This is a genomic window from Paenibacillus turpanensis, from assembly GCF_011421635.1.
GTDB classification, from domain to species: domain Bacteria; phylum Bacillota; class Bacilli; order Paenibacillales; family YIM-B00363; genus Paenibacillus_AK; species Paenibacillus_AK turpanensis.
Genome location: NZ_WTLI01000010.1, coordinates 1 through 57,671, shown reverse-complemented (window position 1 = coordinate 57,671; position 57,671 = coordinate 1). Strand labels below are relative to the sequence as shown.

General features: G+C 52.3%; 44 protein-coding genes and 1 pseudogene (1 of these 45 running past the window's edge). 31 read left to right on the top strand and 14 right to left on the bottom strand.

Annotated features, from left to right (window positions below; translation table 11 throughout):
• A protein-coding gene (gene mnhG / locus GQS10_RS10860) for a monovalent cation/H(+) antiporter subunit G (protein ID WP_166242183.1) crosses the window boundary here: on the top strand, positions 1-82 show its end. It extends 287 nt beyond the left edge of the window; only the last 82 of its 369 coding nucleotides appear in the window; its start codon lies off the left edge, out of view; the stop codon is at positions 80-82.
• A 197-nt stretch (positions 83-279) separates the two neighbouring features.
• On the opposite strand, the gene GQS10_RS10855 is transcribed toward mnhG, so the two are convergent.
• The gene (locus GQS10_RS10855; RefSeq protein ID WP_166241947.1) at positions 280-2,316 is read right to left on the bottom strand and encodes a methyl-accepting chemotaxis protein; all 2,037 of its coding nucleotides are present in this window, start codon (positions 2,314-2,316) and stop codon (positions 280-282) included.
• A 267-nt stretch (positions 2,317-2,583) separates the two neighbouring features.
• Here GQS10_RS10855 and recQ point away from each other — a divergent pair, with 267 nt between their 5' ends.
• The 3 genes from recQ to GQS10_RS10840 all read left to right on the top strand — a co-directional run bounded on the left by recQ (position 2,584) and on the right by GQS10_RS10840 (position 6,214).
• Positions 2,584-4,371, top strand: coding sequence for a DNA helicase RecQ (recQ, locus tag GQS10_RS10850; protein WP_166241944.1), 1,788 nt, complete (start codon positions 2,584-2,586; stop codon positions 4,369-4,371).
• Between the two features lie 164 nt (positions 4,372-4,535).
• Complete coding sequence (locus GQS10_RS10845; RefSeq protein WP_166241942.1) at positions 4,536-5,498, top strand: sugar phosphate isomerase/epimerase family protein; 963 nt, start codon at positions 4,536-4,538, stop codon at positions 5,496-5,498.
• Positions 5,495-6,214 carry an NPP1 family protein gene (locus GQS10_RS10840; RefSeq protein WP_166241940.1) on the top strand — a complete coding sequence of 240 codons (720 nt, stop codon included), beginning with the start codon at positions 5,495-5,497 and terminating at the stop codon, positions 6,212-6,214. The genes GQS10_RS10845 and GQS10_RS10840 overlap by 4 nt, the downstream gene beginning before the upstream one ends.
• A gap of 145 nt (positions 6,215-6,359) precedes the next feature.
• Here GQS10_RS10840 and hisC read toward each other — a convergent pair whose 3' ends face one another.
• The gene (gene hisC / locus GQS10_RS10835) at positions 6,360-7,466 is read right to left on the bottom strand and encodes a histidinol-phosphate transaminase (protein WP_166241939.1); all 1,107 of its coding nucleotides are present in this window, start codon (positions 7,464-7,466) and stop codon (positions 6,360-6,362) included.
• Between the two features lie 152 nt (positions 7,467-7,618).
• Positions 7,619-8,713 carry an NAD(P)H-dependent flavin oxidoreductase gene (locus tag GQS10_RS10830; RefSeq protein WP_166241937.1) on the bottom strand — a complete coding sequence of 365 codons (1,095 nt, stop codon included), beginning with the start codon at positions 8,711-8,713 and terminating at the stop codon, positions 7,619-7,621.
• A 159-nt stretch (positions 8,714-8,872) separates the two neighbouring features.
• On the opposite strand from GQS10_RS10830, the gene GQS10_RS10825 reads away from it, so the two are divergent.
• Positions 8,873-9,424: a DinB family protein gene (locus GQS10_RS10825; protein WP_166241935.1), complete on the top strand. Its 552-nt coding sequence runs from the start codon at positions 8,873-8,875 to the stop codon at positions 9,422-9,424.
• Positions 9,425-9,484: 60 nt separating this feature from the next.
• Here the strand turns inward: GQS10_RS10825 and GQS10_RS10820 are convergent, their stop codons facing one another.
• Together GQS10_RS10820 and uxaC are read right to left on the bottom strand one after the other, a co-directional pair.
• Complete coding sequence (locus GQS10_RS10820; RefSeq protein WP_166241933.1) at positions 9,485-10,033, bottom strand: chromate transporter; 549 nt, start codon at positions 10,031-10,033, stop codon at positions 9,485-9,487.
• Between the two features lie 149 nt (positions 10,034-10,182).
• The gene (gene uxaC / locus GQS10_RS10815) at positions 10,183-11,583 is read right to left on the bottom strand and encodes a glucuronate isomerase (protein ID WP_166241931.1); all 1,401 of its coding nucleotides are present in this window, start codon (positions 11,581-11,583) and stop codon (positions 10,183-10,185) included.
• Between the two features lie 182 nt (positions 11,584-11,765).
• Between uxaC and GQS10_RS10810 the strand changes: the two genes are divergently transcribed.
• The gene (locus GQS10_RS10810; protein WP_166241929.1) at positions 11,766-12,689 is read left to right on the top strand and encodes a PAS domain-containing protein; all 924 of its coding nucleotides are present in this window, start codon (positions 11,766-11,768) and stop codon (positions 12,687-12,689) included.
• A gap of 72 nt (positions 12,690-12,761) precedes the next feature.
• Here the strand turns inward: GQS10_RS10810 and GQS10_RS10805 are convergent, their stop codons facing one another.
• Genes GQS10_RS10805 through GQS10_RS10795 form a run of 3 tightly spaced genes read right to left on the bottom strand, consistent with a single transcriptional unit; the run spans position 12,762 to position 15,463 of the window.
• Entirely contained in the window at positions 12,762-13,613 is an 852-nt protein-coding gene (locus tag GQS10_RS10805; RefSeq protein ID WP_166241927.1) for a helix-turn-helix domain-containing protein, read from the bottom strand.
• Positions 13,613-14,671: a Gfo/Idh/MocA family protein gene (locus tag GQS10_RS10800; protein ID WP_166241925.1), complete on the bottom strand. Its 1,059-nt coding sequence runs from the start codon at positions 14,669-14,671 to the stop codon at positions 13,613-13,615. The genes GQS10_RS10805 and GQS10_RS10800 overlap by 1 nt, the downstream gene beginning before the upstream one ends.
• Positions 14,672-14,728: 57 nt before the next feature.
• A complete protein-coding gene (locus GQS10_RS10795; RefSeq protein ID WP_166241923.1) occupies positions 14,729-15,463 on the bottom strand; it encodes a ThuA domain-containing protein in 735 nt (244 codons plus the stop codon).
• Positions 15,464-15,681: 218 nt separating this feature from the next.
• Here GQS10_RS10795 and GQS10_RS10790 point away from each other — a divergent pair, with 218 nt between their 5' ends.
• Genes GQS10_RS10790 through GQS10_RS10775 form a run of 4 tightly spaced genes read left to right on the top strand, consistent with a single transcriptional unit; the run spans position 15,682 to position 19,628 of the window.
• Positions 15,682-17,031, top strand: coding sequence for a spore germination protein (locus GQS10_RS10790; protein WP_166241921.1), 1,350 nt, complete (start codon positions 15,682-15,684; stop codon positions 17,029-17,031).
• Complete coding sequence (locus tag GQS10_RS10785; RefSeq protein WP_166241919.1) at positions 17,028-18,128, top strand: GerAB/ArcD/ProY family transporter; 1,101 nt, start codon at positions 17,028-17,030, stop codon at positions 18,126-18,128. Before GQS10_RS10790 ends, GQS10_RS10785 begins: the two co-directional genes overlap by 4 nt.
• The gene (locus GQS10_RS10780; RefSeq protein ID WP_166241917.1) at positions 18,125-19,234 is read left to right on the top strand and encodes a Ger(x)C family spore germination protein; all 1,110 of its coding nucleotides are present in this window, start codon (positions 18,125-18,127) and stop codon (positions 19,232-19,234) included. Before GQS10_RS10785 ends, GQS10_RS10780 begins: the two co-directional genes overlap by 4 nt.
• A gap of 16 nt (positions 19,235-19,250) precedes the next feature.
• A complete protein-coding gene (locus GQS10_RS10775) occupies positions 19,251-19,628 on the top strand; it encodes a DUF423 domain-containing protein (RefSeq protein ID WP_166241915.1) in 378 nt (125 codons plus the stop codon).
• 69 nt (positions 19,629-19,697) lie between these two features.
• Here GQS10_RS10775 and GQS10_RS10770 read toward each other — a convergent pair whose 3' ends face one another.
• On the bottom strand, positions 19,698-20,021 hold the full coding sequence (locus GQS10_RS10770; RefSeq protein WP_166241913.1) for a hypothetical protein: 324 nt from the start codon (positions 20,019-20,021) through the stop codon (positions 19,698-19,700).
• Between the two features lie 219 nt (positions 20,022-20,240).
• Here GQS10_RS10770 and GQS10_RS10765 point away from each other — a divergent pair, with 219 nt between their 5' ends.
• From GQS10_RS10765 to GQS10_RS10745, 5 genes are all read left to right on the top strand, one after another.
• Positions 20,241-20,543 (top strand): YunC family protein, encoded by a 303-nt coding sequence (locus tag GQS10_RS10765; protein WP_166241911.1) that lies wholly within the window; start codon positions 20,241-20,243, stop codon positions 20,541-20,543.
• Between the two features lie 154 nt (positions 20,544-20,697).
• On the top strand, positions 20,698-24,042 hold the full coding sequence (locus GQS10_RS22925) for a choice-of-anchor I family protein (RefSeq protein ID WP_207952230.1): 3,345 nt from the start codon (positions 20,698-20,700) through the stop codon (positions 24,040-24,042).
• Positions 24,043-24,071: 29 nt separating this feature from the next.
• On the top strand, positions 24,072-24,209 hold the full coding sequence (locus tag GQS10_RS10755; RefSeq protein WP_166241909.1) for a hypothetical protein: 138 nt from the start codon (positions 24,072-24,074) through the stop codon (positions 24,207-24,209).
• A gap of 36 nt (positions 24,210-24,245) precedes the next feature.
• The gene (locus GQS10_RS10750) at positions 24,246-25,409 is read left to right on the top strand and encodes a Gfo/Idh/MocA family protein (RefSeq protein WP_341805047.1); all 1,164 of its coding nucleotides are present in this window, start codon (positions 24,246-24,248) and stop codon (positions 25,407-25,409) included.
• A 103-nt stretch (positions 25,410-25,512) separates the two neighbouring features.
• On the top strand, positions 25,513-27,192 hold the full coding sequence (locus tag GQS10_RS10745; RefSeq protein ID WP_166241907.1) for a glycoside hydrolase family 13 protein: 1,680 nt from the start codon (positions 25,513-25,515) through the stop codon (positions 27,190-27,192).
• 72 nt (positions 27,193-27,264) lie between these two features.
• Here GQS10_RS10745 and mtnA read toward each other — a convergent pair whose 3' ends face one another.
• Positions 27,265-28,353, bottom strand: a complete 1,089-nt coding sequence (gene mtnA, locus GQS10_RS10740; protein WP_166242177.1) for an S-methyl-5-thioribose-1-phosphate isomerase — start codon at positions 28,351-28,353, stop codon at positions 27,265-27,267.
• 31 nt (positions 28,354-28,384) lie between these two features.
• The gene (mtnK, locus tag GQS10_RS10735; RefSeq protein ID WP_166241905.1) at positions 28,385-29,590 is read right to left on the bottom strand and encodes an S-methyl-5-thioribose kinase; all 1,206 of its coding nucleotides are present in this window, start codon (positions 29,588-29,590) and stop codon (positions 28,385-28,387) included.
• Between the two features lie 228 nt (positions 29,591-29,818).
• On the opposite strand from mtnK, the gene GQS10_RS10730 reads away from it, so the two are divergent.
• From GQS10_RS10730 to GQS10_RS10695, 8 genes are all read left to right on the top strand, one after another.
• A complete protein-coding gene (locus tag GQS10_RS10730; RefSeq protein WP_166241903.1) occupies positions 29,819-30,271 on the top strand; it encodes a Dps family protein in 453 nt (150 codons plus the stop codon).
• A 181-nt stretch (positions 30,272-30,452) separates the two neighbouring features.
• Positions 30,453-31,028, top strand: coding sequence for a DUF1802 family protein (locus GQS10_RS10725; RefSeq protein WP_166241901.1), 576 nt, complete (start codon positions 30,453-30,455; stop codon positions 31,026-31,028).
• 171 nt (positions 31,029-31,199) lie between these two features.
• Complete coding sequence (gene sufC, locus GQS10_RS10720) at positions 31,200-32,030, top strand: Fe-S cluster assembly ATPase SufC (protein WP_166241899.1); 831 nt, start codon at positions 31,200-31,202, stop codon at positions 32,028-32,030.
• Between the two features lie 22 nt (positions 32,031-32,052).
• The gene (gene sufD, locus GQS10_RS10715) at positions 32,053-33,351 is read left to right on the top strand and encodes a Fe-S cluster assembly protein SufD (RefSeq protein ID WP_166241897.1); all 1,299 of its coding nucleotides are present in this window, start codon (positions 32,053-32,055) and stop codon (positions 33,349-33,351) included.
• Positions 33,348-34,574, top strand: coding sequence for a cysteine desulfurase (locus GQS10_RS10710; RefSeq protein WP_166241895.1), 1,227 nt, complete (start codon positions 33,348-33,350; stop codon positions 34,572-34,574). Before sufD ends, GQS10_RS10710 begins: the two co-directional genes overlap by 4 nt.
• Entirely contained in the window at positions 34,561-34,992 is a 432-nt protein-coding gene (gene sufU, locus GQS10_RS10705) for a Fe-S cluster assembly sulfur transfer protein SufU (RefSeq protein ID WP_166241893.1), read from the top strand. The genes GQS10_RS10710 and sufU overlap by 14 nt, the downstream gene beginning before the upstream one ends.
• Positions 34,993-34,995: 3 nt before the next feature.
• On the top strand, positions 34,996-36,393 hold the full coding sequence (sufB, locus tag GQS10_RS10700; protein WP_166241891.1) for a Fe-S cluster assembly protein SufB: 1,398 nt from the start codon (positions 34,996-34,998) through the stop codon (positions 36,391-36,393).
• Positions 36,394-36,527: 134 nt separating this feature from the next.
• The gene (locus GQS10_RS10695) at positions 36,528-37,853 is read left to right on the top strand and encodes a C40 family peptidase (protein ID WP_166241889.1); all 1,326 of its coding nucleotides are present in this window, start codon (positions 36,528-36,530) and stop codon (positions 37,851-37,853) included.
• A 67-nt stretch (positions 37,854-37,920) separates the two neighbouring features.
• Here GQS10_RS10695 and GQS10_RS10690 read toward each other — a convergent pair whose 3' ends face one another.
• From GQS10_RS10690 to GQS10_RS10680, 3 genes and pseudogenes are all read right to left on the bottom strand, one after another.
• Positions 37,921-38,973 (bottom strand): HD-GYP domain-containing protein, encoded by a 1,053-nt coding sequence (locus GQS10_RS10690; protein ID WP_166241888.1) that lies wholly within the window; start codon positions 38,971-38,973, stop codon positions 37,921-37,923.
• 99 nt (positions 38,974-39,072) lie between these two features.
• The gene (locus tag GQS10_RS10685; protein ID WP_166241886.1) at positions 39,073-40,101 is read right to left on the bottom strand and encodes a ThiF family adenylyltransferase; all 1,029 of its coding nucleotides are present in this window, start codon (positions 40,099-40,101) and stop codon (positions 39,073-39,075) included.
• Positions 40,094-40,549, bottom strand: a pseudogene (locus GQS10_RS10680) (molybdenum cofactor biosynthesis protein MoaE); the annotation flags it as partial. The gene GQS10_RS10685 and the pseudogene GQS10_RS10680, both read right to left, overlap by 8 nt.
• Positions 40,550-40,657: 108 nt before the next feature.
• On the opposite strand from GQS10_RS10680, the gene moaA reads away from it, so the two are divergent.
• The 8 genes from moaA to GQS10_RS10640 form a co-directional block, all read left to right on the top strand.
• Positions 40,658-41,665 carry a GTP 3',8-cyclase MoaA gene (moaA, locus tag GQS10_RS10675; RefSeq protein ID WP_166241882.1) on the top strand — a complete coding sequence of 336 codons (1,008 nt, stop codon included), beginning with the start codon at positions 40,658-40,660 and terminating at the stop codon, positions 41,663-41,665.
• A gap of 15 nt (positions 41,666-41,680) precedes the next feature.
• Positions 41,681-42,154 (top strand): molybdopterin-dependent oxidoreductase, encoded by a 474-nt coding sequence (locus GQS10_RS10670; protein WP_166241880.1) that lies wholly within the window; start codon positions 41,681-41,683, stop codon positions 42,152-42,154.
• A gap of 33 nt (positions 42,155-42,187) precedes the next feature.
• Positions 42,188-43,618, top strand: coding sequence for a bifunctional metallophosphatase/5'-nucleotidase (locus GQS10_RS10665; RefSeq protein ID WP_243735105.1), 1,431 nt, complete (start codon positions 42,188-42,190; stop codon positions 43,616-43,618).
• Between the two features lie 26 nt (positions 43,619-43,644).
• Positions 43,645-44,460 carry an undecaprenyl-diphosphate phosphatase gene (locus GQS10_RS10660; RefSeq protein WP_166241878.1) on the top strand — a complete coding sequence of 272 codons (816 nt, stop codon included), beginning with the start codon at positions 43,645-43,647 and terminating at the stop codon, positions 44,458-44,460.
• 231 nt (positions 44,461-44,691) lie between these two features.
• Positions 44,692-45,696, top strand: coding sequence for an HD-GYP domain-containing protein (locus tag GQS10_RS10655; RefSeq protein ID WP_341805046.1), 1,005 nt, complete (start codon positions 44,692-44,694; stop codon positions 45,694-45,696).
• A 1,022-nt stretch (positions 45,697-46,718) separates the two neighbouring features.
• Positions 46,719-48,002, top strand: a complete 1,284-nt coding sequence (ectB, locus tag GQS10_RS10645; RefSeq protein ID WP_166241873.1) for a diaminobutyrate--2-oxoglutarate transaminase — start codon at positions 46,719-46,721, stop codon at positions 48,000-48,002.
• Between the two features lie 417 nt (positions 48,003-48,419).
• Positions 48,420-48,554, top strand: coding sequence for a hypothetical protein (locus tag GQS10_RS23485; RefSeq protein ID WP_279537977.1), 135 nt, complete (start codon positions 48,420-48,422; stop codon positions 48,552-48,554).
• Positions 48,555-48,726: 172 nt separating this feature from the next.
• A partial coding sequence (locus tag GQS10_RS10640) for a non-ribosomal peptide synthetase (RefSeq protein ID WP_166242173.1) occupies positions 48,727-57,671 on the top strand: 8,945 nt, incomplete at its 3' end.

Below are 57,671 nucleotides of genomic sequence, written 5' to 3'. Positions count from 1 at the left end.
TGTGCCCATGTGGGAGCGCAGCGTGCAGGATGATTTGAAAAAGGTGGTAACTCCAGTACGAACGGAACAGAACCGCGAGTAAATTACGGTTATGGCAGTACTGGTAAGGGTATTGAACTAGCGGGAAAAATAAAACGTTTGCGATGCATGCCGGTTTTGACATTCCGGCTGCAGAGCAGACGTTTTTTGTGTGTAGGTCTTTAGAAAAATCCGCCTGAGAAGAGTACAGTGAGTACGCTGCTCAGGCGGAAGAGATTTGAATAACCGGGTTGGTAGATTTTAAGATTTGATTTTAAAGTGAGAAGCGGATTGCATAAGCTCCTTGGACAAGCCGTCAATCGTTTCGATCATCTCCGCTAGATGCTGAACCATGCGATGCTGTGCATCAATCGTCGCAGTCACCTGCTGGATTGAAGCGGCAACTTCCTCACCGGAAGCGGACATGCTTTCCGCGGCTGCGAGAACTTCCTCTTTATCCTGTGCCATGACTGTAAGGTCACTGGCTACCGCTTTAATTTGGTCCGTAATTTCTTGAACGTATTCCATAATTTGCTCGGACGATTGTTTCGTCTCGTCAATATATTTATCCTGCAGTGCAGCAATCGTTTGAATCTCTTTTACTGTATCATTGTTGCGTGCTACAAAACCAAGCGTTGTGCTGATCCGCTGTCCGATCTCCTCAGACGATTTCGCCGTCTGCTCGGCAAGTGTACGGATTTCCGAAGCGACGACGGAGAAGCCGCGGCCGTGCTCGCCTGCTCTTGCTGCTTCGATGGAGGCATTTAGAGCCAGCAAATTGGTTTGGCGGGCGATTTCGCCAATGACGTTTGTGATAGCGCTGATCTGTTTCGAGCTTTCCCCAAGCTCTTGAGTAATTTCAAGGATTTTACCTACCTCGGCTTCGTTTTTTACCTTAACGGCAATCAGCTCTTGAATAATCGATTGATTTTGCTGGAAGACGTGCATAATTTCTTCGGTACGTGCCTTAACCAAGCCAGCCTTTGCGTTGCTTTCCGCGATCTTTTCCCCTAAGGTCGTAAAGCGGGTTACGATCATTTCGGTGTCGCGTGCTTGTGATTCAACGGCCCGAGAGATCTCTTGGGTGGTAATAGAAGCCTCTTGGATGGATGCTGTCGTTTCTTTGGACGATTGATCCAGCTCGCTTGTGCTTTCCTGCAGCACATCTAGTGATTTGTGCATGTGAGAAATAAGATCTTTATTTTTGGCTGCCATGAGGTTAAAGTTGTCAGCCATTTCCTTAAATTCGCTTTGATACTTTCCGGTCGCGGCTACCTGAAGATTGCCCTGTGCAATTTGTTTGAACAATTGCGTCATGCCGGAAAGAGGACGAACGATGCTCTTCGAAATAAAGTAACCAACGATTGATGCGGCGATGATAGCGAGAACTAAGATCATTGCATATTTAATCGAAAGGCTGGTGAGCGGCTTTTGAATATCCTTGATATCATCCTGAACGATAACGACCCAGTTGGAGATCGGAATTTTACTGTAGCTGAGGTAGCTCGTAGTATTCCCTTCCTTAATTTCCATACGTCCGTTAACCAAATCTTTATCGGTTTGGATTTCAAGCAGCTTAAGAATTTCCGGGTTTTCTACCTTGGTGTTAACCATAGTTTCATCCGCTGAGTGGGCAATAATCATACCGTTGCGGTCCATCATATAGAGAACGCCGCGATCATTGACTTTAATTCCGCTCAGATGCTGAGAGAAGTAAGAAGTATAAACGGAATTCCCGATAATCCCAATTGTATTGCCGGCCGAATCCTTGACAGGATTCGCAAATACGACGATCGGTAAATTATTTGAACGGTTCAAAACCGTGTCTCCGATTGCAGTCTTTCCCTTCATTGCTTCAATAAAGTAAGCACGGTCCGGAATTTTGATGCTTCCGTTCTCGCCTTTCTCCGCGCTGCTTGCGATAACGACGCCATTTTTATCGGTAAGAAACGTCTTTTCATGCTTCACAGTTCCTTCGAAGCTTTTGCGGAAGATGGCATTAGCTTTCGCTAAGTCTTCATTTTTCGGAGAGAAAAATTCCTCGTCCGTCATGGTTTCTTTCTTTTTGATGATCTCTTCCATCGTGCTATGTACCGTAATTAAATAGGAATTGCGGATTTCTCCATTAATCAACCCGTAAATAGCTTCACCTGTACGAATGGCATTAGCGTCGATTTCATCCTTACTCTTTTCAATAAGAAGGCTGGAGCTGGAGTAATACGTCAGAACACCCGTGAGCAGTAAGGAAATGGTGACAAGTGCGACAATGAGCAAAGGCAGTTTTTTGCGTAAAGACATGATGACTCTCCTTTACAATTCCGAATGTTTTCGTCTTAATTCGACAAATTTATCTACAGAAATCTATAATACGACATGAAAAAGGATAGAGAAATGCATTTTGACGCGCTTGAAATTTCACTTCGTTGTTACGACAAGGTCTTGACTTGAAGCGAAAACACCCTACAATAACGTTTTTCACAAGGACGTAACGATTTCCATTCCTTGTTCGGGGACTGAACGCTATAATAATAGGAAAGCTTTTTTTGCAATACGCGGGAGGGAACCATGTTACAGCAGCACCCAGAAGCATTTTTGAAGCAATACTTTGGATATACCTCGTTTAAAAAAGGCCAGGATGAGCTCGTCAAAGGGATTTTATCCGGGCGGGATGTGCTTGGCGTCATGCCGACCGGGGCAGGCAAGTCGATATGCTACCAGCTGCCGGCAGCGATGTCGGATGGCGTATCGCTCGTCATCTCCCCGCTGATTTCGCTAATGAAGGATCAGGTCGATGCCCTTAATCAGATCGGCATTCCGACCGCTTCCATAAACAGTTCATTGTCTGCGGCCGAGATGTCGCAGCGGTTTCGCGATATTGCAGCGGGAAAATACAAGATTGTGTATGTGGCGCCGGAACGGATTGACTCGGAGCGGTTTATCCGTCTCTTGCAGCAAATCCGTGTGCCGATTGTCGCTGTGGATGAGGCGCACTGTGTCTCGCAGTGGGGACATGATTTCCGGCCGAGCTATCTTCAAATTAAGCAGCTGATCGATTATATTGAGCCGCGGCCGGTCATTGCGGCGTTCACCGCAACAGCGACCGATCAGGTGAAAACGGACATTATGAAGCAGCTCATGCTGGAAAATCCCTTACGGGTAACAACGGGATATGCCCGTGAAAATCTCACCTTTTCCGTGCTAAAAGGGGTGGATAAGCGGCAGTTTTTGGCGGACTACGTTCGTTCGCGCCATACGGACTGCGGCGTCATTTACGCTTCGACCCGCAAAGAGGTCGAGGACTGCCACAAATACTTGCTCCGCCTTGGCATCCCGGCAGGACGGTATCACGCCGGGCTTAGCGATGAAGAGCGTGCGGACAGCCAAGAGCGTTTTCTATACGACGATATTCGGGTGATGGTCGCGACGAATGCCTTCGGGATGGGGATCGACAAATCGAACGTAAGGTATGTCATTCACTACAATCTTCCAAAAAATATCGAGTCCTATTATCAGGAAGCAGGACGTGCCGGGCGGGACGGGGAGCCGGGAGAATGTATAGTGCTATATGCCGCGCAGGATATTCAGATGCAAAAGTTTCTGATCGAGCAGTCGGAATCCGAGCTGGAGCGGAAGCAATCGGAATACGCCAACCTGCGCAGCATGGTGGATTACTGCCACACGACCGATTGCTTGCAGCGCCATATTGTCCGGTATTTCGGCGATGAGGACGGACAAGCCTGCGGACGCTGCGCCAATTGTACGGATGACCGCGAGGTCACCGATATTACGGTTGAGGCGCAGCAGGCCTTCTCCTGTATCGTCCGCATGAAGCAGCGGTTCGGGATGACACTGACTGCGAAGGTGCTGCGGGGAGCAGGTGACAGTAAGGTAAAGGAATTCGGCTTTGATCGTCTCCCAACCTATGGAGTAATGAGCCATTTTAAAGAAAAGGATATTGTGAACCTGCTGAACGTGCTTGCCGCCGACGGGTATCTTCGTTTATCTGACGGGAAGTACCCGACGGTATCGCTAACCCCGCGGGCGAAAGCCGTACTCGAGGGCTCCGAGAGAGTGTTCCAGCGTTCGATCGGAGTCAAGAGCGCACCGGCTGCCACCTCGGTGTCCGAGGAACTCTTCGACCGTCTCCGCGCCCTGCGCAGGCAGTTTGCGGATAAGGAGCGGGTGCCGCCGTTTACAATCTTTCATGATGCAACGCTTCGTGAAATGTGTGTGCAGCTGCCGCGTACGGGAACCGATATGCTGGCGGTAAAAGGGGTCGGCCGCGCGAAGTTCGATAAATACGGGGATGCCTTTTTGGAATGTATTCGTACGTTTGAGGGCAGCAAGGTATAAGAAATTTGACATGCTATCAATTTTTAGCCAATCCATTGCCGGGCTTGGGAGGGGAAAGCTATAATGATCCCAAAGTTCGCGAACGGACTTGGCCGAGCAGATGAAGGCGCCGTCGTAATTGACGGCGCTTTTTTTTACGAAAAAGCGGATGGAGAGGCGATCACATGGATAAGGGAAACTACTCATTTTCGACCTGCTGGAATATTAAGAGGCATACGAACGGAAGGGACATGCTGGAGGAAATTAAAGAGCTGGGCTTCCGCTTTGTGGAGCTGAATTATAATGTAACGGATTCTCTGCTGGAAACGATCGAGCCGATGATTGAAGCTGGGGAGATTGGAGTATCCAGCGTACATAACGTGTTTCCTTTTATCGCAGACAAAGATTATGACACCGATTCGGTCATGCTGGGCTTTGATGATCTGGAAAAGCGCAAGCGTTCGGTGGAGCTGCTGGTACGTTCGATGGAATATGCGGACCGTTACGGTGCAAAAGCGGTTGTCGTTCATCCCGGGGAGGTGCCGTTTCCGAGCAATATTGATGCCGAGCTGAAGCAGCTGTACCGGGAAGAAGGAAAGGACTCCGACGCTTACCGGAAGCTTTGGGCGGAAATGCTGGAGCGCCGCGAGCAGCTGAGCCCGATCTATGCAAAACGGATCGAGGAGAGCTTGTATCAAGCCTGCGATCAAGCGGCTCGCCGCGGCTGGAACATTGCGGTCGGCATTGAAACGCGTTCTCGCTGTTATCAGATGCCTTCCTTGGAAGAAGCGGTTTCGATATGCGGTAATTTGCAGGGGGCCGGCGTCCATCTCTGGTATGACATCGGCCACGCTACGATGATGGAGCGGATGGGCCTCCATGATAACGCCGCGCAGCTGGAACGGGCGCTGCCTTATATTTACGGCGTTCATATTCATGAGACCATCGAGCTGTCCGACCATTGGTGTCCTTATGTTCACAGCAAGGATGCGCAGGATTTTGACCGCTTCTTAAAGGCGATTGAAAAGGCGGAAGTAAAGGTGTACGAGCTGAAAGCCGCCTGCCAGCCGAATGAAATTCATGCAAGCCATCAGATCATCACGGATAAGCTTGCAGCTTTGGCCAGCGGAGGGAGGACGAGCGCGTGAAAACCTTGCTGCAGCTGGCTCAAGCGTATTCACCTTATCTTTATTTTGATAAAAATGAACCGTTCTTCCCGGCTAGAGTCGGGGTGTCCGTCCTTACCGCCCCGGGTCCGTCTCCATCGTTTCCCCGCAGCTTTTCGTTCGAACAGGAGGAGCTGCAGGCGATTGTGGAGTACGCGATCTACTGGGATTGGGATATCGGCCATTTGTACGATCTGGAGCATGTTTGGGTATATATCGGCCAAGACGGCGATGTGCTGGATTGCGAGGCCAGCTTTCATGGAAAGTATCTGAAAGGGCTGCGTAAAGACGAGAACAGCATTGCGGACGGAACGCATCCAAAGCTATTTTCGCAGCCGGGAAAGCACGCCTTTTCACCGTATCTCGAAGTGTTTGAGGTTATTCCCGACCTGTTTGCGGCTTGTTCGGAGGAGCAGGCAGGCAAGGATGGACTGACCGTCGGTTATCCGTTCCGCAGCGAGTATGCGACGAATGCGCAAATTCACGAATGGTGCAAGGGGTACATGCAGCGGTTTGCATTTGTTCCTTCGATGGAGTTTATGGAGTACCAAATTCCGAAGGAGCTGTTTGTGCCTTGGGAGGAGCTGAAGCGGGAAATCCCGCAGCGGCTTACGGCTGTGCTGGAGAGTCAAGGGCTGTCGCTGCCGAGACCGGTGGAGCATAAGGAAAACGAGATGGTGTCTACGCGTCTCCAATGAGAGTATAAGAGTAACGAAATTTGTAGCTGCGCGAACAAACCTTGATCTGGAAATGAACCGCAAGTTCGACTTATGCGGAGCATGGCGGACCTGTGTTCGCGCAGCTTTTTTGTCTAGATGACCGCATGACTCGGCATGCCCGCGGTTACTTTCCCTGCACAACTTCCTCAAGAGCATGGATGAGCTTATCGTTCTCCTCCGGCGACCCCACCGAAATACGCACGCATTCCGACAATCCCCATGCACCGCCGTAACGGACGATTACCCCTTTTTGCATCAGCTGCTCATACCTTTGCTTTGCATCGGGACCAAGCCTCACAAGGATGAAGTTGCTCATGCTCTCCGTATATTCCAGTCCAAGCTTGCGATAGGCCTCGTACAGGCGGAGCCGTTCCGCATGAACCAAGCTGCGGGAGCGCTCCACATGCTCGCGGTCCCGGATTGCCGCCGCAGCCGCAGCCTGCGCCAACGCATTCACATTGAAGGGCTCTTTTACCTGCAAAATGCTTTGAATGATTTCTTGCGGTCCGATGCCGAAGCCGACGCGAATTCCAGCGAGTCCGTATACCTTGGAGAACGTCTTCAGCATCAGCAGAGGGTAACCGGAGCGAATCAGCTCAAGCCCATCGGTATAGTCGTCGCAGGTGACGTAATGACTGTAGGCCGAGTCGAGCATGACCAGCACATGCTGCGGCAGCGAATCGAGAAGTCTCTTAAGCGGACCTGTCTCCAATATCGTGCCGGTCGGGTTATTCGGCGAGCATAAATAGACGATTTTGGTCCGCTCTGTGACTGCGGCCAGGATGGCTTCCGGATCGTAACGGTAGCCCTCTGCAAGCGGAATTGTTTTTACGTTCGCTCCCATCAGACGCCCGCCGAATTCGTACTCGCTAAACGTGGGAGAAGGGACAATAATTTCGTCGCCGTGATCGAGAAAGGCTTCGGACACTAGCGTAATCAGCTCATCTCCGCCGTTCGTCACAATGATTTGCTCCGGCAAGATCCCGAACTCGGACGCGATGGCTGCTTTTGCAGCAAAGCTCTGAGCATCCGGGTATTGATGAAGGGCGGGAAGCAGCGCTGAAATGGCCTCAAGCGCTTTGGGGGATGGACCCAGCGGGTTTTCATTGGAGGCCAGCTTGATCACTTCCGTCAGCCCAAGCTCCTTCTGTACCTCCCAAATCGGCTTTCCGGGGGAATAAGGTTGAAGAGCTTGCAGAACGGTCCTTGCAGAAACTTGAATGGGAGACATGTTTTTGGCTCCTTTACCCTAAGTTAAAATTCATTTAGTACGATAATCAAATAATACGGTAACGCGTTACCAAAGTAAAGCAAAACTTATCTTTGATTTGCCGAAAAAGACGAACGGCCGTTGGCTTAGAGTGCCACCGGCCGTTTTTAGGTCTACGGTTCGTCAAAAGTGATTCGGGCCAGCTGCCGGGCAGCCTGCTCCGCTTCGCGAATCGTCTCTTGGATGATTGCTGCGGCGCTTTCTCCGCCCCGCAGCAAACGGGTGCATTGCCCCGCCCACAGGGACATATACTCCGGGCGGTTTTGCAGCGCAGCTGCTTTACGGAGCCCGCCGGTTAAGGTGTTTTGCGACGGGAACGGCAGAGGCGGGGTGTCCGCCGCTTCAACACGCTCGACGAACGAATTGCGAATCGCACGTGCCGGCCTGCCGGAGAATGCCTTCGTAATGCCGGTGCTAAGCTCCGTGGACTCCAGCAGCATACGTTTATATTCCGGGTGCGCGGTCGACTCCAGACAGGCTAAGAAGCGGGTTCCCATCTGCACCCCTTCTGCGCCGAGAGCCATGGCAGCGGTTAATCCGCGTCCGTCCATAATGCCGCCTGCTGCGATGACCGGAAGGTCAATTTCCTGCACAACCTGCGGAATGAGGGAAAACGTACCGACGTTGATCCCCATCGGGTTCCGCTTTACATCAAAGGTGCCCCGATGTCCCCCCGCGTCACTGCCTTGGGCGACGACAGCATCGTAACCGGCGTTTTGCGCAAGCTTAGCCTCCTCCACGGAGGTTACCATGGCTAGCAGAAGAGCGCCTCTGATCGATAGCTGCGAGGCATCTCGTGGAGAGAGAAGACCAAAGGCGGTGCTTACAATAGGCACCTTTTCCTCCAGAAGGATTTCGATCTGCTTCCCAAGCGGATCCGGACTCCGCAGGCTCTCCGGAAGCTTGACCTGCAGCTCCTCGGCAATCGGAGAGAGCGCGGACTTGGCCGCCTCGATACCGCTCCAATCATCCTTCATCTCGACCGCAAATACGTTCACCGCAAACGGCTTGGCGGTTAACCATTTAATGTGCTGAATGGCATCCCGCATGTCCTCCGGAGTCATATAAGCGGCGCCTAAGGTGCCGAGCCCGCCCTCTTCGGATACAGCGGCAACCAACTCGGGAGAGGTAATGCCTCCCGCCATGCCTGCTTGCACAATCGGGTATTTGATTCCAAGCATCGCAGTGAATCGATTCGAAAAGCCCATCTGGATTCCTCCTAACCTAGCTAACCTATCCGTAGTAATTAATGATAAAATAATGACCAGAAAATAAGCGGCAATCCGAGCATAGTATGGTAAAATCAGGAGACCAAGCAGGGCGGGGCAGGTTCGGCTTCCGCTCGCATTTTAGGGAGGGACCGTTAAATGAATCCGAGCAATCCCACAAATTCGTTCCAACCGGGCGGCGATCAGCATCCAGTGACCGCGGCAGATTCGGCTAACCCGGCCATATCGAAGCTGCGCTATCATATATGGGCGACCCGCGCATATTTTGCTCATCTCCAAACGCTTCCGAAAGAGGTATTCGATCAAGAGGTAACCAGCGTTTTTCCGAATATACGAGATTTGCTCCACCATCTTTATTATGTCGACATGGTCTGGTTCAAGCGCATGACAGGGGAGGAGCCGCCGGCCGTGCCCGAAATGTTCCACAGCTTGATTGATGCGGAAACCCGGATGTCCAGACTGCATTGGGCGATCGGAACGTATATGCAGCGAAATTCCGCCGATACGGAGATCCGTTATCAAAACTCCAAGGGAGAGCAGTTTGCGAATACGCTCCTGGAGCTCGTGGAGCATATGGCGAACCATGGGACCTATCACCGGGGCAACATGACCGCGATGCTCAGGCAGATGGGTCATAAAGGTGCCTCGACCGACTATATTCTTTATTTGCGCGAACGCCAAACGCTATAACCGTTCATTTCATCATGCAAAGCCCGACGCTTCCCATACCGATGGAGCCCGGGCTTTTTCTTATCCCTTGAGAAAAAATGCTCCAATTACGAGGGCGCCGACGATTCCCCAAACGGCGTTCAGCTGCAAATATTGCACCATGATGAAATAGCCGCAGGCCAGAGCAAACGGCAGGAAGCTGATGAGCCCAGGTCCTGGCTTGAAGGCATACTTGGCAAAATCAAAGGCGAGCATCGCCAGCATGACGAATATGACCGGCTGAATGCCGCGAATCATGCCTTTGACATACGGATTGTTTTGCAGCTTAGCCATTACCCCGATGAGGGCAACCATCAACAGCGCTGTCGGCAGTACGACCGCTGCCAACGCTACGGCCGCACCGGCCCAGCCGGCTACTTTAAAGCCGATGTAGGCGGCCAGCTTGGTCGCAATCGGCCCCGGCAGCGCATTTCCGAAGCCGAGCGTGCTGCCAAATTCCTCAGTCGTCATCCACTTCATACGGTCAACGACCTCATGCTCGTAAAGCGGAATAATGGATGGACCTCCGCCATAACCGAGCAGCGTTGCTCTGCCAAATGAAATAAATAAGTTCCATAGATCACTCCACATGTGTGTCAAACCTTCCTTTTGTTCAATCTATGTTCAGCATACCATAATCTGTCGATCTGCCGAAAAAACGCTTTAACCCCACGGCCTCGCGTAAGAGCATGAAAAAGCCGCCCTAGCACAAGCATGTGCCGGGCGGCCGTCCAATTCAATTAAAATTGGAAGTATTCTTTTGCGTTGTTGTAGCAAATGTTCTGTACGACTTCGCCAAGCAGCGCCTTGTCGTTCGGGAACTCGCCGTTTTCTACCCACTCGCCGATCATGTTGCAGAGAATACGGCGGAAGTACTCGTGGCGCGTATACGACAAGAAGGAGCGGGAGTCGGTCAGCATGCCGACGAAACGGCTGAGCAGACCAAGATCTGCCAGCGACTTCATTTGCGCGATCATGCCTTCCTTCGTGTCGTTGAACCACCAAGCGGAGCCGAACTGGATCTTGCCGGCTACACCGCCGCCTTGGAAGTTGCCGATCATCGTGCCGAGAATATGGTTCTGTACTGGATTCAACGAGTACAGAATTGTCTTCGGCAGCTGATTTTCCGTATCCAGCGCGTCAAGCAGACGAGCAAGAGGAACCGCGATATTCGTATCGTTGATCGAATCCCAGCCGGTATCCGGTCCAAGCTTGCGGAACATCCGCGTGTTGTTGTTGCGCAGCGCGTTGATATGGAACTGCATAGCCCAGTCATGCTTTGCGTACAGCTTGCCCAAGAACACCAGCGTGTATGTCTTGTATTTCTGCTCTTCTTCATTGCTTACCGTTTCGCCCTTCAGAGCCTTCGCGAAAATCGAAGCTGCTTCTTCCTTTGTTGCTTCCGCATACGGCACGTAGTCAAGCGCATGGTCGGATACGCGGCCGCCGACGGAATGGAAGAACTCGACGCGTGCTTCCAGCGCAGCAAGCAGCTGGTCGTAGTTTTCGATCGTCAGGCCGGATACTTCCGCCAGCTTTTGGATCCACGGCAGGAACGTCGCACGGTTAATTTCCAGACCTTTGTCCGGACGGAAGGAAGGCAGAACCTGGCATTCAAACGAAGTGTCTTCCTTCAGCTTGAGATGGTATTCCAGCGTATCCGTTGGGTCGTCTGTGGTGCAGACTACTTTAACATTGGACTTTGTAATGAAGTCGCGGGCGCCGAAGCCTTCGCTGTTCAGCTGTGCGTTTACCTTTTCCCAGATCGCCGGAGCGGTTTGCTCATTCAGCAGCTCATATACGTCGAAATAACGCTGAAGCTCCAGGTGCGACCAATGGTAAAGCGGGTTGCCGATCGTCATCGGAACGGTCTTTGCAAACGCTAGGAAACGGTCATAGTCGCTCGCATCGCCGGTTACTAAATTTTCTTCAACGCCGTTGGAGCGCATCGCTCTCCATTTATAGTGATCACCGTACAGCCATACCTCGGTAATATTTTTGTACGTCTTGTTTTCGTAAATTTCCTGCGGACTCAAGTGGCAGTGATAATCGATAATCGGCATCGTCTTAGCGTAGTCATGATACAGCGATACAGCGGTATCATTGGAAAGCAGGAAGTTTTCATCCATAAATTTTTTCATAGGACACACTCCACCTTTTTAAAAGTATGTTCACGTTAACATTTTGCTACACCTTAACATTACTCTACTTCGGGCAAAACTACAACTAATAATTGTTAACGTGAACATAAATCGTTTTCCTAAGTTTATCTACTAAAAATCAGGTGAAAATGGTACTGAGATTACGCGATAGGGGGGTATTCATGGACGTTCGGCAATTTTATTTGGATTGGAATGAAAATTACTTGGGCTTCCTCCACTATTGGGCCCGTTATCAGCTGTTTACCCCATCCTGGTGGCTCGCGCTTTTTCTCTTTATCGGCGGTCTGGTCTTGTTCCAGAGGCTGCTGAGAAAAGAGGATCGAAAGCCGGTCTACGCTTCGGCAGCAGTCACCATGCTGGTGGTGTGTATGCTGGATTATATCGGAACCTCGCTTGGCATCTGGTATTACAAGGTGCATTTATTCCCGCTGCTGCCGCCGTTTTTGCTGTACGACGGGGTGGCGGTGACGATTAATATTCAGCTGTTCCGCCTGCTGACCACCAGTTGGCTCAGCCGTTCCGCTCAAACCGTTATCTTTGCTATTGGCGGCGCGAGTGTAGGGGAAACCATTTTCGAGCAATTGGGCTTTGTAGACCACTTGGAATGGTCTGCTTGGTATTCGCTCCCGTTTTATGCCGCGTTATATGCATTGTCCGGAGCGATTGTCGATGCGTACTCGGTTGAAGCAAGGAGCTGCCCTAGTGGGAAGCCAGTGCTTTCGGGACTTCTGGCCGATGCGGAGGAGCCAGTGCTGCTCGTCCAGTTTTCCAAAAAAGGAGAGCCGCTTTGTTATGTGGATGCAAATCAAGCAGCCTGCCGCATTCTTGGCTACAGCCGGAAGGAGCTGCTGAAGATGAATCCAAGCTTGATCAGCGGCGCTAGTCCGCAGCAAGTTATCTCATGGTTTCAGCATGTGCTGCTGTCCAAGCAGTCGGTGAAGGAAATGATACTTCGCACACGTGGAGGGGTGGAAAAGGCGTTAAAGGTAAATTTTAATGTATTTGAAAAGGAGGAATGCACTTACGTATTGATGTGTATGAAAATGAAACGATACTCCAAGGGAAAACTGGAAACGTCGGGATAAAACAAGCCGTATCTTCTTCGCCTGTACGAAGAGGACACGGCTTATTGTCGTAGGATGCTTGTTGCTTGCCCATTAAGGGAATAAATACGTGTTTAACGGGTGCTGTGCCTTCCAAACGGAGGTTTCGGGCTCCAGCAGGTTGCGATATTCGCCCGCCTTCTTGCGGTATTCGGAAGGGGAAACGCCTTTGATTTTGCGAAAGCAGCGGGAAAAGTAATGCTCGCTTTGAAAACCGGCGATTTCGGCGATTTCCCGCATCGTTGCATCATGATAAGCCATATGCCTGCAGGCGCCCTCAATTCTTCGATTGAGGACATACTGCTGCGGCGATAAACCGATATGCTGCTTGAAGCTGCGGGTAAAATGCTCATGACTCCATAGAAGGGATGCGGAGAGCTCACGGATGGAAAAGGGCTCGTTCAGATGACCTTCGATGAATTCAAGCGCCTTTTGGATTTCCAAAGGCAGCCGGTCTCCCCCGGAAGTAACGGGAGGACCCGCGAGCAGATGGGTCACCATGGTGAAGATGAGCGCCCCGCAGCGCTCCTTCCAGCCGGGGGCCTTCGCCGACGCAAGGCGCATCAGCTCGTTGAACCATTCCGGCAGCAGCTGGTCCGTGCCAAGCTCGATAAAGGTGCGCCAGTCCCACAGCTCTAGCTGCTCCTCTAGCAGCGGTCCCGGAAGAAAATGCACGAATTGATGGCGGAGCGGCGCCTGACTGTTAGCTGTAAAGCGATGGCTGACTCCCGGCTTCTGCAGGATGACGGAAGGTTTACCGAGAGCGTATGCTTCATCCGCCTCACGGTATACCGCATCCTTGGCATTTAAGTAAAAGATGATCTCATAATCGTCAATCACCCGTGGACCTTGAACCGAGCCGGGAGCGAGAACGAAATCCCCCGCAATGCGAATGTCAGGAAGCATTAGTCGATCCGGACTTCCTTCCCGCTTTCCGCCGATTCGTAGATGGCGCTTAGGATTTGAATCATATCCACGCCCTGTTCCGGTACAAATTGCGGCTTCGCTTTTCCCTGCACGACATCGATAAAGTGATGAACATTGGCGGTATGCCCGCCCGGATCCTTCGGCAGCTTCGGTACGATATCGCACAGCACACCTTCGATTTCCGCAAACAGCTTAACGTCATCGTTGCGCAGGCTGAACCCTGCCTTCGTTCCCCGCAGCTCAATAAAGCTCATTTCCTCCTCTACATTGGAGGCCCAGCTGAATTCAATTTGCAGGGTAGCGCCATTGTCGAAGCGGATATAGCCGGAGGCGAGATCCTCGACATCGAAGGTGCCGCCCGCTTTGCCATCCCCGCCGGTGTTTATGTTGGTAGACAAGTCGGCATCGGCAAATTTCCGGTATGCGGCGCCGCTTACTGCAACGGGCTTCGGGCTGCCCATCACCCAGAGGGCGACGTCGATCATATGCACGCCGAGGTCAATCAGCGGACCTCCGCCGGAGAGCGCCTTTGTCGTAAACCAGCCGCCAAGCCCGGGAATGCCGCGACGCCGGACCCAACCGCAGCGGCCCGTGTAAATTTCACCCATAAGGCCTGCGTCGGCATACCGCTTCAAAAACTGTGAAACGCTGCGGAAGCGGTTGTTGCGCATGACCATCAGCACCTTGCCGCTCGTCTTCGCCGCTTCAGCCATACGCTTGGCTTCCAGAGGGCTCACCGCGTCCGGCTTCTCGCAGAACACATGCTTGCCGGCCTGAAGCGCGGCGATCGACACCTCCGAGTGAAACAGGTTCGGTGTGCAGACATCGACGATGTCGATATCCTTGCGCTCCAGTGCGATACGGTAGTCGGTATACACGTCCGGAATACCGAATTCTTTGGCCAGTGCCTCCGCCTTTTCTAAAACGGTGTCACATACAGCGGCGATTTCGATATCCGGATGGGAAAGCAGCGCCGGAAGATGGGCCTGCCTCAAAATATTTCCGGTTCCAACAAGTGCGATCTTTAATTTTGACATGAATGAAGCTCCTTTCAGAGGCTTATTTATTTTGTTGAAACGAGTATGTGTTTACGATTATTTTCCACCCGGCACCGGCTCAAACGATGGCCAAGGCCCCTGATGCTCTCTAGGAACGACCAGCTCGGGAGAAGGTGCAGCCCATGCCGCTGCATTTGTAATAATTCGCTGAACATGCGGGTTATGGTAGGTTGCATAGGTTTCGTGCCCAGGGCGGAAGTAAAAGATTTTCCCGCGTCCGCGCCGGAACGTGCAGCCGCTTCGGAACACCTCGCCGCCTTGGAACCAGCTGACAAATACGAGCTCGGCCGGCTCCGGTATATCGAAGAACTCTCCATACATTTCTTCTTGCGGAAGCACAAACTGCTCGGGAATGCCCTGTGCAATCGGGTGCGAAGGATTAACCGTCCAGATGCGCTCTTTTTCGTCTGCTTCGCGCCAGCGAAGGGAACAGGTGGTACCCATCAGTACTTTGAAAATCTTCGAAAAATGGCCCGAGTGCAGCACGATCAGTCCCATTCCATCGAGCACCCGCCGTTGAACACGCTCGACGATGGCATCGGAAACCTCGTCGTGTGCGATATGGCCCCACCAGACGAGCACGTCGGTTTCCCGCAGCACGGCTTCAGTTAGTCCATGCTCGGGGTCGTCAAGCACGGCGGTGTGGACCTGAAAGCCGGAGGTCTGCAGTGCTTCGGCTATCGTGTGGTGCATTCCGTTGGGATAAATTTGAGCAACAGTTTCATTCAGCTTTTCGTGTCTATATTCATTCCAAACCGTTACTTTAATCATCAGTATCCTCCAGTTATCATTCGACTTATACGTCTATTATGAGCCTGATGGCAGTTTGCGGCAATGCAGCAATCCGAAGATTATTTGCACAAATTTGATTTGGTATAAGAGGGGGAGGAGAACTTCAGCTTAGGAAACGTTTGGCAGAGTAAAGGGATGGGAACAATAAATAGTAGAGTGCTTATTTTCATAACGAACGAACAGAGAGGATTATACAGATGGAGGATAACAACCGTTCGGTCAACGTTGAGAAATTGGCGAGCTTTATATCGGAAACGTCGGACGGCGTTATTTCCAAGCTGCAGCACGGAAAAGTGCAGATGCAGCTTTTTTACCTTCGCAGCATGGTTGATGATCTTAAATTACAAGAACGCATTATAAAGCCGTTCTACGAAATGGAAACGGCGAATCAATATGAGCAGTATTTGCTCTCGCTTGAGGTAGGTCCGGCCCCCAAACAAATGCAGGAGCTTTACGTACAGCTGTGCAAGGGCTACGCCGCGGTTTGGTTTGGTGAAAAGCTGTTTACAGTGGAACTAAACTTTCTTCTTAATAAACAAATTAGAGAATCGAACGTTGAAACCGTTATTCAAGGCCCCGAAAGTGCTTTTAGTGAAAGCATTGAAGTGAGCATGAATCTTATAAGAGGGAGATATAATCGTCCTTCTTTAAAGCTGGAGCTTACTTCGGTCGGTACAAAAGTGAAAACCGCGGTGGCGATCATTTACGATAACGAGCTTGTTGATCCCAAGCTTTTGAAATTGATGAAGGATAAGCTGAATTCCGTTCAAGCGGAAATTATTCAGGCGGCCGGTCAGCTTCAGCAGGAAATGAACGGGCGCCAGCGCCGTCTCTTTCCGACGATGATGGTTACGGAACGGCCGGACCGGGCTGCGCTGAATCTGACGCAAGGGAAAATCGTGGTCATGCTTGACGGGACACCCTTTGTACTTATCGCGCCGGTTGCTGTGTTTGATTTCATGTCTTCCATGGAGGATGTCTACCAATCCTATTGGATCAGTCGTTTTCTGCTCGTGCTGCGCTATATCGGTTTATTTGTCAGTCTTTCACTTCCGGGACTCTATGTGGCCATTACGGCTTACAACCCGGAGCTTTTTCGGGTGCAGCTGGCGCTGTCCATTGCCGGAAGCCGGATGGGGGTACCTTACCCGGCTTTTGTCGAGGTGCTGTTTATGCTGCTTATGATGGAGCTGCTGACCGAGGCAAGTATCCGGCTGCCAAAAACCATTGGACAAACGGCAACGACCGTAGGCGGCCTCATTTTGGGGCAAGCCGCAACGGAAGCGGGTCTTGTCAGCGACATTATGATTATTATCGTAGCGGCTGTCGCCATATCCAACTTCGTGATCCCGATTAATTCCTTCAGCTTTGCAATACGATGCGTCAAATACGTGGTCCTGCTTGTTTCTACATTGTACGGGTTAATCGGCTTTGTGCTTTGTACGATTATAATGGTTGCCTATTTGGTGAATCTGGAAAGCATGGGGGATCCCTATTTAAAGCTGTTCAAGGGAGATGACAAGCAGATCCGGGGTGGTAAGCTTTGAACCGCTATTTTCTATACTTAATTGTGCTGAACATGCTTGCTAACGTCATTGCGTTTGTACCGCGTATTTTGCTGGATAAACGCTTTGACGGAGCGGTGATGTCTTTGCTTGCAGCTCTGCCGATCTCGTTGGTACTGATGGGGCTGATGATCAGATCGATGCAGGCCTTTCCGCAAAGAGGGCTGCCGGAAATTTTACAGGATTATTTATCCCCATGGCTGGTCCATATTTTTATGGGCTTCTTCGGGATCATGTGGTATGCCGCCGGCGCAGTTACACTCTATTATTTTGCGGACGTATCGGTTCGCTTTATCAATCCCGAAATGAGCACGGTTCAAACGATGTTCCTTTATTGTACCGTTCTGGTCTTTTTGATCCAGCTGCAATCGCGCAAAGTGCTGTATTTGCTGGAAATTTTAATCATCCTCCAGGTGCCGTTTATTTTGTTTATCATGGTCAAGGCCTCCTTTAACCAATACGTGCTTTGGGATTCGATGCTGGAAGCAGCGACTTATATATTCCATCCTCCGCATATCGTAGCTTTGTCAGCGGCTACGTATATGTTTACGGGATATTTAAACATCGTTGTGTTTAACCGCGTATTTGAAAAACCGGCTTCGATGCGACTGCTTTGGATTGTAGGCCCAGTCGGTATGCTCAATTTACTTACAACTTATTTCATTCCGATCGGCATGCATGGTATGGACTCCGTCGGAGAGCTTGTTTACAAATGGTTTACTACGGCGGATGCCATTCGTTTACAATACGGATTTGTGGAGCGTCTGATCTTTGTATTCCTGCTGCTCTATTTAACGATTTCCCTTCTCAGTACACTGGTCCATTGGCATGTGAGTCTGCAAATGTTCAAAAGCTGGTTTTTTGTTGACAGCAACAAATCCAAGAAAAGCAAAAAGCTGTCCTGGTACTTTGCAGCCGTCTTTGGGGCCGGAGGAATCGCTCTCGCCTATTGGATGAATGAACAGACCATGTTAACCGTGTCGATTTGGTTTCTTGTACTGCGCCTAGCAAGCGAGATGACGATAGTGTTTTTTCTTTACTACCTGTCCGTCCGCGAAAGGAGGAAGGCAGCTGCATGAGAACGATGCTTCGAGGCTTGGTTCTGCTGTGGACGGCGTCCCTTCTTTTGTCCGGGTGTGGAATGAATGGATATAAAGATATCGACAAACGGTTTTTCGTAGTATCGATGGGGGTCGATCCCGGAGAAAAGAAAAATACCTATAAAGTGTGGATGAAATTTGCCATTCCCTCAGGGGAAATGAAAGCTGGACAAGAAAAATCGGAGCTGCACAGCGAGGAAGCGGAGACGATTGGGGAAGCGGTACGTAAAATGAAAACGAGAGTCGACAAAGAGATCGACTTCGGACATCTCAAAATGATTGTATTGGGCAAAGGCGTTATCTCTCGCCCGCTTGAAGAGACGATAGATTGGTTTTTGCGGAGACGTGATATCCAGAAGATTGCCTGGGTGGCTGTTGGCCAGCCGGATGCGAAATCTGTGCTGGGAATTAAGACGAAGTCAGAGCGGGTACCTTCCAATTCGCTGTTTCTATCCTTCGGTTATGAGGGAATCGAATCCCCATCCACGGTTACCGTTCAGCTGTTTGATCTGCATCGAAGATTGGAGGAGCGCGGGCTGGACCCTCTGCTCCCCGTTTTGACTGCAATGGAAGAAGCTTCTCAGCAGGCTGTACGACAAACCGTTGTCTTTAATAAAGAGGAAAAGCAGGTCTGGCTCAATGCGGAGGAGTCGGAAATGCTCAATCTAATCATGGGGGCTACGGAAAAGGGCACCTGGGGCATCGAGAAGGAAGGACTCCATTTTTTGTTCAGTGCAGAACGGATGACTGCATCGTATAAAATTACAAGAAAAGCGGATGGCCGACCGGTCATTGTAATTAACGGCAAAATTAGAGGCATTGTAGAAGAGATGAAGGGCGGGGAGGAGACTCACGATGCAAATAAGCTCAAGAAAATCATTACGGAAAGACTGAACAAGGATATTAGTAAGCTTCTATACAAACTGAGGGATCAGCGGGTCGATCCGATCGGCTTTGGCCTGAGGTACCGTTCCAGAAACTTTACGAATAAGACGGAATGGGAAAATTGGCACAAGCTGTACTCGGAAATTGAATTTGAGACGAAGGTTAAGGTAGAATTGGAAGGAGTCGGCTTGATTAAGTAGCGGGAGTGGGTATAACGTGGCTAAGCTGTTTTTATTGTGGGGAAGCATCAACATGTTTTTAGGGGTTGCGCTAGGAGCATTCGGCGCCCACGGTTTAAAAGAGAGAATTTCAGAACGGATGTTGGCCAACTGGAATACAGGTGTCCATTATCATATGGTGCATGCACTCGGACTGATTCTACTTGCGGTGCTGGTTGACAAGCTGCAGGCCACGGAAAGCTTGGTAGGCTGGTCGGGCAAGCTGCTGCTGGCGGGTATTGTTTTATTTTCCGGCAGCTTGTACGTAATGGCATTAACGAACCAGACGAAGCTGGGGGCGATAACACCGCTTGGCGGAGTTGCCTTTTTGGCTGGATGGGTGCTGCTCGCGGTAGCGGCGGCTAAATCGCTCTAATGGAATAAAAACGGTAAGCACGAAAAACCGAGGCTGGAAAAAGCCTCGGTTTATTTGCGTCCAGAGTGATTAGAAGAAGCCGTAGCCGATACCTGGATAGCCGTACGCGCCGTATGCGCCGTAACCTGGGTAACCTCCGTAACCCGCCCCGTATCCCGGGTAACCTCCGTATCCGTAACCGGCATAAGGAGCCGTACCGATCGCAAGAAGGTCAAAAAGTACAAGCGGAAGAATAGCCTTCGTTTTTACTTTTTTGCCGCGTACTCTGATGTTGAGCTGGTTGCCCTTCACACTGACTAACTTGCCGGAAACCTTCGTGCCGTCTTTTTTTACAGCGACGATGTTTTTTCCAATTAACGTTTTTACTTGAGCTTTCGTGATTTGACGATGCATGGTAGCATCCTCCTTTCGCACGTTATGCTGTATTGTATTCCTTTGGGACATAGGATGATTGGACGTATGGAAGGGTACGGCCGCCGGGATGTGCAAGTAGCGGAAGAGCGTTGTTGCCGAAGTTATTATTGTAGGAATAAACCGCGGCTGGGCGCCTGACTACACGGGCTGCGCGGCAGACGCATAGAATGGAGCATCACGTCGAAGGGATGATGCCAAATGATGAAACTCGAGCCGGTCGTCATAAACGGGCATACGGTCCTAGCGATCGAAGTCAAGCTGCCGAAAACGACGCTCTTAGCAGTGACGACGGATAAAGGATACATTATGTGCGGTGCTTTGGATGTGGGGCTGCTTAACGAAAAGCTGGCTGACCGCGGAGTGATTGCCGGCCGTGCGGTCGGCGTTCGCACGATCGATCAGCTGCTTGAGGCGCCGCTTGAATCGGTAACGGTTGCCGCGGAGAAGCTGGGGGTAACCGCAGGAATGAAAGGCAGCGATGCGCTGCTGAAAATGCTGTAATATGTTGTAGTTCAATTCGGAGGCTGCGGAGAAGCGGCCTCTGTTTTTTTATTGTTTGTAAAATTTACGCTGAATTTACAATCTATTAACTGCGTGTTGATCATCCTTCTGTACAATAGGCTCGAAGAAGATTGATAGACTGGGAGGATGGACTATGCAAGTTATGAAGCGTTGCGCCTCGGCGCTGCTTGCGTTATCGCTGGCGCTTCCTGCTGCCGGAGCAGTGTCTGCTGCAGGGGAAACGGGAACGGAGTGGCTTTTGGATGGAACGGGGGAGCTGAATGTTAAGCTGCTCGCGCGTTATTCTTCAGGAGCACCGATTGATGAAGCGGGTGCGGAGATTGTAAAGTATGATCCGGCTTCGAAAAAAGCGTTTGTTGTGAACGGCGCGGAAAAATCGATTGATATCGTCGATTTGTCCGGCTTGCGCTCCGGAGAGGATGTCGAATCGCTAAAGCTGACTGCGCGGATTAAGCTGGAAGACCTGCTGAAGGAAGTAGCGTCGATCGGCGATATTACGAGCGTTGCTGTTTCTCCAAAAGGGGATTTCATCGCGATCACTCTGCCTTCAGACCCGAAAACCGATAACGGCAAGGTTGCACTGCTTGATTTGAACGGACGCCTGCTGGCGGCGGTTGAGGTTGGCGCGCTTCCGGACATGCTCACGTTCACTCCGGACGGCAAAGCAATTCTTGTAGCAAATGAAGGTGAGCCGAACGATGAATACACGATTGATCCGGAAGGCTCCGTTTCGATCATTGATGTTTCGGCTGGAGCGGATAAAGTTACCCAGGATTCTGTAACGACGGTTTTGTTTGACGCGCCGATTGAAGGACACGTACATAAAGGAAACGGCGGAAGCGCGCAAAAGGATATGGAGCCGGAATACATTACCGTAAATCCGGATGGCAAGAAGGCATACGTTGCGCTGCAGGAAGCCAACGCGATTGCGGTTCTCAACCTGGAATCGAAGAAGATCGAAAAAATCACCGCTTTGGGTGTAAAGCAGCATACTGTACCGGGCAGCGGTCTGGATGCGTCGGATAAGGATGACAAAATCAATATTCAGCCTTGGCCGGTGCTTGGCATGTACCAGCCGGACGGAATCGACCTGGTTTCTGAAGGCGGAAAAACGTATCTGATTACGGCAAACGAAGGCGATACTCGCGATTATGACGGATTCTCCGAGGAGCAGCGCGTCGAGGACGTGAAGGATCAGCTCGCCCTGCAGGCGAAGAATTATCCTGGCGTGACTCAAAAGCAGCTTGATGCAGTCGCTGCGACGCTTACGGAAAAGTCCAAGCTTGGCCGCTTAAAAATTACGAACATTGAAGGACATGTGAACGGAAAATACGAGGCGTTGTACAGCTTTGGCGCTCGCTCCTTCTCGGTCTGGGATGCAGATACAATGAAGCTGGTTTACGACAGCGGCGATGCGTTTGAACAAACGTTGGCGCGTGTAAACAGTGAAATGTTCAATACCTCGAACGATGAAAATGAAGCGGATTCCCGCAGTGACGACAAAGGGCCTGAGCCGGAGGATGTGGAGATTGGACAGGTAGGCGAGAACCGCTACGCCTTTATCGGTTTGGAGCGTCCGGGCGGCATCTTCGCATACAACTTGAATGATCCGAAGAAGCCGGAATACGCAGCTTACTTCTCAAGCCGTGACTATTCGGGCAAAGAGGTTGCTGGGGACAGCGCACCGGAAGGTCTCGAGTTCATTCCGGCAGCGGAAAGTCCGACGGGACAAGCGCTCCTGCTTGCAGCGCACGAGGTTTCCGGTACGGTGGCCGTGTACGAGCTGACGGAAGGGCAGAAGAAGGATGTTACGCGCATTACAATCCTGCACACGAATGATTCCCATGGCCGCGCCGAGGAATCGTCCAATGACGGAATGGGCTTTGCCAAGCTCGGAACCCTTGCCCGTTATTATGAAGAAAATAACCCGAACACCCTGCTGCTTGATGCCGGAGACACAATGCACGGCACGAATTTCGCTACGCTGGTGAAGGGTGAAAGCATCGCTAAAGTGATGAACGAGCTGGGCTACGATGCCATGGCAGCGGGCAACCATGATTTCAACTATGGCTACCAGCGATTGCTGGAGCTTGATCAAATTACGAAGTTCCCGATTTTGTCGGCAAACGTGCGCAAGGAAGACGGTGAGCGCCTGCTTACGCCATACGTCATTGAAGAGGTAGACGGCTTGAAGCTCGGCATCTTCGGACTGACGACACCGGAAACCACGTATAAGACCCACCCGAACAATGTTAAAGGTCTTACGTTTGTAGACCCGGCAGTGGAAGCGAAGCCGATTGTTGAAGAGCTGAAGAGCAAGGGTGTCGATGCGATCATTGCTGTGACACATTTGGGTATCGATGAGTCGAGCACGGACACAAGCATTAAGCTTGCGAAGGAAGTGCCGGGCATCGACCTGATCGTCGACGGCCACAGCCATACAACCCTGGTGGAAGGGCTCGAGGGCGGGAACGATACGCTGATTGTGAGCGCCGGAGAATACACGAAAAATCTCGGCGTGGTCGAGCTTACGTTTGAAGGCAAGAAGCTGAGCGGTATTGACGCTAAGCTAGTTTCGAAAGAAGCGGCAGCGTTAACTACGCCGGATGAACAGATCACGAATATCATCGACGGTGTGAAAAAAGAGCAGGAGCAGGTGCTGAGCCAAGTAATCGGCAAGACGTCGGTGAAGCTGGACGGCGAGCGCGAGCAAGTACGCGCGATGGAAACGAACCTGGGCAACCTGATTACCGATGCTATGCTTGATGTGACAGGAGCCGATGCAGCATTAACGAATGGCGGCGGAATCCGCGCTTCGATTGATGCGGGCAGCATTACGAAGGGGAATGTCATTACGGTGCTGCCGTTCGGTAACTACATCGTAACGAAGCAGGTAACCGGGGCGGATATTAAGGCTGCGCTTGAAAATGGCGTAGACAGCTATCCGAAGACGAAGGGCGCGTTCCCGCAGGTAGCGGGCATGTCGTTTGTCATCGACGAAACGAAGCCGGCCGGCGAGCGTGTTCACTCGCTGAAAATCGGCGGCGTGGATGTCGACATGAACAAGCAGTACGTGCTTGCGACGAATGACTTCCTGGCAGCTGGCGGCGACCAGTATACGATGCTTGGCGGCAGTAAGCTGCTTGGCGAATTCCCAGCGCTGGATGAAGCACTGATTGCGTATATCCAGAAAAAAGGCGACGTTGCTCCGGCCGTAGAAGGTCGCATTACGGTAAAGAGCGCGGCAGCTCCTGCGCAGCAGCCAGCGGCACCGGCTGCACCAGCGGCACCGGCTGTGACGCCAGCGGCTCCAGCAGCTCCGGCAGCGCCGAGCGCTGACGTTTATACTATTAAGCCAGGCGATACCCTTTGGGCGATTGCCAAAAGCAACGGCACCACATGGCAGCAGCTTGCCGAGCTGAATAAGCTGGAAAATCCACACTTAATTTTCCCGGGACAAGCAATTCGTTTGAAATAATCTTTTGATTCATACGTAAATACGTATCCATGCATAGAGCCCCGGTACGGACTGCTGCTCAGTCCGTACCGGGGTTTCGTGTCTTCGGAGCGGTCCGAGTGCTTCAGGCCGGTCACGAAGAAATGGGTCGGCCGCTTGCCGCGGTGAAAGAGGCGGCGGTATACTAAAAGAAAATGTAAACGTGTGCAAGGAGAGTGAAGCGAGTGTCACAGAAGGTCCGTTTTGGCGTAATCGGAATTGGAAGCATGGGAATCAAGCATATGAAGCTGCTTCAACAGGCAGTAAACGGGGCGGTGCTTTCTGCAGCTTGCCATCCGCGCGAGGAGCGCTTAGCTAAGGTGAAGGAGCAGTTTGGCGACAGCGTTGCTGTATTTGATTCATACGAAGCGATGCTGAAATCCGGGCAAATCGACGCCGTATTGATTGCAACGCCGCATTACGACCATCCGGCGCTGGCCATTCAAGCACTGCAGCAGGGGCTGCATGTGCTGATTGAGAAGCCGGCGGGCGTGCATGTGAAGGCGGTTCGCGAAATGAACGAAGCGGCGGAGAAGTCCGGCAAAGTGTTCGGTATTATTTACAACCAGCGCACGAACCCGTTATACCGGAAGCTGCGGGAGCTGATTGCGTCGGGCGAGCTTGGCGAAATTCGCCGTACGAACTGGATTACGACCGACTCGTACCGGTCGCAGAGCTACTTTGATTCCGGCTCGTGGCGTGCCACTTGGGCGGGAGAAGGCGGTGGCGTGCTCATTAATCAAGGCACCCATCCGCTCGATTTATGGCAGTGGGTTACCGGGCTTATGCCGAAGCGGGTGCGTGCGTTTTGCCGCTTCGGGCAGTACCATGACATCGAGGTGGAGGATGAAGTAACCGCCTATGTAGAATACCCGAACGGCGGAACAGGCGTGTTTATCGCTTCGACGGCTGAGGCTCCGGGAACGAACCGGCTTGAGATTACAGGCGACCGCGGAAAAATTGTCGTGGAAAACGATGAAATGACTTTTTGGCGCCTTCGTGTATCGGAACGGGAATTCAACCGCACGTTTCGCGGCGGCTTTGGAACGCCGGAATGCTGGAAATGCGAGATCCCAGTTGGGGGTGAAAACCCGAGTCATCGCGGCATTTTGCAAAACTTTACCGATGCAATCCTGCAAGGAACGCCGCTGCTGGCGCCGGGCAGCGACGGGATCTACGGGGTTACGCTGCTGAACGCAATGCTGTTGTCCACGTGGACAGACGGCTGGGTAGAGCTGCCGTTTGATGAGGAGCTGTACGTGCAGCAGCTGGAGCTGCGGATTGCAAATTCAACGATGAGGAAAAAGTCCGGGGCTTCGGTTGTGCTTGATGTTGAGCAATCCTTTTAGCTGGATCGAAGTTGGGACTTCCACCGTCCCATTTGGAATATTAACGGCTTCGTTCGGTATACTTCATACCGTAGAGTAAACGACCTGAGAAATGAGGGCGGACATGCAAAAAACATGGTGGAAAGAAAGTGTCGTGTATCAAATTTATCCGCGAAGCTTTAAGGACAGTAATGGCGACGGCATCGGCGACATTCCGGGCATTATCGAAAAGCTCGATTATTTAAAGGAGCTGGGCGTCGATGTGGTTTGGCTGTCGCCGGTATACGAGTCGCCGAACGACGACAACGGCTACGATATAAGCAATTACCAGGCGATCATGCAAGAGTTCGGGACAATGGACGATTGGGAGCGCATGATCAAGGAGATGCATGACCGCGGCATCAAGCTGATGATGGACCTGGTCGTCAATCATACGTCCGACGAGCATGCGTGGTTTGTGGAATCAAGCAAATCGAAGGATAACCCGTACCGGGACTATTATTTTTGGCGCCCTGGCAGGGACGGACGGGAGCCGAACAATTGGGTGTCGGTATTCAGCGGCTCCGCCTGGCTGTACGATGAGCAGACGGACGAATATTTCCTGCATTTGTTCAGCAAAAAGCAGCCTGATTTGAATTGGGAAAACCCGCGCGTGCGCCGCGAGGTGTACGACATGATGAAGTGGTGGCTCGACAAGGGTGTCGACGGGTTTCGGATGGATGTCATCAATTTCATATCCAAGGTGCCGGAGCTTCCGAACGCGCCGGGCGAAGGCCGATACGAATGGGGCGGCCAGTACTTTATGAATGGTCCTCACGTTCACGAATATTTGCAGGAAATGAATCGTGAGGTGCTGTCAAAATACGATATGATGACTGTTGGCGAGATGCCGGGTGTTACTCCGGAGGAGGCATGCCGGTATGCGAACCTTGACGGCAGGGAGCTCAACATGGTGTTCCAGTTTGAGCATATGGATTTGGATTCCGGCTGGGGCGGTAAATGGGATGTGAAGCCATGGAGTTTGGCCGATTTGAAGCAAACGATGACCAAGTGGCAAAAAGGACTCGAGGGCCGCGCCTGGAACTCGCTTTATATGAATAACCACGATCAGCCGCGTATGGTGTCCCGGTTCGGCAACGACAAGGAATACCGCGTCATTTCGGCCAAAATGCTGGCAACATTTCTGCATATGATGCAGGGCACGCCATATATTTATCAGGGCGAAGAGCTGGGCATGACGAATATTCAGCTGGATGGAATCGAGGATTACCGCGATGTGGAAATCCATAACATGTACCGCGAGCGGGTCATTGAGAGCGGATGGGATCATGGACATGTGATGTGGACGATCCATGTCAAAGGGCGGGATAACGCTCGTACGCCGATTCAATGGGACGATTCGCCGAATGCGGGCTTTACGACCGGCGAGCCTTGGCTTGCCGTCAATCCGAATTATCGGGAAATTAACGCGAAGGCGGCCGTTGCCGATCCCGACTCGATTTATCACTATTACCGGAAGCTGATTCAGCTTCGCAAAAGCCATGAGATTATCGTATACGGCACTTACGATTTAATCATGGAGGACCACGGTCAAATTTACGCCTATACCCGAACGTTAGGGAAAGAAAAGCTGCTCGTCCTTTGTAACTTTAGCGGAGATCAAGCGCATTACGCGGTGCCTGGACGAATTGCGGTGAGCGAAGAGGCGGAGCTGCTCATCGGCAACTACGATGGGATTATAGAGGAACGCCCAGCCACTGCGCCGCTGCGTCCATATGAGGCGCGCGTGTACCGCTGGAAATAAATCAAAGCCCGGAATGACTGCCGCCTTATAGGCTGGTGCTGTCATTCCGGGCTTTTTTATGCGAGAACGATTTTACTCGAACAGCTTGCGCAAATTTACGTTGTACGGCGGCTTGACGACGCCTTTCTCCGTTATAATTGCAGTCACATATTCATTCGGCGTCACGTCGAACGCCGGGTTGTACACTTTCACGCCTTCTGGGGCGGTACGCTTGCCGAAGCCCTGCGTCACTTCATGCTCGTGGCGTTCCTCAATCGGAATTTCGGCGCCGGTTGCCGTCTCGAGGTCAATCGTAGACAGCGGGCAGGCCACGTAGAACGGAATGCCGTGTGCTTTCGCCAGCACAGCAACGCTGTACGTGCCGATTTTATTCGCTACATCGCCGTTCGCCGCCACGCGGTCCGTTCCGACGATGACCGCGTCAACCCAGCCCTTGGACATGACATGTCCGGCCATATTATCGCAAATCAGCGTCACGTCGACGCCGGCCTGCTGCAGCTCAAAGGCGGTCAAACGTGCGCCCTGCAGCACCGGGCGCGTCTCATCGGCGAAGACGCGGATGTTCCAGCCGCGTTCATGCGCCAAGTATAGCGGAGCGAGCGCGGTGCCGTACCGCGCCGTCGCCAAGCCGCCCGCGTTGCAGTGCGTCAGCACGCCCATATCGTCGCGGAACAGCTCGAGCGCATGCTCGCCGATCAGGCGGCAGGTTTCCTCGTCTTCCGCCTGGATCGCCTTCGCCTCATCCAAAAGCGACGCCTTCACGCCAGCAGGCGAAGCGCCCTGCGCGGCCAAAGCCGCTTGGGTATGCGCGCGCAGGCGGTCCAGCGCCCAGAACAGGTTCACCGCCGTCGGACGCGACGTCGCCAAATAATCGGCCTGCCGGTTCACCTCGGCCTCAAAATCGGCTAGCGGCCCTTCAAAGCCGCGTACGCCTAAATACAAACCATAAGCGGCGGCAATGCCGATCGCGGGCGCGCCGCGTACCGCCAGCTCACGAATCGCGTCCCACACCTCGCCGATCGTCTCTAAAGGCAAGTACACAATTTCGCCGGGGAGCAGGCGTTGGTCGAGAAGGTCGAGCCGCTGCTTCTCTTCATTCCAGCGAACGGATTGCAGCCAAGGCGATACGCCTGAGGTTCCGGCCGCCGAAGCTTCTTCCATTTGCAATTCCTCGTTATTCATCATTTTCGCCTCACTTCGTTACATGCTGGACGGCTTCAAGCACATCCTCAATCGATTGAACGCCGCGATGCTTTTTGATTAATGAAGTGCCGATGGCAAGCGCGAGCCGCTGCGCCTTTTCGCGAACTGCGCTGTCCTCGATCTTGTCGATATCGGCAACATGGGAGAGGCCAACGATGCGGCGCACCATTTTGCAGCCGGCATAACCAACGGTATCCTGCAGCACTTCCTGCACATAAATGTCAACAAATCCCGGTGCAGCCGAGATACGATCCACCAGGGAAGTGCTCCAATACTCGCGGAAATGGCGCTCAAACACATTCCACACCTCACGAACCGAGCTCGTGAGGAAGCTGCGGAATTCCGCGCGGGAGGCCTCGTCCTTGCTCCACCATTCCTGACCTGCGTAGTTCAGCAGCAGGTTAGCGATGACAGCGCCGATATCGAAGCCCATCGGGCCGTAATAAGCAAACTCAGGGTCGATGACCTTGGTCGAATCCGGCAGGGCAAAAATACTTCCCGTATGAAGATCGCCATGCAGCAGCGCCTGTGTTTGCGTTAAGAAGCGATGACGCAGCCGCGCCACTTCCAAATGCAGCTCGCGGTCGGTCCACAAAGCTTCCGCAGCATCTTTAATATGTGCTTCGTAGTTATTGTTCGGGGAGTTTGTATACGGATCGTCAAAAATTAAATCTTCCGTAATTTTGCACAGCTCCGGGTTAATGAAACGGCCCTGCTGCAGCTTTTTGTCCTGCTGGTTCATCCCGAGATCGGACGTGAAGAACAGCGTCTTCGCCAGAAATAACCCGATATCCTCGGCAAAACGCGGGTAAACGGTCCGGTTCATCAAGCCTTGACGCATAATGACATGCCCGCTTAAGTCCTCCATAGCGGTAATCGCTTGCACACTGTCATGGAAATAAACATGCGGTACTAAATCCGGGCACAGCTTCCCTTGCAAAATCAGCGCTTCACTTTCGATCCGCGCACGATCTAAGGTAAGCGGCCACGATTCGCCGACTACCTTAGCATAAGGGAGCGCCTGCTTGATGATCACGCTTTTGCCTGTCGCTTCTTCTTTTATATGAAAGACCAGATTCAGGTTTCCGTCACCGATCTCCCGGCAGGTAAGCTCAGCACCGGGTGTAAATAAATGTTCGATCGTCCGGGCGGTTTCGATCGCTTGTTGTTCCGTTAAAGGGCGATATTCAGCCAAGAAAGGCACCTCCGCGCATTAATAGTATAGCTTATACGACCCTTAGTATAAGGTATTCGTCTTGTCGAGAAAACAATAATTTTCCTGTCGCCGTTTGACAGATTATAATTATTATAATATAGTATTGAATATAGAAAAGATTAAAGCATGAATCGAAGAAGCATTCAACCACGTATTATGGCAATACTAGTCCAGAAACGATGGAGGAATCTGAAGGAGGTACTATTTATGACACAAGCTACAGCAGTGAAACCAATCATCGACCAACTAAACAAACAACTGGCCAACTTTAGTGTGCTTTACGTCAAGCTGCACAATTACCACTGGTACGTAAGAGGCCCGCAATTTTTTACATTGCACGCGAAGTTCCAAGAGCTGTATACCGAATTTGCTCTTCACATCGATGAAATTGCGGAACGTTCCCTTACGTTAAAGGGTAATCCTCCGGCAACGATGAAGGAATATTTGGAACTGTCCTCCGTTCAAGAAGCGAAGGGCAAAGAATCCGCCGAGCAGATGGTGCAATCTTTGGTTGCCGATTTTGACAAGGTTATCGAGGAATTGAAGGAAGCGATCGAAAGCGCCGAGCAGCTTAACGATGAAACGACAGGCGATATGCTGCTGGCCATCCAGTCTTCTCTTGAAAAGCACAATTGGCTGCTTTCCTCTTTTCTCGGCTAGTCGGCTGATTTCGATACGGCGTAGAGAGCTTGCCTGGTTTTTCGGCCGGGCGGCTCCTGCGATTCGTGTTTCATGAATGAAACTATAGAAGACTTATTTTCATTTTGGGGCACGGTTTGATACAATAACCAAGGTAATAAGTGGCTTCTTCTTTATTTACTTCGAAAAGGTGTGTGATTTCATGAATCCGTCCGTCGCTTTAAAAGAGTGGGCATCCGCTATTAAGGCATTGGAAATGGGCGATCAAATCCTACTCCTGCGAAAAGGCGGAATCTCCGAAGAAACGAAGCATTTTCAAATGGAGAGCAGCACCTTTTACTTATTCCCGACGTTCGAGCATCAGCGTAAAGATTTAATGAAGGAAGCATACCGGCATTACGTTGAGGAGAGCATTGCTGTATGGAAGCCGGGTTCCGACCTGGTACCGATCACTTCCTTCGCGATTGCCGAACAAGAGCTGCTGATCCATGACATGGAGGAGCTGTTGAAGGTACAGCCTTACCATATCTGGACGGAGCAATTTGCGGAAGAGCGTCTGAAGTGGAAAAAGACACAGCCGTTACATTTAATCATACTTAGAGTTTATAAGCTTAATCGTGAGATCACGATTCCAATGGTCGATTCTTATACGGGGTGCAGGTCGTGGATTACCCTAGAGGACGAAATAGCGTCTGATCGGGCAATTCCGGTGCTGGACGACAGCACATTTCTACAGCGGAAAGAAGAGCTTTTGCGGACGCTGGGGAAAATCGAGTAATTGCACTTATTAAACAAAAATGTTTATCATCTTATGCCGTGCCCCTTTATTCACGCTATGAGGTGCGCTATAATAGAATCATTATTGAGAATCATTGAGAATCACGAATCCTGTGATTCTCAATTTCCATATAAAAATAATTTGTAGAAAATAGTTGGAGGGAATACGTTCATGTCGAACAAACCGGTATTTACAATAGACGAGCTGAAAGCGACCGTCGAAGGAAAAGAAATTTTGAAGGGCGTTACGCTTGAGATTAAAGGCGGCGAAGTGCATGCCATCATGGGACCGAACGGAACAGGGAAATCGACCCTTGCTTCGGCAATCATGGGCCATCCGAAGTATGAAATCGAAGGCGGAAACGTGACGCTAAACGGCGAAGACGTCCTGGAAATGGGAGTTGACGAGCGCGCTCTCGCTGGCTTGTTCTTGGCGATGCAGTATCCGAGCGAAATTGCCGGCGTAACGAACGCGGACTTCCTTCGCAGTGCAATGAACGCACGTCTTGGCGAAGGCAATGAAATTTCCTTGATCAAGTTCATCCGTCAAATGGAAGCAAAAATGAAAGAGCTGGAAATGGACCCGCAGTTCATGCACCGTTACCTGAACGAGGGCTTCTCCGGCGGCGAAAAGAAGCGTAACGAAATTTTGCAAATGATGATGCTTCAGCCGAGCATTGTTATTCTTGACGAGATCGACTCCGGTCTGGATATCGACGCATTGAAGATCGTTGCAGCCGGTGTTAACGCAATGCGTTCCGAAGACCGCGGCTTCCTTGTGATCACGCACTATCAGCGCCTCTTGAACTACATCAACCCTGACTTTGTACACGTAATGATGCAGGGCCGTATCGTCAAGTCCGGCGGACCGGAGCTTGCAGAGCGTCTGGAAGCAGAAGGCTACGATTGGATCAAAGAGGAGCTCGGCATTACGGATGAGCGCGTAGGCGTGGAAGAAGATGAGTTTGTCGTTCCGATGAATACGAAAGCGCCGAATTTATAATCGGACGTAAGGAGGAAGTACAATGTCCGCACAAACAGTAGTAACTATCGATCAAGCGGCCGTTTCCGCCCTTTCGTCCAGCAAAGGCGAGCCTGCATGGCTCTCCGAGCTTCGTAAAGAAGCTTCGGTGCTGGCCGGACAGCTGGAACTGCCGGTTTTGGAAAAGACGAAGATTGAACGTTGGAATATCAACTCCTACGGTAACTATAAATCCTCCGAAGCAGTAGCATCTTTCGACGCGCTGCCGGAAGCGGTTCGCGCGCTTGTCTCGGCGGAATCGCAAAACCTGATCGTACAGCACAATTCCAGTGTTGTGTTCCGTAAGCTTTCTCCGGAGCTGGAGAAGCAGGGTGTCGTGTTTACCGATTTGGAAACGGCGATGAAAACACACGGCGATCTGATTAAACAGTATTTCATGCAGGCTGTGAAGGTGGATGAGAATCGTCAAACTGCGATCCACGCGGCTCTGTGGAATGGCGGCGCGTTCTTGTACGTGCCGAAAAATGTCGTCATCGAAGAGCCGCTGCAGGCGATGTTCTTTGCTGACGATGCATCGGCAACCATTGCACCGCATGTGCTTGTGATTGCCGAAGCGAACAGCTCGGTTACTTATGTAGATAATTTCGCTTCCTCCGTTTCCGGAGAGCTTACGTTGAACGGTATCGTCGAAGTATTCGTCAAGCCGGGCGCGCAGGTGCGCTTTGCATCCGTTCATCACATGGAGAAGGGTGTAACAGACCTTCAGTATCGCCGCGCGATTGTTGAAAATGACTCGCGTGTGGAATGGATCATTGGTGAAATGAATGCGGGCAATACGATGTCCGACACGAAGACGGATCTACGCGGCAACGGATCAACTTCCGATGCGAAGGTGATCAATGTAGGCAGCGAGGATCAAAAGCTGAACATCACCACTCGTGCCGTTCACTGGGGCAAAAACTCCGAGAGCGATATGATTACTCGCGCCGTAATGCGCGATGAAGCGACAGCGATCATCAACGGTATTACAAAGATTGAGAAGGCGGCTACGGGCGCAAACGGCCAGCAAACCGAGCGCGTGCTCATGCTGAGCCCGAAAGCGCGCGGCGACGCGAACCCGATCCTTCTCATCGACGAGGACGACGTAAAAGCAGGTCACGCGGCGAGCGTAGGCCAAGTCAACCCGGAGCAAGTGTTCTACATGATGTCGCGCGGGATCAGCAAGCAAGAAGCCGAGCGCTTGATTATTTACGGCTTCTTGGCGCCGGTTGTATCGGAAATTCCGGTAGAGCAGCTTCAGCAGCAGCTGCAATCCGTGATTGAAAGGAAACTCGGTCGATGAACGCCGCCGAGCTTCGCAAACAGTTTCCGATTTTGGATCAGCAGGTAAATGGGAAGCCGCTTGTCTATCTGGACAGCGCGGCTACCTCCCAGAAGCCTGTTCGTGTGATCGAAGCTTTGAAGGCTTATTACGAGCAGGATAATTCTAATGTGCACCGGGGTGTTCATACCTTAGGAACAAGAGCGACGGATGCATACGAAGGGGCCCGCGAAAAGCTGGCCCGATTCATTAATGCCCGCTCGGCATCTGAAATCATTTTTACCCGGGGTACAACAACAGCCTTAAACATCGTAGCTTCTTGTTATGCGCGTGCGGTATGCGGCGAAGGGGACGAAATTGTACTGACTCCAATGGAGCATCACAGCAATTTGATTCCCTGGCAGCAGGCCGCGAAAGCAACAGGAGCGACGTTAAAATATATACCGCTGCAGCCGGACGGAACGATCTCTCTCGAAGATGTAGAGGCGACGATTACAAGCCGTACGAAGGTTGTTAGTGTGATGTATGTTTCCAATGTTCTTGGTGTCGTAAATCCGGTTAAAGAAATTGCAGCGATTGCGCACAAGCATGGCGCCGTTATGGTTGTCGACGGTGCGCAGAGCACGCCGCAGCGTAAAGTGGATGTCCAGGATCTGGATTGCGATTTTTATGCTCTTTCGGGTCATAAGATGTGCGGTCCGACCGGAATTGGGGCACTCTACGGAAAAAAAGCGCTCTTGGAAAAGATGGAGCCGCATGAATTTGGCGGTGAAATGATCGACCATGTCGATTTATACGAATCGACGTGGAAGGAGCTTCCTTGGAAGTTTGAGGCGGGGACGCCGATTATTGCTGGCGCAATCGGCCTCGGCGCTGCAGTCGATTTTCTGCAGGAGATCGGAATGGATGCCATCCAGCAGCATGAGGAGCAGCTCGCCGCTTATGCGTATGATAACCTTTCGGAAATCGAAGGGGTGGCGATCTACGGACCGAAGGAGCATCGTGTAGGTCTCGTTACGTTCAATCTTGACGATGTGCATCCTCATGACGTTGCCACCGTACTGGATGCGGAAGGCATTGCGATTCGTGCAGGACATCACTGCTGTCAGCCGCTGATGCGTTGGCTTAACGTCTCGTCAACGGCCCGCGCAAGCTTTTACATGTACAACACCGAGGAAGAAATCGATCATTTGGCTAAGGCGCTCATCAAAACAAAGGAGTACTTCGGCCATGCAATTGGATGATTTGTACCGCCGTGTTATTATGGACCATTACAAAAACCCGCGTAACCGCGGGACGTTTGAGAAGGACGAAACGGTAACGATCGACCTGAACAACCCGACCTGCGGCGATAAAATTTCGCTGCAAATGCAGGTTGAGGACGATAAAGTAAAAGCCGCTAAATTCGTCGGAGAAGGCTGCTCGATTTCGATGGCCTCCGCCTCCATGATGACCGATGCCGTGAAAGGACGTTCGCTTTCGGAAGCGCTGGATATGGCTGAAAAGTTTTCCGCGTTAATGAAAGGTGAAGACGTATCCTTCGATGAATACGAAGACTTAGACGCGTTGTCCGGTGTAAATAAATTTCCTGCCCGCATCAAGTGTGCGACTTTGGCATGGAACGCCTTGAAGAAAGGCATCGAACATTCGAAGGAGGGTTAACAAATGGCTAAAGAAATGCCGGAATTGGATTTATATAAATATGGCTTTAAAGACAATCACCAAGCTGTTTTCCAATCGGGTAAAGGCTTGACGCCGGAAATCGTAACCGAGATTTCCCGCATGAAGGGCGAGCCGCAGTGGATGCTGGAGTTCCGTTTGAAGTCCCTCGAGCAATTTTTCAAAATGCCTACTCCAAAGTGGGGCGGGGATTTGGAAGGGCTTGACTTCAACGATATTCAGTATTATGTTCGTCCATCGGACGTAAAAGGTAAGACATGGGAAGAGGTTCCTGCGGAAATTAAGCAAACCTTCGATAAACTGGGTATTCCGGAAGCGGAGCAGAAGTTCCTTGCGGGGGTTTCCGCTCAATACGAGTCCGAGGTTGTTTACCACAGCATGCAGAAGGAGCTTGAAGACCAGGGCGTTATCTTTATGGATACGGACACGGCGCTCAAAGAGCATGAAGATTTGTTCCGCGAGTATTTCGGAACAATCGTTCCGCCAAGCGACAACAAATTTGCTGCACTGAACAGCGCAGTATGGTCCGGCGGTTCCTTCATCTACGTTCCAAAAGGCGTAAAATGCGAAATTCCGCTGCAGGCGTACTTCCGCATTAACTCCGAGAACATGGGTCAGTTCGAGCGTACATTGATTATCACCGACGAGGATTCCTTCGTACATTACGTTGAAGGCTGCACAGCGCCGATTTACAGCACGAACTCGCTGCACAGCGCCGTCGTTGAAATCATCTGCCGTAAAAACTCCCGCTGCCGTTACACGACAATTCAAAACTGGGCTCCGAACATTTACAACCTGGTTACGAAGCGTGCCGTTGCGGAAGAAAATGCAAACATGGAGTGGGTTGACGGCAATATCGGCTCCAAGCTGACGATGAAATATCCTGCGGTTGTTCTGAAAGGCCGCGGCGCGAAGGGCAGCGTATTGTCCATCGCCGTAGCAGGCAAGGGCCAGCATCAGGATGCCGGCGCGAAGATGATTCACCTTGCTCCGGATACGACTTCGACGATCGTTTCAAAGTCGATTTCGAAGCATGGCGGCAAAGTAACATACCGCGGTCTTGCTTCCTTCGGACGCAACGCGGAAGGCGCGAAAGCGAACATCAAGTGCGACACGCTCATTCTTGACAACGAGTCCACTTCCGATACGATTCCGTACAACGAAATCATGAACGACAATGTTACGCTTGAGCATGAAGCAACGGTATCGAAGGTATCCGAAGACCAGCTCTTCTACCTGATGAGCCGCGGCTTATCTGAAGCGGAAGCAACGCAAATGATCGTAATGGGCTTCATCGAGCCATTCACGAAAGAGCTTCCGATGGAATACGCGGTAGAGATGAACCGTCTCATCAAGTTCGAGATGGAAGGCTCCATCGGTTAAACTAATAAATCGGAAAACACTGCTAAAAAGCACGTTCCTTACCAACGGGGACGTGCTTTTTTGCCGCATATTTTTCTCCTGACAACACACCCTATGACTGAAAAATCAGTCTCACACGTAAAGGAGAAAAGGGAATGAACAAGTGGCGAAGCATAGTGGCAACCGGCATGGTTTTTGTTTTTGTATCGTTAACCGCTTGTAATACGGCAAATAACGGCGCGCAGGGCGGCCAGCAGCAAGGCGGCGGGCAAGAGCAGCAGGCTCAAGGCGGCGGGCAAGAGCAGCAGGCTCAAGGCGGGGATCAAGCGCAGGGCGGCAGCCAAGCGATGGGGGATGACGGAAGACCATTAGCGTTCGATATTACAGGCGGCTATAACTCCCTTGCGGCTGACGAGGAAGGAAATACGGTCGGAGAAACGAATTCCGGCGGACTCGGAATGCTTTCGAAGGATGGACAAAGCTCGCTCCGTCCGCTGGGTGAATCAGCCTTATCGGATGCGGTCATTCCTTTTGTAACTTCCGGTCAATCGCGTTATGTTCCTTTGGCAGATATTATCAATTTGTTGGAGTTTCGTGCAGAGCAGAATGGTGAAACATTCGATATCGGTGATAATGGCTCCGAATTTATTGTAACGATGAACGATCCGAAGGTGCAGGTGGAGGGCGAGACGATAACACTGAAGGAGCCTCCGGTTCGTATTAACGGTGTGCCGCATATTCCGGTGTCCGGTGTCGCGGATATATTCGGCGAATGGATGGTGTATGATCTTGACGAGAACAAGCTGATTATTCATCCTTCCGACGGCGATGTGTACTTAAAGGATACGGACAACCTTCCGGATGTGCCGAATGATGCCCTTAATTTTGGGGATGATCCAGCGGATCCATTCAAAGATGTTGACTTTACGCAGCCGACTCCGAATCAAGGGCAAGCGGGCGCCGAGGCTGGCGCTGAAGCCGGGGTTTGGAATGCGGATCCGGAGCAGTATGGAGAAGCCTACACGGTCGGTGGAAACGTAAGTCCTTTTGAACAAGAAGCAGTAGAAACAGCATTGAAAAATGTTGATGTTGGGGCGCTGTTAAATACGGCAAAACGATATCTTGGGGTAAAATACAAGTTTGGCGCAGCACCCTATCCGCAATCGAATCGTTTCGATTGTTCTTCCTATACCCGATATGTGTTCGGTAAATACGGTATTGACCTGCCGCGTACATCCCGTGCACAGCAAAAGCTTGGACAGACCGTCAGCCGCAAAAATTTGCGGAAAGGCGACTTGCTTTTCTTCTACGTCCCTGGGCGCTTTAAGTCCAACAAAGTGGCCGGACATGTGGGCATTTATATCGGCAACGGCATGATGATCCATGCGCTGGACGAGCCGAAGGATGGCGTGCAATACCGGAGCATTAACCGCGCGTTTTGGAAGAAGACGTTTATTACTGCAAAGCGTTTTGTTTATTAATAGAGCTCGCGTTATCAAACCGTTAGACATGAAAAAAAGGCTGCCGGATGATGGCAGCCTTGCTTCATTACATTTGAATGTCCTTCACGGCGTATTGCTTTTCCTTCGATAGATCGATAAACGTATTATCAATTTGAATAAGCGGCCGAAAGAAATCGTTAGCGTTAGTCATAACAATGGTACCAACCTGGCCGTTATCAAGCGTAATTTTTTTGCCAATAAAGTTCGGAATCATATTCTGAATAAACGTATGCGTAATTTGAGGATCCAGCTCCGTAAAGCTTAGGTTGTGCAGCTCTTGCAGTACTGCAAGCATGTTGCGTTTCGCCTGATAAACGGTGGAGGAAATCATCGTGCAGTATACTTCCGCTACCGAAACGATCTTGGCATAAGGGTGAATTTGGCTGTCGGAATCTCCGTTTGGATATCCTCTGCCATTCATTCGCTCATGATGCTGAAGCGCTACGAGAGCCATCGAAGCGTCCTCTAAAGATTCCACGATAATATCATGGCCGTACGTTGTATGCTTCTTGATCTCGTTGAACTCGGCTGTCGTCAGCTTGTCTTTTTTATACAAAATTTCGTGAGGAATCTTCGTTTTTCCTATATCGTGCAGGAAACCGGCTTTGCCGATTTTTTGCGCCTCGGCTTCGCTTTTCCCCATCCATTTGGCAATGAAATAAGAAATCATGCCGACCTGAACGCTGTGCTGGTAGGTATAGTCGTCCGTCACTTCCAGTGCAAGCAGCAGCGAGACGACATCCGTTTCTTTTTGGATTTGTTCCGCTAGAGGCTGGTAGGCGTTGTCCACAAGCTGCGGATCAAAGGTTCCGGCAGCACCGGCCTGCTCGAACAGCCGTTTTAAGCCTTCCACCGCTTGATCCAGCATCGGCTGCATTTTTTCGCGGAGCTGGCTTTCCTTTTGAAATTGGGCAATTTTTGCCTTCACGTCTACGACGCGGATAGCGATATCTACATATTCAATGCCATGGCGGAAAAGCATGGCAATATCGTTAGCGGACAGCACGGAATCGGAAGACAGCACGTGCAGGCCGTATTGGTTAAACACATGGGAAGTAAGCTTATCACCGACCTGCAAATCTGTAACATTAACCCTCATATCGTTTTCACCTGTCGCCCTCGTTGGTATTAAGTTTAGTTTACAAAGGAAATGTCGAAAGAGCAATCCTTTCTTGCTAGATATTGAACGTAAGTTATCTTACATTCCAATATATCGGCTGTATAACGATTTGGCTTGAACGGGATCGCTGACGCCCTGAATCAGGACCCGGCCATCGGGAAACAGCACAATGGTCACTTCCTCGTTAGGGGACAGCTTCAGCAAAAATGGATTTCGCGTAACGCTTCCGAGCGGACGCCATTTCTCTTCCCACTGGGCCAGATTTACCGGAGACGGATTCCGTGGAACGATCTGTACGGAATCACGGCCGCACATGGATTGAACGGCGTCGTCTCCCTCATCCATTTCCAAATATTCAAAGCGGTGCTGGCCGCATGCAGGGCATTGCTCCCGGCGGGAGCGGCTGATATCGATGGCGGAGTCCTGCGAACGCCAAATGTCAAACTGCAGCATGCGCCCGTGCAGCTCCTGCTTATTGCCGGTTAAGTATTTCAGCGCCTCCGTCGCCTGGTAAGAGGCTACGATATGAATAATCGGGCCAAGCACGCCGACGGTGTCGCACGTATCGCCGCCGCCTTGGGAAGGCGATTGAGGGAACAAGCAGCGCAGGCAGGGCGTTTCTCCCGGAATGATCGTCATCATCATTCCGCGGGAGCTGACGGCGCCGCCGTAAATCCACGGAATGCCGAGCTTCACCGCGGCATCGTTAATCAGAAAGCGGACGGAAAAATTATCGCTTCCGTCCAAGATCAAATCCACGCCGCCGAGCAGAGCTTCGGCGTTAGCCGCGTTGAGATCGGCCACATGCGGCTCGATCTCAACGGCGGAGTTCACCCTGCGCAGCAGGTCCGCTGCGGCAATCGCTTTCGGCGTCGAGCCGTCGGCATCGGCTTCCGTGTACAGCATTTGCCGCTGCAGGTTGCTCGGCTCCACAAAATCCCGGTCAATAAGCCGGACGTAACCGACGCCGGCCCGGACCATATGATTCGCAAGGACGGTGCCTAAGGCGCCCATGCCGACGATAACGACGCGGGAGTCGATCAGCCGCTGCTGGCCGGCTTGTCCGATGGGGGCAAACAGCATTTGCCGCGAATAGCGCTCAAGCATCGCCTTCTCCTCCTTCGGGAGGCTGGACCGGATTCCAGGGCCCCAGCTGATGGCCGATCCACTGCTCGCCATCCTCCCAAATTTCCTTTTTCCAGATCGGCACGATTTGCTTCAGCCGTTCGATCGCGTAGCGGCTTGCGTCATAGGCCGCGCTGCGGTGCGGGCTGGAAACGGCAATGACAACACTCGCTTCACTGACGGGCACGGTGCCCAGCCGGTGTGTAATTGCCGTCAGCGTGCCGCTCCATCTATCCGCGATTTCATCGCCGATTTGATGCAGCGTGCGCAGTGCCATCGGCTCGTAGCCGTCGTATTCTAAACGAATGGTTCGCTTGCCCTTCGTCATTTCTCGGGTCGTTCCAATAAAAACGACGTTAGCTCCATGGTCGGGATGCGATACCAAAGCCGCCACGGCGTTTACGTCTATTACATCATGAGTAATGCGGTATCGTTGTGCCATTTTTGTTCCATTCCTATCAATAATGTCTTCCTCCTAGCATATCACAAATGTATGGGAAATGTTATAATGTAGGGAACTTGGAAGGCGGTGAACGGGATGAGCGAATCATTATTAATCGACAGATTTGGCCGCGCTCATGACTACTTGAGAATATCGGTAACCGACCAATGCAATTTGCGCTGCGTATATTGCATGCCTGAGGAAGGCATGGAGTTTTTGTCAAACGATAAAGTCATGTCCTTTGATGAAATCGTGGCCGTGGTCAAGGCGGGGGCGGAGCTTGGAATCCGCAAGCTGCGCATTACGGGTGGAGAGCCGCTCGTTCGCAAGGATATTGAAGTGCTGATCGCCCGGCTGTCGGCGATCCCCGGTATTGAAGATATTTCACTAACGACGAATGGTTTGCTGCTGGAGCGTAAAGCGGATGCTCTGCATGCGGCAGGACTGAATCGTGTAAATATTTCACTGGATACGCTGGATTCCTCTCGTTTTCGGATGATCTCTCGGCGCGGCGGTTTGGACCAAGTGCTGAAGGGAATCGAAGCGGCCTCGCGAGTCGGGTTTCATCCTATAAAGCTGAACTGTGTGCTGCTCAAGGGAATGAATGAGGATGAAATTCCCGACTTTCTCCGCATGACGCTGGAGCATCCGCTGCATGTCCGCTTTATTGAATATATGCCGATCGGTCATGCGGACGATACGTGGAGAAGCCATTATTTACCGCTCCAGAGTGTCCTTGACAAGGCAAAGGAGCTTGGCTATTTAGTCGCGAAGGAAGAACGGGTGAAGGGCAACGGCCCTTCGGAAGATTTCCGCATTGAAGGCGCGGTCGGAACTTTCGGGCTGATCCATCCGATCAGCGACCATTTCTGTAAAAATTGCAATCGTCTGCGGTTGACGGCGGACGGAAATCTGAAGCCCTGCTTGTATTGGGTCGATGAGCTTAATGTAAGGGAATGCGCATCGGATCCGGAGGCGCTGAAGGCGATGTTTTTCCGTGCGCTTGACATTAAGCCGGAAAACCATGAAATGGCGGAGAAGCTTTGGGACGCCGCCCAATCCCACGTGCCGACGGATCGGCGGATGTCGCAGATCGGCGGCTAAAAGGAGATCGTACTGATGAATATTACGGTTATGCAGGAGAATAAACAGGATACATTTACGGTTGAGGGGTTTGCTGCCGTCGTACCGTCAGAGGAGCATTTTCCGCTGGCGCAGCGGGTGCCTGGTGTGGAAGGCTTGGCATTGGATCTTATGACCTGGCATAAACTATGGATAAGCTCGGGGCATACGGTCACAGATAAGGAGACGGCAGCTCCGACTCATCTCAAGGTGGAAGCGGCGGATGAATTTCAAGCGGTAATTCCATGGAATGAATTAATGGAGGCGGCGGTGCTATTTCAAGGAAATGACGGCCAGCCCCTCCACAAAGGGTACCCGGTCCGCTTGTACGTGCCGAATGGATCCAGCGAATGCTTGAATGTAAAGAGTGTAACCCGGATTTGGTTTTTGCATGACCTAGGAGGCGCCGATAAGTCCTCCTACGGCTTTAAAAATGAGGTTTCAATCGACCAACTGAAATGGAAAGGGTGAGCGCCTCCGTTGCATGCCGTTCGTAAAGTACACTTGATACATACCAATGATATTCACAGCCATTTTGAACAAATGCCGAAGGTGTCATCTGTGATCCGGTCCATCAAAGAACGAATCGGCGGCGAACCGAGCTTGCTGTTGGATATCGGCGACCATATGGATCGAATGCGCACGGAGACGGAAGGAAGCGAAGGTGCGGCGAACATCGCGGTCATGAACGAAACCGGGTACGATGCAGCTGTTCCAGGCAATAATGAAGGACTGACGTTTACGGTCGATATGCTGTCCGATGCGCTAGGCAAGAAAGCGGACTTTCCTTATTTGGCAGCCAATATGGAGCTCACCTCAACGGGGGTAAGGCCCGATTGGCTAGTGCCGCATCGGCTGCTGAACTGCGGCGGCGTTCGGATTGCATTAATCGGCGTTACCATCGATTTCACCACCTTTTACAGTCAGCTGGGCTGGACAGTCACCGACCCGATAGAGGCTGCCCTGCGGGAAGCCGAGGAGGTTCGTTCCACTGCCGATATTGTGGTCGTGCTGTCGCACATGGGGCTGCATCATGACGAGCGTTTGGCTTCCGAGGCGGCGAATCGTAGCGGACGTCTTATCGATGTCATTATCGGAGGGCACACGCATCATCTGCTGGAGAAGCCGCTGCGCATTGGACATTCGGCCATATTCGGCGCCGGCAAATTCGGCCAATACGTTGGCCATATAACACTCACCTATGATGAGACGGACCGTCGGGTGTTTGCGGATGGAGAAGTAATATCTACAGAGGGGTTCCCTGCCGACTCTCATTTGGAGATGGTCATCCGCTCGTACCGGCTGCAAAGCGAACAAAAGCTGAGCGGGCCGATCGTTACCCTGCAGGAGCCGGTTGAAAACAGCTGGCAGCAGGAGTCCGCCTTCGGGAACCTGCTTGCCCAATCGCTGCGCCAATGGACGCAGGCGGAGATCGGGCTTGTCAACGCAGGGCAGCTCTTGGACGGACTGCAGGCCGGTCCGGTGTCAAGGGAGCGGCTGCTGCGCGTATGCCCTTCGCCGATTAATCCGTGCCGCATGCTGCTGCGCGGCGAGGATCTTGCCGAAGCGCTGGAAGAAGCGCTGCAGGATGCGTATATTCAGCTGCCGATTCGAGGCTTCGGCTTCCGGGGGGAGAAGCTCGGCACGCTGTGCTTGGACGGGATGCAGGTGACGTACTGTCCAAGCGCGCCGAACGGACAGCGAATCCGCAGCGTGGTTATTAACGGGCTGCCGCTTGACCCGGTCCGCGAGTATTCGGTCGGTACCATCGACATGTTTACGTTTCGAATTGGTTATCTTTCGTTGGCGAAAGGAACGAACATACGCTACTATTTGCCTGAGTTCATTCGCGACTTGCTGGCGGACAGCCTGCATAACGACTTGATGCTGCGAAGCTGCCGGGAGAAACGCTGGATCCCGCAAGCTGAGGCATAGAGAGAATCTATTTCGGGGAGGAAGCGATGTTCGATTTATGGGTTGCGTTTATTATCGGGTTAGTCGAGGGCTTAACTGAATTTTTGCCGGTTTCATCGACTGGACATATGATTTTAACCGGGCATCTGATACATTTTACGGGCGATACCGCAGAAACCTTTGAAATCGTCATACAATTCGCGGCGATCTTGGCTGTCGTCGTTCTTTATTGGAAGCGGGTGCTTCGGCTTTTCGGCATACAGCTTGGGGAGCGTGCTCCCGCGAACGGACCGCGGATGAATCTGATTCATGTCGCAATCGCCATCGTCCCTGCAATGGGACTCGCTTATGTGCTTCGTCATTTTATCAAGGATGTGCTGTTTTCACTGGAAACGGTATTGATCGGCCTAGTACTGGGCGGAATTTTTATGATCATTGCCGAAAAGCAGCAGCCGCCGGTTACGGCGCAAACGATGGATGATCTTACCTATCGGCAGGCTTTTTTCATTGGCATTGCGCAAATTTTATCGCTCTGGCCGGGCTTTTCCCGTTCCGGCTCGACGATTGCCGGCGGAATGCTGGCTGGTGCAACGCGTGCGGCGGCGGCCGATTTTACGTTTTTAATCGCGATTCCGATCATGACGGCGGCCTGCGGCTATGAAATTTTACAGAACATCGATAAGTTCAGCAGGGACTCGCTCTTGTTCTTCGCCGTCGGCTTCGTTACATCTTTTGTGGTAGCTCTGCTTGCGGTCGCAACCTTTATAAAGCTGGTAGGCAAGCTGAAATTAACATATTTTGCATACTATCGCTTTGCACTCGCTGCCATTATTTTGGTTTATATGCTAACTGTAGGAATGTAACAATTTATGAAAACTTCATGTAAATTCTCTGACCGTGTCGAAAGATGCGGTTTTTTGTATTGCGTTTTAGGCGTCAATTAGGGTACAGTGAGGATATATAGGTATAAGAATGTACTAACAACATCACGTATGGAATAGGAATGTGGGGACTTCATGCGGTTATTGCCGATCACAGATTGTAAACCTGGACATCGACTTGGGAAGAGCATACTCAACGAGGAAGGCTGCATTTTGCTCGCGGAACATGTCGAATTGACGGAGAAGCTAATTTCTCGTCTTCAGCACCATGGGATCAGCTACGTTTATATTTTGGACGGCCTGACGGACGATATTGTGGTTCCTGATTTGCTGAGTGAAGAAACGCGGAGACGGGCAACCCGGGAAATCCGCAACGCGTTTCGCAAGACGATGGAGGAAGCGGGACGCAAAAGGCCGATTCATCATCAGCCGAGCCTAGGGAAGACGTTCCGTGAGGTGCTTAATATTATTGTTGACGACCTAACTGCCAATAAGGATGCAATGATCATGCTGACAAATATGAGCATTACGGATAATTATTTGTATCAGCACTCATTAAACGTTTGCATATATTCAACTATGCTGGGCACAGCGTACGGCTATACAAGGGACGAGCTGACTACGCTCGGCTTAGGAGCGCTGCTTCACGATATTGGCAAAACGCATATCCCTCTGGAAATTCTCGCAAAGCCGGGAAGACTGACGGACGAGGAAATGCTAGTGATGAGAAGCCATGCGGAAATCGGTTTCCGGCTTCTGAAGGATGAGCCGAACATCCCTCTTTTATCGGCGCACTGCGCACTGCAGCATCACGAAAGGATCGATGGCAGCGGATACCCGCGCGGTATTGGCGGAACGGAAATCCATGATTACGCCAAATGGATCGGTCTTGTGGATTCGTATGACGCGATGACTACGGCGAGAGTATACAAATCGGCGATGCTTCCGCATCAGGCGCTTGATATTTTATATTCCGGTGCCGGGACGATGTATGATTTGGACAAACTCACACTGTTTCGTGATAAGATCGCCATTTATCCGCTCGGGCTGGAGGTTAAGCTCAGTACGGGCGAGAGAGGCGTTGTGGTTGATGTGAACAGCGCTTCGCCGCAGCGTCCGATTTTGCGTATGGTGACGGACGAGCAAGGAAATGAAATCAAACAGGTTTATGAAGTCGATTTATCAAAGCGTCTTGATCTTTCCATTGTCGGTATATAGGGAATGAGCCGTGTCTTGAGAGCATGGCTTCCTTCGTTTTGCCCCTAGTAAAGGGGGGGGGGGCGATTTGATAGAAAACGATCGGCAGGGCTTGTTTTGGCGCTGGGGGCACGATTGTGCCGGAAAATGTTGCGTTACTTCCGTGCTTAATGTGATGACACCATGTTGTAGGTGAACCGTGATGAGGGCTTGGTAGAAAGGTGATGAGTACCAAGCCTTTTTATTTCACCTGATAGTAAGATTGTGCAATGTAATAGTCGTTCCAGAGCTGAGCAGATTCAGGACTTTTTCCTGACATTTGCTCAGCTTTTCTTTTTGAGGCAGGGGCAGGAAATAGGAGAGGCATGTAAAGGCGTTAAATTTTATTGGTAACTGCAAAATAAAATGTGTAACCACATGCCCTAGAGGATGGCTGATGTTATATCAGTGTCTGCCAATCATTTTTTGTAACCTGTTAAAACCGTTTCAGAAATTATCTAGTAGACGCAAGTTGCCGAGCAGGCTCAAAGCCTCATTGCGAAGGCAAACAGCCTGCCATGTCCCCCCTTCAAGTAAAGCCTCTTTTAGCGTACCTGGACGCGCTCGTGGTAATAGGGAAGAGCTGAAATTCGTCAAACTCCTTTGATTATCAAAACTCTCTTAATAGAATTCAACGATTATTTGCTCTACCCCTAAGCAAACCATTCCTAGCGTTACTTCTCTATTTGCTTTTTCAGGAAAAATATTAACATATTATGTTGATTAGACCGAATTTAACTAAAACTTTATTATACATTATACGAAATATTGATATAATCCTACATGGAGTTAATAACCTATTATGTTAGAACGTGGAATAGGAGGGGAAATTATCCCGATACAAGCTGTGCGCGAGAGACCAGTCCACTGGCTACCCAGCAAGCCGGCATGCGGGGACCGACAATTGCGGAAAATGACAGCCGAGAATATGCTGCTCCATGACGTCAGTAGGTTCAGAACGGATGAAGCCAACCTTATCCCAATTCCGATGGAGGATGAAGCGCGTGAGCATTTTTGAAAAGCTGGAATCCAACGTAAGATCTTACTGCAGAAGCTTTCCGGTGGTATTCGACCGGGCCAAGGGGGACCTGTTATATTCTGAAGACGGAAAAGTATATATCGATTTCTTTGCAGGTGCCGGCGCACTGAATTACGGTCATAACAACGATTATATCAAGGACCGGATCCTCAATTATTTGACCTCCGACCGGATTATGCACGGGCTGGATATGTATACAATGGCTAAGCGCGAATTCATCCAGAGCTTCTCGGAGCGGATCCTGGAGCCGAAGAAGCTGGATTATAAGCTTCAATTTTGCGGTCCGACGGGGACGAACGCGGTGGAAGCGGCCCTGAAGCTCGCACGCAAGGCGAAGAAGAGAACCGGGATATTCGCATTCATGGGCGGCTTCCACGGAATGTCGCTCGGCAGCCTGTCAGCTACAAGTTCCAAATCCATGAGGGAAGGGGCGGGGCTTCCTCTGGGCGGAATTACATTCATGCCGCACCCGAGCGGGGCTTTCGCAGGAATGGATACGCTCGGCTATATCGAGAATATCCTGACTGATTCGCACTCCGGAACCGACAAGCCGGCCGCCATCCTGCTTGAAACGGTACAAGCCGAAGGCGGAATTCACGTCGTCGACGCGCAGTGGCTGCGCGGGCTGCAGCAGCTTTGCCGCAGGCACGATATCCTGCTCATTACCGACGAAATTCAAGTCGGCTGCGGTCGGACAGGCGAATTCTTCTCCTTCGAACGTGCGGGGATCGAGCCGGATCTCATTACCCTGTCGAAGTCGATCAGCGGGTACGGCCTGCCAATGTCCCTCCTGCTGCTGAAGCCCGAACTGGATCTATGGACGCCGGGCGAACACAACGGCACCTTCCGCGGTAACCAGCTCGCTTTCGTGGCCGCCAAGGCCGCTCTCGAGTTCCGGGACAGAGCCGCTCTGGAAGCTCAGGTGAAACAGAAGGAAGAGTTTGTGCGCACCTTCCTTGACAAAGAAATCAAGCCTCTCCATCCGTCTATTGAAATCCGCGGACTCGGCCTGATCTGGGGCATTGACGTCTCGGGCTTCACAGATGAAGCCGGGGCGAAGCGGATGACGGAGATTAGCTTCGAGAACGGGCTCATCATTGAAAGAGCCGGCAGAGGAGACCGCGTACTGAAAATCATGCCTCCGCTGACCGTATCGATGGAGCATCTGGCCGCCGGCTGCGACATTATCAAGTCTAGTATGCAGCAGGTGATTTCCCAGGAGACCAAGGATTTGCTGGTAACGACCTAAGCTCGGCCAAGCCGGTGGCCTCCCGGCAAGAGGCACGGAAGTGGGAGCATGCGGCCCTGATGTTAATATAAAGTTTTCACCCCATTGGAAGATTTTCTCCCCATGCTGCCTGCGGTACCGTTCAGGCAGCATGGAATTCACCGCCAATCCAAGGGCTGTACCGTTCATGCCATACGGGGCATTCTTTGAGCCTTATGAAGCACCATCGTCACATCTAATCGTCAGGAAAAGCGCACTACTCCGCAGCCGGATCTTTACTTATCCACACCAAGGGCTGCGAGGGAAAACACAAATCGTACATAGAGTGTATCAATACCCCTTAAACATAGGTTTCGACAAAGGCAGCTCCAGTGCCAAATCCGGAGGTAAGGCCGACTTCCTGCTGGTCGGACGGAACCCTACAGCAAGCCTTACACGATGGGAGTAACATCCCTTGTCACCCCCAAATCGAATTCCGAATCCAATGTTAAACCAATGCCCGTCTTCGGGCGGCCCATCTGCAGCAAGCATATTGAAGCGAAGGAGCAGGAAGCAGCCGCATCTATTGCGTAGAACGTGCTTTTTGTTTTCTTGCACGCATGGGAGCCGAGTGGGACAACTGCTAGGCAGAGGATTGCCGCATGCTTCAACCGGGCAAGCGAAGCGGTGACCTGGCGAAAGCCATTGGCATTGTTGTCGCATGTTTGAATAGGCGGTGAGCGAGGCTGGAGCGTTGCTGCGGCATATGCTCCGCCGGATTGCTTTTACCGATGAAGAGAGGGGAACGATCCAGGTGGCTTTTGAAAAAGAGACGTTGTTTTGGAACGAAAAACTCGGTAGCGACGACGATTATACCTTGACACGGCTGCCTTACAGCAAAGCTCCAAGCTCCCTGGAGCCCATTGTGACAACCGTCGTCGGTTCACTTTCGGAGGAAGTGGCGCAGCGCGTCCTTCAAATGAGCAAGGGCGCTCCGCTGGCGGCTTTTATGATTTTGCTCGCCGGTGTACAGTCGCTATTGCATAAATATACAAGCGTTTCTGACATTCTGGTCGGCATGCCGGTTGTACAGAAACCGACGGAGATGCGCCGATCCGTTAATCATACGGTCATTTTGAAAAATACGCTTTCGGCGGGTGCAACTTTTAAAATGCTTCTGAGCGAGCTGAGGACTTCCTTACCGGAAGCGATTCAGCATCAACATATTCCGTTCTTAAAAATGACGGAGAAGCTGGATCTGCAATATGCAGGCGGGATACCCGTCGTCCATACGCTAGTATCCCTTAAGGAGCTGCATCTGAACGAAATCGGGCATAACGTGATCACGGATTGTTCCTTTGAGTTCAGCTTAACCGGCGAGACGATAAAGCTAGCGCTGTCATATAACGAGCACTTATATGACTCAGAGTTCATGACTCGGGTCGTCGGCCATCTGAATCGCCTGCTGGCTGTGGGGCTTCACGAGTTGGAGCTGGACATCGTGCGGGCGGACATGCTGTCGAAGGACGAAAAATTTCAATTGCTGCGAAGCTTTAACGATACCGAGAAGGACTATCCCTGTGAACGAACGATTCATCAGCTCGTGGAGGAGCAGGCGAAGCGGGTGCCCGAAGCGACGGCGGTTGTCTATGAGGGTCGTCGGCTTTCGTATGCGGAGCTGAACGAACGGGCGAACCGGCTGGCACGGACGCTGCGATCGGTCGGCGTGTTGCCCAATCAGCTGGTAGGCTTGATGGCAAGGAGATCGCTGGAGACGGTCGTTGGCATTCTGGCGGTTCTGAAAGCTGGCGGCGCCTACGTGCCGATCGACCCGGAATATCCGGAAGAACGCATCCGCTACATTCTGGAGGACTCGAACGCGCAACTGCTGCTGACTCAAAGGGAGCTGCTGCAGCAGGTGCCGTTCGAAGGGACCGTGGTGGCGCTGGATGACGAGCTGGCCTACCGCGACGATGGCTCGAACCTGGAGCCGGCCAGCGGTCCGAACGATCTAGCTTATGTCATCTATACATCAGGTACGACGGGCAAACCCAAAGGGGTCATGCTGGAGCATCGCGGGCTGGTCAGCCTGAAACTGACGTTTGCCCATACGCTTCACACGACTGAACAGGATCGAGTACTGCAATTCGCCAGCCTATCGTTTGATGCGTCGTGCTGGGAGATGTTCAACGCTCTGTATTTCGGGGCGGCCATATATATACCGTCAACCGAGACGATTTTGGATAATCAGCTGTTCGAACGTTTCATGAACGAGCATGCAATTACGATCGCCACTTTGCCGCCAACTTATGCGGCTTATTTGAATCCAGACCGACTGCCGAGTCTGAGCAGGCTCATCACTGCAGGCTCCGCCGTTTCAGCCGAATTCGTGCAGCAGTGGAAAGACAAGGTACAGTACTATAACGCGTACGGTCCGACGGAAGCCTCGATCGCCACATCCGTGTGGGCGGCGTCTACGAATGACACCGAACGCAGAGCGATTCCGATCGGACGTCCGATCTGGAACCATCGCCTGTATATACTGAGCGCACAGAATCAGTTGGCGCCTATCGGAGTGGAGGGAGAATTATGCATCGCGGGCGTCGGCCTCGCCCGGGGATATTGGAACCGGCCGGATCTGACGGCGGAGAAATTCACTGAACACCCGTTTGAGCCCGGAGAGAGACTGTACCGGACGGGCGACTTGGCCCGCTGGCTGCCGGACGGAAATATTGAGTACTTGGGCCGGATCGACCATCAGGTGAAAATCCGTGGATTCCGGATTGAGATCGGCGAGATTGAAGAGCAGCTTCTGAAGATCGACTCCGTGCAGGAGACGATTGTCATCGCGCGGGAAGGCAAAAGCGGGCAAGAACTGTGCGCTTACCTGGTAGCGGGCCGCCCGCTTACGCTCGGCGAGCTGAGAAGCGCGTTAGGACAAAAATTGCCGAATTACATGATTCCGTCGCATTTTGTTCAGCTTCCGCGGATGCCGCTCACGCCGAACGACAAAATCGACCGCAAAGCTTTGCCCGCTCCGGAAGGAAACGCGCTGACCGATGGCGCGTACGTAGCTCCCCGCAATGAAGCCGAGCGGACGCTTGCCGATGTGTGGCAGGCGGTATTGAACACTGATCGCGTTGGGGTAACGGATCATTTCTTCGAGCTGGGCGGAGATTCTATCAAATCCATTCAAGTATCTTCGCGGCTTCATCAAGCCGGGTACAAGCTGGAAATCCGAGATTTGTTCAAATATCCGACTATTTCGCAGCTCAGCCTGCATGTGAAACCGATCGGACGAACCATCGATCAAGGCGAAGTAACGGGTGAAACGGCACTGACGCCGATTCAGCATTGGTTTTTCGAGAACTCCTTTGCGGACCCGCACCATTTCAACCAGTCGGTGATGCTGTACCGGAAGGAACGCTTCGACGAAGAGACGGTGCGTCAGGTGCTGCAAAAGCTGGTCGAGCATCATGACGCTTTGCGGATGGTTTTCCGCAAGACGGAGCAAGGGTTTAGCGCACGGAACCGCGCGATTCAGGAAGGCGAGCTGTTCATGCTGGACGTGTTCGACTTTAAGGATGCGGAGATTACCGCGAAAGCTGTGGAAGCAAAGGCAACGGACATTCAAGCGGGCATTGATCTGGAGAACGGTCCCCTCGTGAAGGCGGGACTGTTCCGGTGTGCGGACGGCGATCATTTGCTGCTCGCGGTTCATCATGCCGTGGTGGACGGCGTGTCTTGGCGCATTTTGATGGAGGATTTTGCTCTGGGTTACGAGCAGGCCGGCAAAAGCGAGGAAATTCGTTTCCCTGCGAAAACGGATGCGTACCGCACTTGGTCCGAGCAGTTGGCGGCTTACGCCCAAAGCCCGGAGATGGCGAAGGAACGGGCCTATTGGCAGGCCGTGGAACAAATTGCGGTTCCGGCCTTGCCGAAGGATCTGGAGGCGGACGTTACGACGCAGCAGGACAACGAATCGCTGTTCGTCCGTTTAACTCCCGAAGAAACGGAACTGCTGCTAAAGCGGGTTCACCGTGCCTACAACACCGAAATGAACGATATTTTGGTAACGGCGCTCGGCATAGCCGTTCGTAAGTGGACGGGACACGAACGGGTGCGGATCAATCTCGAAGGACATGGACGCGAATCGATCGGAACGGATATCGACATCACGCGCACAGTCGGCTGGTTTACGACCAAGTATCCGGTTGTCCTGGAGCCGGAAACCGACCGGGATTTGGCCTATCAGATTAAACAGGTCAAGGAAAGCTTGCGCCGCATTCCTAACAAGGGGCTTGGGTACGGCGTATGTCGCTATCTCTCCAAATCGGGGGATGGCTTTGTTTGGGGCGCAGAGCCGGAAATTAATTTTAACTACCTCGGCCAGTTCGACGATGATGTCAACCAGGACGAGATCGGCATATCTTCTTATTCAAGCGGCAGCCCAGCCAGCGACCGGCAGGCCCGCAGCTTTGTGCTGGATATCAACGGCATGGTGCTGGATGGCACTTTATCGCTCGATCTCAGTTACAGCCGGAGGCAGTATCGCAAGGAAACGATGGAAACCTTCGCTCAGCGGCTTGAGCAAAGTCTACGAGAGCTCATAACCCACTGCGCAGGCAAAGAAAACACGGAATTGACACCGAGCGACGTGCAATTTAAAGGCTTGACCATCGCGGAATTGGAGCAGATTGCCCAGCGCTCGGACCATCTCGGGGAAATCGAAAATATTTACTCGCTTACGCCGATGCAGAAGGGCATGTGGTTCCACAGCGCGTTTGACAGGCAAACGGCCGCTTACTTCGAGCAGACGCGGTTTACGATGCGGGGAGCGCTCGACGTCCAGCTTTTCGAGAGAAGCTGGATGGAGCTTGCGAAACGTCATCTGGTGCTGCGGGCGAATTTTGTGAAAGGACCGGCGGGCGAGCCGCTGCAAATCATATACCGCGACAAGCCGGTCGGCTTTGAATATGAAGAGCTGCTTCATTTGCAGGCGGACGAGAAACAAGCGTATTTGGATAAAAAGGCCGAGGATGACAAGCTTCGCGGCTTCGACCTGGAACATGACGCGCTCGTTCGGGTTACGATCCTGCGCACCGAAGAGCAAAGCTATCATGTGCTGTGGAGTTTTCAGCATATTTTGATGGACGGCTGGTGCCTGCCGCAGCTGACGCAGGAGCTGTTTCAGACGTACGCGGCCTTGGCATCCGGCAAGCAGCCTGCGGGAGATAAGGGATCGGATTATGGCGCCTATATCGAATGGTTGGAGAAACAGGACGATCAGGCGGCATCCGGCTATTGGACGGCATACCTGGCAGGTTATGAAGGGCAAACCGTACTTCCGGGACAAAAGGAACCGGCGCCGAACGGCAGATTTACGGCTGATCACGTCACCGCCGAGCTGGGCAAGGACTTGAGCGAGCGGATGGACCGGGTGGCGAAACAGCGCCTTATTACGGTCAATACGCTGCTGCAAGCCGCTTGGGGCGTGATGCTGCAAAAATATAACGGAACAAACGATGCCGTATTCGGCAGCGTCGTGGCCGGAAGACCGGCGGAAATCCCCGGCATCGAGTCCATGATCGGACTGTTCATCAATACGGTGCCGGTCCGCGTCACGAGCGAAGCGGAGACCGTGTTTGCCGACCTGATGGCGAAGCTCCAAGAGCGGGCGCTGGAGTCCGGGCGTTATGATTATTATCCGCTGTATGAAATTCAAGCCCGCAGCGTGCAAAAGCAGAACCTGATCAGCCATATCATCGCTTTCGAGAACTATCCGGTGGACGAGCAGATGGAGCAGGCGGGCGACCAGCAGCACGGCGACCTGACGATCGCTGACGTTCAGATGGAGGAGCAGACGAACTATAACTTCAACGTGACCGTGGTGCCGGGAGCCGAGATCGAAATTCGGTTCGACTTTAACACCGAAGTGTTCGATAAAGACAGTATCGAGCGGCTGAAGGGTCATCTCGTCCATCTGCTGGAGCAGGTGACCGATAACCCGGAAATTACCGTGGGCGAGCTGGAACTTGTGACGGAAGCGGAAAAGGCCGATATTATCGGACGTTTTAACGACACCGCCACGGAATTTCCGCGCGGGAAGACGCTCATTCAATTGTTCGAAGAGCAGGCATTGCGCATTCCGGAAGCAGCCGCCATATCGTTGAATGAGCAAGAGCTGACCTACCGCGAGCTGAACGAACGCATTAACCGCCTTGCCCGTACCTTGCGCAGCCACGGGATATCCAAAGGCCGTCTGGTCGCTATTATGGCTGAGCGTTCCATCGAAATGGTGGTTGGCATGCTGGCGGCACACAAAGCCGGAGCGGCTTACGTACCGATTGACCCGGAATATCCGGAGGAGCGTATCCGTTTCTTGATCGAGGATTCGGGAGCACAGGTCATGCTGACGCAAAGCCGTTTGCGCGAGCGCCTGGCGGGTTCGGACTCCGTGATCCTACTGGATGACGAGTCCTTCTATCACGAGGACGGCACAAATCTAAATCCGGGCACCGAAGCGACAGATCTGGCCTGTGTCATCTATACGTCAGGCACGACGGGCAAGCCGAAAGGCAACCTTGTTTCGCACCGCAACATCGTGCGGATCGTGCGAAACACGAATTATATCGACATCACCGAGCAGGATCATGTCCTCCAGCTTTCGAGCTATTCGTTTGACGGAGCGATTTTTGATATTTTCGGCGCTTTGACCAACGGGGCGCGGCTGGTGCTGGTTTCGCGCGAGACTTTGCTGGAAATCGGCCGGCTGGCGGATCTCATCCAGCGCGAGCACATCTCGGTCATGCTGATTACGACGGCTTTCTTCAACGTCCTTGTAGATGTGAACGTCGACTGCCTGCGGGATGTCCGGGCGATTTTGTTCGGAGGAGAGCGCGTATCGGTCGGCCATGTGCGTAAAGCGCTCGCCCATATCGGACCGGGCAGGCTCAACCACCTGTACGGCCCGTCGGAAAGCACGGTTTACACCACGTACCTTCCGGTCGACTTCATTGATGAGTCGGCAGTTACCGTACCCATCGGACGGCCGATCAGCAATACGACCGTGTATATCGTCGACAGCCGGAATAAGCTTCTGCCGATCGGCGTGGCCGGGGAGCTTTGCGTCGGCGGAGAAGGCTTGGTACGGGGCTACAATAACCGGCCGGAGCTGACGGCTGAGAAATTTGTGGACAATCCGTTTGTACCGGGAGAGCGCATGTACCGGACGGGGGATCTGGCGAAATGGCTGCCGGACGGCACGATCGAATACGTGGGACGGACGGACGACCAAGTGAAAATCCGCGGCTTCCGCATTGAACTGGGCGAGATCGAAGCTCAGCTTCAGAAAGTGGAGGGAATTCGGAAAGCGACGGTATACGCTAGGGAAAGCGCCTCCGGAGAGAAGCAGCTTTGCGCCTATTATGAAGCGGACCGCGAGTTTCCGGCGGCCAAGCTGAAGAGCGTGCTTTCCCAGGAACTCCCGGCCTATATGATCCCGGCGTACCTGATCCAGTTGGAACGGCTCCCGCTGACGACGAACGGCAAAGTCGACCGCCGATCTCTCCCGGCGCCAGAGGAGAGCCTGCAGCCGGGTGCAGGACATGCTCCGCCTCGGACTCCGCTGGAAGCCAGCTTGGCCGGAATTTGGAAAAGCGTGCTCGGACTGGAGCATATCGGCGTTCATGACAACTTCTTCGACCTGGGCGGCCATTCCCTGCGGGCGACGACACTGGTGAGCAAGGTGCATCAGGAGCTGAACGTCGAGCTGCCTCTGCGTGACGTATTCCGTTACTCGACGATCGAAGAGATGGCTCTCGCCATCTTGCGGATCGGAGAGCAGTCGTTCTCGTCAATTCCGCTGGCAGGCGCAAGAGCATATTATCCGCTTTCCTCAGCTCAGAAGCGGCTGTTTATCCTGAATCAGCTGGAAGGAGCCGATCAGAGCTACAACATGCCGGGCGTGCTGCTGCTGGAAGGATCGATTGACCGGAGCCTGCTGGAGAGGGCTTTCCGCGGACTGATCGCACGGCACGAAACGCTGCGAACCGGCTTTGAGATCGTACAAGGCGAAGCTGTACAGCGTATTTACGAGAGCGTCGATTTTGCCGTCGAGTACCGTCATGCGAGCGAAGAAGAAGCGCCCGAAGTCGTGCAGGCCTTCATCCGGCCTTTCGACTTGGCGAAGCCGCCGCTGCTGCGGGCGGAGCTCGTAGAGCTGGCAGCCGAACGTTATTTGCTGATGTTCGACATGCATCATATCGTCTCCGACGGGGTTTCGATGGACGTGTTAGTCGAGGAACTCGTTCGTCTGTACGGCGGCGAGTCATTAGAGCCTTTGCGCATTCAATACAAGGACTATGCGGTATGGCAGCAGTCGGACGAGCAAAAAGCGCAGTTGAAACGCGAGGAAGCTTACTGGCTGGACCGTTACCGGGGCGAGCTGCCGGTCCTGGAAATGCCGACGGACTATCCGCGTCCGGCCGTGCAGAGCTTTGAGGGACAAACGCTAACGTCCTTCGTGGACGAGGCAACGAATGAAGGATTGAAGCAGCTGGCCGTTCAAAGAGGAACAACGCTGTATATGGTGCTGCTTGCGGCATATACCGTGCTTTTGCATAAATATACGGGTCAGGACGATTTGATCGTCGGAACGTCGATTGCCGGTAGAACGCACGGAGACACGCAGCCGTTGATTGGAATGTTCGTCAATACACTGGCACTCCGCAATTATCCGGCTTCGGAGAAGACCTTCCTGTCGTATCTGGAAGAAGTGAAAGAAACGACCTTAGGCGCTTACGAGCATCAGAATTATCCGTTCGAAGAGCTCGTCGATAAAGTGCAGGTCAGCCGGGATTTGAGTCGCAACCCGCTGTTTGACACGATGTTCTCCCTGCAAAACTTGGAGGACAAAGAGTTTGAGCTGGAAGGGCTGAAATTGTCCCCGTACCCTAGCGAATACGGCACGGCCAAGTTCGACCTGAGTGTGGATGTAACGGAAGAAAATGGCGGCTTGGAGTGCAGCTTTGAATTCGCAAAGGCTCTTTATAAAGAAAGCACGATCCGGCGGCTGTCGACTCATTTCGGACATTTGCTTGCGGCGATCGTAAGTCGCCCGGAAGCGAAGATTGCCGAGCTGAACTTACTGACGGTAGAGGAAAAAGAACAAATTCTCGTCTCGTTCAACCCGGTGCAGCCGGAAGCGGCTCCTGCAGCGGCGTTCCACCGGCTGTTTGAGGAACAGGCGGAGCGTGCGCCGGAAGAGTCAGCCGTCGTGTACGAAAACGACCGGTTGACGTATGCGGAGCTGAACGAGCGGGTGAACCGCTTGGGGGCCACCCTGCGCGCAAGCGGCATCGGCCGGGAGACGATCGTCGGCATTCTCGCCGAGCGTTCGGTGGACTTGCTGGTGGCCGTGCTGGCCGTCTGGAAAGCGGGCGGGGCGTATGTGCCGCTTGACCCGGATTATCCGGCGGACCGCGTGCGGTTCATGCTTGAGGACAGCGGAGCGAAGGTGCTGCTGACGCAAACGGCGCTGCGAGAGCGTGCCGAAGCCTGGCTCGGCGAAGAGGAACTGGCGCTGGCGGCGGTGCTGTACCTCGACGACGAAGCGTCGTACAGCGATGAGCGGGCGAATGCGTCGATTGTCTCCGGCAAGCTGACGGATGCTGTGGACGACGGCGATGAGAGCCATCAGAATGTCGGCGC

Bases quoted from the DNA above. Each gene is read 5' to 3' on its own strand.
- GQS10_RS10790 (WP_166241921.1), top strand. From the start codon at position 15,682: ATGGAGGATAACAACCGTTCGGTCAACGTTGAGAAATTGGCGAGCTTT.
- hisC (WP_166241939.1), bottom strand. From the start codon at position 7,466: ATGTCTCCCATTCAAGTTTCTGCAAGGACCGTTCTGCAAGCTCTTCAA.
- GQS10_RS10810 (WP_166241929.1), top strand. From the start codon at position 11,766: ATGGACGTTCGGCAATTTTATTTGGATTGGAATGAAAATTACTTGGGC.
- mtnA (WP_166242177.1), bottom strand. From the start codon at position 28,353: ATGGAAGAAGCTTCGGCGGCCGGAACCTCAGGCGTATCGCCTTGGCTG.
- GQS10_RS10780 (WP_166241917.1), top strand. From the start codon at position 18,125: ATGAGAACGATGCTTCGAGGCTTGGTTCTGCTGTGGACGGCGTCCCTT.
- GQS10_RS22925 (WP_207952230.1), top strand. From the start codon at position 20,698: ATGCAAGTTATGAAGCGTTGCGCCTCGGCGCTGCTTGCGTTATCGCTG.
- GQS10_RS10770 (WP_166241913.1), bottom strand. From the start codon at position 20,021: ATGCATCGTCAAATCACGAAAGCTCAAGTAAAAACGTTAATTGGAAAA.
- GQS10_RS10710 (WP_166241895.1), top strand. From the start codon at position 33,348: ATGAACGCCGCCGAGCTTCGCAAACAGTTTCCGATTTTGGATCAGCAG.
- GQS10_RS10695 (WP_166241889.1), top strand. From the start codon at position 36,528: ATGAACAAGTGGCGAAGCATAGTGGCAACCGGCATGGTTTTTGTTTTT.
- GQS10_RS10805 (WP_166241927.1), bottom strand. From the start codon at position 13,613: ATGCTTCCTGACATTCGCATTGCGGGGGATTTCGTTCTCGCTCCCGGC.
- GQS10_RS10670 (WP_166241880.1), top strand. From the start codon at position 41,681: ATGAATATTACGGTTATGCAGGAGAATAAACAGGATACATTTACGGTT.
- GQS10_RS10825 (WP_166241935.1), top strand. From the start codon at position 8,873: ATGAATCCGAGCAATCCCACAAATTCGTTCCAACCGGGCGGCGATCAG.
- sufC (WP_166241899.1), top strand. From the start codon at position 31,200: ATGTCGAACAAACCGGTATTTACAATAGACGAGCTGAAAGCGACCGTC.
- GQS10_RS10800 (WP_166241925.1), bottom strand. From the start codon at position 14,671: ATGTCAAAATTAAAGATCGCACTTGTTGGAACCGGAAATATTTTGAGG.
- GQS10_RS10795 (WP_166241923.1), bottom strand. From the start codon at position 15,463: ATGATTAAAGTAACGGTTTGGAATGAATATAGACACGAAAAGCTGAAT.
- GQS10_RS10730 (WP_166241903.1), top strand. From the start codon at position 29,819: ATGACACAAGCTACAGCAGTGAAACCAATCATCGACCAACTAAACAAA.
- GQS10_RS10845 (WP_166241942.1), top strand. From the start codon at position 4,536: ATGGATAAGGGAAACTACTCATTTTCGACCTGCTGGAATATTAAGAGG.
- sufB (WP_166241891.1), top strand. From the start codon at position 34,996: ATGGCTAAAGAAATGCCGGAATTGGATTTATATAAATATGGCTTTAAA.
- GQS10_RS10725 (WP_166241901.1), top strand. From the start codon at position 30,453: ATGAATCCGTCCGTCGCTTTAAAAGAGTGGGCATCCGCTATTAAGGCA.
- GQS10_RS10755 (WP_166241909.1), top strand. From the start codon at position 24,072: ATGCATAGAGCCCCGGTACGGACTGCTGCTCAGTCCGTACCGGGGTTT.
- uxaC (WP_166241931.1), bottom strand. From the start codon at position 11,583: ATGAAAAAATTTATGGATGAAAACTTCCTGCTTTCCAATGATACCGCT.
- recQ (WP_166241944.1), top strand. From the start codon at position 2,584: ATGTTACAGCAGCACCCAGAAGCATTTTTGAAGCAATACTTTGGATAT.
- sufD (WP_166241897.1), top strand. From the start codon at position 32,053: ATGTCCGCACAAACAGTAGTAACTATCGATCAAGCGGCCGTTTCCGCC.
- GQS10_RS10745 (WP_166241907.1), top strand. From the start codon at position 25,513: ATGCAAAAAACATGGTGGAAAGAAAGTGTCGTGTATCAAATTTATCCG.
- GQS10_RS10820 (WP_166241933.1), bottom strand. From the start codon at position 10,033: ATGTGGAGTGATCTATGGAACTTATTTATTTCATTTGGCAGAGCAACG.
- sufU (WP_166241893.1), top strand. From the start codon at position 34,561: ATGCAATTGGATGATTTGTACCGCCGTGTTATTATGGACCATTACAAA.
- GQS10_RS10685 (WP_166241886.1), bottom strand. From the start codon at position 40,101: ATGCTTGAGCGCTATTCGCGGCAAATGCTGTTTGCCCCCATCGGACAA.
- GQS10_RS10660 (WP_166241878.1), top strand. From the start codon at position 43,645: ATGTTCGATTTATGGGTTGCGTTTATTATCGGGTTAGTCGAGGGCTTA.
- GQS10_RS10690 (WP_166241888.1), bottom strand. From the start codon at position 38,973: ATGAGGGTTAATGTTACAGATTTGCAGGTCGGTGATAAGCTTACTTCC.
- GQS10_RS10830 (WP_166241937.1), bottom strand. From the start codon at position 8,713: ATGGGCTTTTCGAATCGATTCACTGCGATGCTTGGAATCAAATACCCG.
- moaA (WP_166241882.1), top strand. From the start codon at position 40,658: ATGAGCGAATCATTATTAATCGACAGATTTGGCCGCGCTCATGACTAC.
- GQS10_RS10765 (WP_166241911.1), top strand. From the start codon at position 20,241: ATGATGAAACTCGAGCCGGTCGTCATAAACGGGCATACGGTCCTAGCG.
- GQS10_RS10855 (WP_166241947.1), bottom strand. From the start codon at position 2,316: ATGTCTTTACGCAAAAAACTGCCTTTGCTCATTGTCGCACTTGTCACC.
- GQS10_RS23485 (WP_279537977.1), top strand. From the start codon at position 48,420: ATGGGAGTAACATCCCTTGTCACCCCCAAATCGAATTCCGAATCCAAT.